Annotated in this window: 44 protein-coding genes (2 of these 44 cut by a window edge); 29 read left to right on the top strand and 15 right to left on the bottom strand. The window is 71.4% G+C overall.

Annotation, left to right across the window (positions count from 1 at the left end):
- From FBY22_RS06835 to FBY22_RS06870, 8 genes are all read left to right on the top strand, one after another.
- Nucleotides 1–378: the final stretch of an ATP-binding protein gene (locus FBY22_RS06835; RefSeq protein ID WP_142143223.1), read on the top strand. 801 nt of this gene lie to the left of the window's left edge; only the last 378 of its 1,179 coding nucleotides appear in the window; its start codon lies beyond the left edge, outside the window; it ends in the stop codon at nucleotides 376–378.
- Nucleotides 375–713: a nucleotide pyrophosphohydrolase gene (locus FBY22_RS06840; protein ID WP_142143225.1), complete on the top strand. Its 339-nt coding sequence runs from the start codon at nucleotides 375–377 to the stop codon at nucleotides 711–713. The genes FBY22_RS06835 and FBY22_RS06840 overlap by 4 nt, the downstream gene beginning before the upstream one ends.
- Before the next feature lie 180 nt (nucleotides 714–893).
- Nucleotides 894–1,364, top strand: a complete 471-nt coding sequence (locus tag FBY22_RS06845) for a DUF6099 family protein (protein WP_142143226.1) — start codon at nucleotides 894–896, stop codon at nucleotides 1,362–1,364.
- Between the two features lie 433 nt (nucleotides 1,365–1,797).
- Nucleotides 1,798–2,721: an LLM class F420-dependent oxidoreductase gene (locus FBY22_RS06850; protein ID WP_142143228.1), complete on the top strand. Its 924-nt coding sequence runs from the start codon at nucleotides 1,798–1,800 to the stop codon at nucleotides 2,719–2,721.
- A 144-nt stretch (nucleotides 2,722–2,865) separates the two neighbouring features.
- Nucleotides 2,866–4,335, top strand: coding sequence for a 3' terminal RNA ribose 2'-O-methyltransferase Hen1 (locus FBY22_RS06855; RefSeq protein ID WP_142143230.1), 1,470 nt, complete (start codon nucleotides 2,866–2,868; stop codon nucleotides 4,333–4,335).
- Complete coding sequence (locus tag FBY22_RS06860; RefSeq protein WP_142143232.1) at nucleotides 4,332–6,878, top strand: polynucleotide kinase-phosphatase; 2,547 nt, start codon at nucleotides 4,332–4,334, stop codon at nucleotides 6,876–6,878. The genes FBY22_RS06855 and FBY22_RS06860 overlap by 4 nt, the downstream gene beginning before the upstream one ends.
- Before the next feature lie 219 nt (nucleotides 6,879–7,097).
- The gene (locus tag FBY22_RS06865) at nucleotides 7,098–9,206 is read left to right on the top strand and encodes a RiPP maturation radical SAM C-methyltransferase (RefSeq protein ID WP_260844727.1); all 2,109 of its coding nucleotides are present in this window, start codon (nucleotides 7,098–7,100) and stop codon (nucleotides 9,204–9,206) included.
- 3 nt (nucleotides 9,207–9,209) lie between these two features.
- Nucleotides 9,210–10,481, top strand: coding sequence for an MFS transporter (locus FBY22_RS06870; RefSeq protein WP_142143236.1), 1,272 nt, complete (start codon nucleotides 9,210–9,212; stop codon nucleotides 10,479–10,481).
- Here the strand turns inward: FBY22_RS06870 and FBY22_RS06875 are convergent.
- Nucleotides 10,461–11,351 carry an NAD(+)/NADH kinase gene (locus tag FBY22_RS06875; protein ID WP_142143238.1) on the bottom strand — a complete coding sequence of 297 codons (891 nt, stop codon included), beginning with the start codon at nucleotides 11,349–11,351 and terminating at the stop codon, nucleotides 10,461–10,463. The two genes, FBY22_RS06870 and FBY22_RS06875, sit on opposite strands and share 21 nt — an antisense overlap.
- Nucleotides 11,348–12,451 (bottom strand): SPFH domain-containing protein, encoded by a 1,104-nt coding sequence (locus FBY22_RS06880; RefSeq protein ID WP_142143240.1) that lies wholly within the window; start codon nucleotides 12,449–12,451, stop codon nucleotides 11,348–11,350. The genes FBY22_RS06875 and FBY22_RS06880 overlap by 4 nt, the downstream gene beginning before the upstream one ends.
- Before the next feature lie 130 nt (nucleotides 12,452–12,581).
- Here FBY22_RS06880 and FBY22_RS06885 point away from each other — a divergent pair, with 130 nt between their 5' ends.
- Both FBY22_RS06885 and argF read left to right on the top strand, forming a co-directional pair.
- Nucleotides 12,582–13,802 carry an arginine deiminase gene (locus FBY22_RS06885; protein ID WP_142143242.1) on the top strand — a complete coding sequence of 407 codons (1,221 nt, stop codon included), beginning with the start codon at nucleotides 12,582–12,584 and terminating at the stop codon, nucleotides 13,800–13,802.
- An 80-nt stretch (nucleotides 13,803–13,882) separates the two neighbouring features.
- Nucleotides 13,883–14,890, top strand: coding sequence for an ornithine carbamoyltransferase (gene argF, locus FBY22_RS06890; RefSeq protein WP_142143244.1), 1,008 nt, complete (start codon nucleotides 13,883–13,885; stop codon nucleotides 14,888–14,890).
- A gap of 48 nt (nucleotides 14,891–14,938) precedes the next feature.
- Here the strand turns inward: argF and FBY22_RS06895 are convergent, their stop codons facing one another.
- Nucleotides 14,939–15,391 (bottom strand): ATP-binding protein, encoded by a 453-nt coding sequence (locus FBY22_RS06895; protein ID WP_142143246.1) that lies wholly within the window; start codon nucleotides 15,389–15,391, stop codon nucleotides 14,939–14,941.
- A gap of 298 nt (nucleotides 15,392–15,689) precedes the next feature.
- Here FBY22_RS06895 and FBY22_RS06900 point away from each other — a divergent pair, with 298 nt between their 5' ends.
- Together FBY22_RS06900 and FBY22_RS06905 are read left to right on the top strand one after the other, a co-directional pair.
- Nucleotides 15,690–16,517, top strand: coding sequence for an enoyl-CoA hydratase family protein (locus FBY22_RS06900; RefSeq protein WP_142143248.1), 828 nt, complete (start codon nucleotides 15,690–15,692; stop codon nucleotides 16,515–16,517).
- Nucleotides 16,518–16,519: 2 nt separating this feature from the next.
- Nucleotides 16,520–18,907 carry a bifunctional salicylyl-CoA 5-hydroxylase/oxidoreductase gene (locus FBY22_RS06905; protein ID WP_142143250.1) on the top strand — a complete coding sequence of 796 codons (2,388 nt, stop codon included), beginning with the start codon at nucleotides 16,520–16,522 and terminating at the stop codon, nucleotides 18,905–18,907.
- Here FBY22_RS06905 and FBY22_RS06910 read toward each other — a convergent pair.
- From FBY22_RS06910 to FBY22_RS06930, 5 genes are all read right to left on the bottom strand, one after another.
- Nucleotides 18,891–20,111: a sulfate adenylyltransferase subunit 1 gene (locus FBY22_RS06910; RefSeq protein ID WP_142143252.1), complete on the bottom strand. Its 1,221-nt coding sequence runs from the start codon at nucleotides 20,109–20,111 to the stop codon at nucleotides 18,891–18,893. The genes FBY22_RS06905 and FBY22_RS06910 overlap by 17 nt on opposite strands.
- A gap of 2 nt (nucleotides 20,112–20,113) precedes the next feature.
- Nucleotides 20,114–21,013 carry a sulfate adenylyltransferase subunit CysD gene (gene cysD, locus FBY22_RS06915; RefSeq protein WP_142143254.1) on the bottom strand — a complete coding sequence of 300 codons (900 nt, stop codon included), beginning with the start codon at nucleotides 21,011–21,013 and terminating at the stop codon, nucleotides 20,114–20,116.
- On the bottom strand, nucleotides 21,010–21,567 hold the full coding sequence (gene cysC, locus FBY22_RS06920) for an adenylyl-sulfate kinase (protein WP_142143255.1): 558 nt from the start codon (nucleotides 21,565–21,567) through the stop codon (nucleotides 21,010–21,012). Before cysC ends, cysD begins: the two co-directional genes overlap by 4 nt.
- A 163-nt stretch (nucleotides 21,568–21,730) precedes the next feature.
- On the bottom strand, nucleotides 21,731–22,543 hold the full coding sequence (locus FBY22_RS06925) for a PaaX family transcriptional regulator C-terminal domain-containing protein (protein ID WP_142143257.1): 813 nt from the start codon (nucleotides 22,541–22,543) through the stop codon (nucleotides 21,731–21,733).
- A 15-nt stretch (nucleotides 22,544–22,558) separates the two neighbouring features.
- On the bottom strand, nucleotides 22,559–24,151 hold the full coding sequence (locus FBY22_RS06930) for an AMP-binding protein (protein WP_142143259.1): 1,593 nt from the start codon (nucleotides 24,149–24,151) through the stop codon (nucleotides 22,559–22,561).
- 127 nt (nucleotides 24,152–24,278) lie between these two features.
- On the opposite strand from FBY22_RS06930, the gene FBY22_RS06935 reads away from it, so the two are divergent.
- Both FBY22_RS06935 and FBY22_RS06940 read left to right on the top strand, forming a co-directional pair.
- Complete coding sequence (locus tag FBY22_RS06935; protein ID WP_142143261.1) at nucleotides 24,279–25,403, top strand: acyl-CoA dehydrogenase family protein; 1,125 nt, start codon at nucleotides 24,279–24,281, stop codon at nucleotides 25,401–25,403.
- Entirely contained in the window at nucleotides 25,400–25,798 is a 399-nt protein-coding gene (locus FBY22_RS06940) for a RidA family protein (RefSeq protein ID WP_142143263.1), read from the top strand. The genes FBY22_RS06935 and FBY22_RS06940 overlap by 4 nt, the downstream gene beginning before the upstream one ends.
- A 13-nt stretch (nucleotides 25,799–25,811) precedes the next feature.
- Here FBY22_RS06940 and FBY22_RS06945 read toward each other — a convergent pair whose 3' ends face one another.
- Complete coding sequence (locus FBY22_RS06945) at nucleotides 25,812–26,006, bottom strand: DUF5999 family protein (RefSeq protein WP_142143265.1); 195 nt, start codon at nucleotides 26,004–26,006, stop codon at nucleotides 25,812–25,814.
- Between the two features lie 227 nt (nucleotides 26,007–26,233).
- On the opposite strand from FBY22_RS06945, the gene FBY22_RS06950 reads away from it, so the two are divergent.
- Both FBY22_RS06950 and FBY22_RS06955 read left to right on the top strand, forming a co-directional pair.
- Complete coding sequence (locus tag FBY22_RS06950; RefSeq protein WP_142143267.1) at nucleotides 26,234–26,659, top strand: DUF6299 family protein; 426 nt, start codon at nucleotides 26,234–26,236, stop codon at nucleotides 26,657–26,659.
- A 109-nt stretch (nucleotides 26,660–26,768) separates the two neighbouring features.
- On the top strand, nucleotides 26,769–28,193 hold the full coding sequence (locus tag FBY22_RS06955; RefSeq protein WP_142143269.1) for a hypothetical protein: 1,425 nt from the start codon (nucleotides 26,769–26,771) through the stop codon (nucleotides 28,191–28,193).
- Between the two features lie 634 nt (nucleotides 28,194–28,827).
- On the opposite strand, the gene FBY22_RS06960 is transcribed toward FBY22_RS06955, so the two are convergent.
- The 3 genes from FBY22_RS06960 to FBY22_RS06970 all read right to left on the bottom strand — a co-directional run bounded on the left by FBY22_RS06960 (nucleotide 28,828) and on the right by FBY22_RS06970 (nucleotide 31,640).
- The gene (locus FBY22_RS06960; protein WP_142143271.1) at nucleotides 28,828–29,598 is read right to left on the bottom strand and encodes a cytochrome P450; all 771 of its coding nucleotides are present in this window, start codon (nucleotides 29,596–29,598) and stop codon (nucleotides 28,828–28,830) included.
- Nucleotides 29,599–29,848: 250 nt separating this feature from the next.
- Entirely contained in the window at nucleotides 29,849–31,378 is a 1,530-nt protein-coding gene (locus FBY22_RS06965) for a UDP-N-acetylglucosamine 1-carboxyvinyltransferase (protein WP_142143273.1), read from the bottom strand.
- 64 nt (nucleotides 31,379–31,442) lie between these two features.
- On the bottom strand, nucleotides 31,443–31,640 hold the full coding sequence (locus tag FBY22_RS06970; RefSeq protein WP_142143275.1) for a DUF4236 domain-containing protein: 198 nt from the start codon (nucleotides 31,638–31,640) through the stop codon (nucleotides 31,443–31,445).
- A 288-nt stretch (nucleotides 31,641–31,928) separates the two neighbouring features.
- Here FBY22_RS06970 and FBY22_RS06975 point away from each other — a divergent pair, with 288 nt between their 5' ends.
- The 7 genes from FBY22_RS06975 (at nucleotide 31,929) to FBY22_RS07005 (ending at nucleotide 43,034) form a co-directional block, all read left to right on the top strand.
- On the top strand, nucleotides 31,929–32,171 hold the full coding sequence (locus FBY22_RS06975; RefSeq protein ID WP_160159860.1) for a transposase: 243 nt from the start codon (nucleotides 31,929–31,931) through the stop codon (nucleotides 32,169–32,171).
- A 304-nt stretch (nucleotides 32,172–32,475) separates the two neighbouring features.
- A complete protein-coding gene (locus FBY22_RS06980) occupies nucleotides 32,476–32,724 on the top strand; it encodes a hypothetical protein (protein ID WP_260844729.1) in 249 nt (82 codons plus the stop codon).
- 426 nt (nucleotides 32,725–33,150) lie between these two features.
- Nucleotides 33,151–35,946 carry an aconitate hydratase gene (locus FBY22_RS06985; protein ID WP_142143279.1) on the top strand — a complete coding sequence of 932 codons (2,796 nt, stop codon included), beginning with the start codon at nucleotides 33,151–33,153 and terminating at the stop codon, nucleotides 35,944–35,946.
- Nucleotides 35,947–36,091: 145 nt separating this feature from the next.
- Nucleotides 36,092–36,568: a hypothetical protein gene (locus tag FBY22_RS06990; protein WP_142143281.1), complete on the top strand. Its 477-nt coding sequence runs from the start codon at nucleotides 36,092–36,094 to the stop codon at nucleotides 36,566–36,568.
- Nucleotides 36,565–38,058: a cell wall metabolism sensor histidine kinase WalK gene (locus tag FBY22_RS06995; RefSeq protein ID WP_142143283.1), complete on the top strand. Its 1,494-nt coding sequence runs from the start codon at nucleotides 36,565–36,567 to the stop codon at nucleotides 38,056–38,058. The genes FBY22_RS06990 and FBY22_RS06995 overlap by 4 nt, the downstream gene beginning before the upstream one ends.
- 283 nt (nucleotides 38,059–38,341) lie before the next feature.
- Nucleotides 38,342–39,424: a lytic polysaccharide monooxygenase gene (locus tag FBY22_RS07000; protein WP_142143284.1), complete on the top strand. Its 1,083-nt coding sequence runs from the start codon at nucleotides 38,342–38,344 to the stop codon at nucleotides 39,422–39,424.
- A 337-nt stretch (nucleotides 39,425–39,761) separates the two neighbouring features.
- Entirely contained in the window at nucleotides 39,762–43,034 is a 3,273-nt protein-coding gene (locus FBY22_RS07005; protein WP_142143286.1) for a GH92 family glycosyl hydrolase, read from the top strand.
- On the opposite strand, the gene FBY22_RS07010 is transcribed toward FBY22_RS07005, so the two are convergent.
- Nucleotides 43,015–44,022 (bottom strand): acetylxylan esterase, encoded by a 1,008-nt coding sequence (locus FBY22_RS07010; protein WP_142143288.1) that lies wholly within the window; start codon nucleotides 44,020–44,022, stop codon nucleotides 43,015–43,017. The genes FBY22_RS07005 and FBY22_RS07010 overlap by 20 nt on opposite strands.
- Before the next feature lie 204 nt (nucleotides 44,023–44,226).
- On the opposite strand from FBY22_RS07010, the gene FBY22_RS07015 reads away from it, so the two are divergent.
- From FBY22_RS07015 to FBY22_RS07035, 5 genes are read left to right on the top strand one after another with little or no spacing between them, the layout of a single operon-like run.
- Nucleotides 44,227–45,207, top strand: a complete 981-nt coding sequence (locus tag FBY22_RS07015; RefSeq protein ID WP_142143290.1) for a sugar ABC transporter permease — start codon at nucleotides 44,227–44,229, stop codon at nucleotides 45,205–45,207.
- On the top strand, nucleotides 45,201–46,073 hold the full coding sequence (locus FBY22_RS07020; protein WP_142143292.1) for a carbohydrate ABC transporter permease: 873 nt from the start codon (nucleotides 45,201–45,203) through the stop codon (nucleotides 46,071–46,073). The genes FBY22_RS07015 and FBY22_RS07020 overlap by 7 nt, the downstream gene beginning before the upstream one ends.
- 36 nt (nucleotides 46,074–46,109) lie before the next feature.
- Nucleotides 46,110–47,765, top strand: a complete 1,656-nt coding sequence (locus FBY22_RS07025) for an extracellular solute-binding protein (protein WP_142143294.1) — start codon at nucleotides 46,110–46,112, stop codon at nucleotides 47,763–47,765.
- A gap of 16 nt (nucleotides 47,766–47,781) precedes the next feature.
- Nucleotides 47,782–48,462 (top strand): hypothetical protein, encoded by a 681-nt coding sequence (locus tag FBY22_RS07030; protein WP_142143297.1) that lies wholly within the window; start codon nucleotides 47,782–47,784, stop codon nucleotides 48,460–48,462.
- Nucleotides 48,459–50,459, top strand: a complete 2,001-nt coding sequence (locus FBY22_RS07035; RefSeq protein ID WP_142143299.1) for a beta-galactosidase — start codon at nucleotides 48,459–48,461, stop codon at nucleotides 50,457–50,459. Before FBY22_RS07030 ends, FBY22_RS07035 begins: the two co-directional genes overlap by 4 nt.
- Here the strand turns inward: FBY22_RS07035 and FBY22_RS07040 are convergent.
- Together FBY22_RS07040 and FBY22_RS07045 are read right to left on the bottom strand one after the other, a co-directional pair.
- Nucleotides 50,453–52,396 carry an alpha-glucuronidase gene (locus FBY22_RS07040; RefSeq protein WP_142143301.1) on the bottom strand — a complete coding sequence of 648 codons (1,944 nt, stop codon included), beginning with the start codon at nucleotides 52,394–52,396 and terminating at the stop codon, nucleotides 50,453–50,455. The two genes, FBY22_RS07035 and FBY22_RS07040, sit on opposite strands and share 7 nt — an antisense overlap.
- 20 nt (nucleotides 52,397–52,416) lie before the next feature.
- Entirely contained in the window at nucleotides 52,417–56,226 is a 3,810-nt protein-coding gene (locus FBY22_RS07045; RefSeq protein ID WP_260844730.1) for a GH92 family glycosyl hydrolase, read from the bottom strand.
- A 371-nt stretch (nucleotides 56,227–56,597) separates the two neighbouring features.
- Between FBY22_RS07045 and ngcE the strand changes: the two genes are divergently transcribed.
- Nucleotides 56,598–57,671 carry the 5' portion of an N-acetylglucosamine/diacetylchitobiose ABC transporter substrate-binding protein gene (gene ngcE / locus FBY22_RS07050; RefSeq protein ID WP_142143302.1) on the top strand. It continues 381 nt past the right edge of the window, so 1,074 of the gene's 1,455 nt are visible here — the first part of the coding sequence; its start codon is at nucleotides 56,598–56,600; the stop codon falls past the right edge of the window.

The raw sequence follows: 57,671 nt of genomic DNA on the forward strand, positions 1-57,671 counted from the left end.
GCGGTGACCGACGTACTCGCCGAACCGCTCGGCGACGGCACGGTCCGCGGCCTGCTCGACCGGGGCGACGGCTTCCGGACGGCCTTCGAGCGGCTGGGCGACGGCGAACTGCGCTACGTCGCCCTCGCCCTGGTCCTGCTGACCGGGCCGGGTGTGCTGGAGGTGGACGCGGCCGGCGAGGTACCCGCCGCCATGCAGACGCTCACCGTCCTCGCCGACGCCTTCGACCGCTCACTTGACCCGTGCCAGCGCCGTGAACTGCTGCGGCTGGCCGCGCGCATGGGACAACGGGGTCACATCCGCGTGGTCGCCGGGATCGGCGACGCGTCGTGGACCGCCGGGGCCGACGGGGTCACGGTGGTACACCTGGAGCCGTGAACGATCCCTCGCGCGAACCCCTCGACGTGGCGAGACTGCAGCGCAGGCTCGCCGACTTCGCGGCCGCCCGCAACTGGCAGCCGTACCACACCCCCAAGAACCTGGTGGCCGCGCTCAGCGTGGAGGCCTCCGAACTCGTCGAGATCTTCCAGTGGCTGACGCCGGAGGAGTCGGCCCGGGTGATGGACGACCCGGGCACCGCACACCGGGTGACCGACGAAGTCGCCGACGTCCTCGCCTACTTGCTCCAGCTCTGCAACGTCCTGGACATCGACCCTCTCGCGGCACTCGACGCCAAGATCGACCGCAACGAGCTGCGGTTCCCGGCGCCGTAAGGAGCCGTTCGATCCGCTTTCACTCTCCGCAGTCAAATCCGGTCTGAAATCGATTTGTTGTCCACAGATTTCCGCCCACCTCTGGCTTTTCGTCTCACAGACCCTCACTCTGGGTAGTGGACAACGGAGTTCGGGCGGACGGACGCGTGGGCAGCGCGTCAAGACGGACGGGGGCAGCGCATGGACGCTGTTCGGCTCATCGTGACCAGCAGGCGCGCCCTGGCGATGGGCGGTGGTGCACCGGAGATCCTGACGGAGGTGTGGCAGGCGCAGGCCCTGGCCCAGGCGGTAGGCAGCCGCCTCGCGGTCGCCGGCCCGCCCGAACTGCGGGGCGAGGCACTGGGGTTGACCGAGCTGGCGGGCCGGGGCTGCGGCGTCCTGGACACCCCGCGGCTCGCCCAGGGCGACCTGCGCGCGGCCCAGCTGACCGAACTGGGCGACACCCGCCAGGCCCTGCTCTGCCTCGGCGGCCTCCTCGGCGAGGTCGGGATCGCCCTGGTGGGCCTCGCCTGCGCCGCGGACGACGAGGCCACCTACTGGCAGTGCATGGAGGCCATCGACGCGGCCGACGAGTCCCGGGACCGGGTGCGGGACATGCTCCGCAAACTGGCGGAGGGGGAGCAGCGGCTGCCCGAGAGGGAGGCGGGCTAGGACCCTTCGACGGATCTCCGGTTCGACGCACATCCGGTTCGACGCATGTCCGGTTTCACGGATCTGTGGCAGAAGGACTTCAGAAGCCTGAGCCCGGCCCCCCGGGACGGACCTGGACCTCGCCGCCTTTGGCGCCACCCTTCGGCCGGCAGGTGCTCCCAGCCTGCGGCGGCACCGTTGACTCTTCGGACATGACGGCCTCCTCGGCCCCGGGCCCCGCGACAACAGAGGCCGACACGGGTGACGCTCCGGCGAGCACCGGCCGGTGCGGGCGCCGGGCGGTCCGGCTCCGCACGAGCAACGATCACCGTCGGGCCCGGTCACTGGCGCGGGCCCCCACGGACCGCGTTGACGCGTTCTCACCCGGCCGGGGACGGGAGTGACGGCGGGTACCGGTGCGGTGGACCGGCACGGAGGTGTGCAGGATGGATGTATGGACCTGCGCATCTTCACCGAGCCCCAGCAAGGGGCCACCTACGACACCCTGCTCACCGTGGCGAAGGCCACCGAGGACCTCGGATTCGACGCGTTCTTCCGCTCCGACCACTACCTGAAGATGGGCGACGTCGACGGCCTGCCCGGCCCCACCGACGCCTGGATCACCCTCGCCGGACTCGCCCGCGAGACCAAGCGCATCCGTCTGGGCACCCTGATGACCGCCGCCACCTTCCGCCTCCCCGGCGTCCTCGCCATCCAGGTCGCGCAGGTCGACCAGATGTCCGGCGGCCGCGTGGAACTCGGCATCGGCGCGGGCTGGTTCGAGCAGGAGCACACGGCGTACGGCATTCCGTTCCCCAAGGAGAAGTTCTCCCGCCTGGAGGAGCAGCTGGCCGTCGTCACCGGCCTGTGGCAGACGAAGCCCGGCGCCACCTTCGACTTCCACGGCGCCCACTACGACCTCACCGACTCGCCCGCCCTGCCCAAGCCCGCCCAGGAGAAGATCCCCGTCCTGATCGGCGGCCACGGCCCCACCCGCACCCCGCGCCTCGCCGCCCGATACGCCGACGAGTTCAACATGCCGTTCGGCTCGATCGAGGACTGCGAGCGCCAGTTCGCCCGCGTCCGCACCGCCGCCGAGGAAGCCGGCCGCAAGGGCGACGACCTCGTCTACTCCAATGCCCTCGTCGTCTGCGTCGGCAAGGACGACCAGGAGGTCGCCCGCCGGGCCGCCGCCATCGGCCGCGAGGTCGACGAGCTCAAGGCCAACGGCCTGGCCGGCACCCCGTCCGAGGTCGTCGAGAAGATCGGCCGCTACGCCGCCGTCGGCGCGAGCCGTCTGTACCTCCAGGTCCTCGACCTGGACGACATGGACCACCTGGAGCTGATCTCCGCCCAGGTCCAGTCGCAGCTGTCGTGACCTGAGGAAATAAACCGGGGCGCCGGCCCGGCGCCGTGTGCGAAGGTGGGAGCGTCGTCCTGCCGAGCCCCCAGGATCACCCTTCCTGGGGGCTTTCGCGCGGACGGCACCCGAACCCGTCGACCGGCCTGAGAGGCCCTGCCCATGTTCCTCACCATCACCACCACCGGCACGCCCGAACGCCCGGCCACCGACCTCGGCTTCCTGCTGCACAAGCACCCCGACAAGGCGCAGGCGTTCTCCACCTCCTACGGGACGGCGCACGTCCTCTACCCGGAGGCGGACGATCAGCGCTGCACCGCGGCGCTGCTGCTGGAGGTCGACGCGGTGGCGCTGGTGCGGCGGGGCAAGGGCAAGGGACGCGGCGGGGCGCCCGACGCGGCGCTCGCGCAGTACGTCAACGACCGCCCGTACGCCGCCTCCTCGCTGCTCGCGGTGGCGCTGAGCGGCGTGTTCTCCAGCGCGATGAAGGGCGTGTGCCGGGCCCGGCCCGAACTGCCCGGCCAGGCACGCCCGTTGCGCGTCGAGGTGCCCGCGGTCCCCGCGCGCGGCGGCCCAGGACTCGTGCAGCGCCTGTTCGAGCCGCTCGGCTGGACGGTCACGGCCGAGGCGGTCGCCCTGGACACCGAGTTCCCCGAGTGGGGTGACTCGCGCTATGTGCGTCTGCTGCTGGAGTCCGAGACGCTGACCCTCGCCGAGGCCCTGCGCCACCTGTACGTACTGCTCCCCGTCCTCGACGACGCCAAGCACTACTGGGTGTCGCCCGACGAGGTCGACAAGCTGCTGCGGGCCGGCGAGGGCTGGCTGCCCGGCCACCCCGAACAGAAGCTGATCACCAGCCGTTACCTCTCGCGCCGCTGGTCGCTGACCCGGGAGGCGATGGAGCGGCTGGAACTGGTGCGGCTGGCGGAGGCCGACGACAGCGAGGTCGAGGACATCGACAACGCCGTCGAGGAGGAGACCGGGGCGGAGGAGAAGCCGACCCCGCTCGCCGTGCAGCGAAGGGACGCGATCATCGAGGCCCTGGGCGCCTCCGGGGCGGCCCGGGTGCTCGACCTCGGCTGCGGCCAGGGGCAGTTGGTGCAGGCCCTGCTCAAGGACGCGCGGTTCACCGAGATCGTCGGCGTCGACGTGTCGATGCGGGCGCTGACCATCGCCTCGCGCAGGCTGAAGCTGGACCGCATGGGCGAGCGGCAGGCCGCGCGGGTCACCCTCCTGCAGGGCTCGCTCGCGTACACCGACAAGCGGCTCAAGGGGTACGACGCCGCCGTGCTCAGCGAGGTGATCGAGCACCTCGACCTGCCCCGGCTCCCGGCGCTGGAGTACGCGGTGTTCGGCGCGGCCCGCCCGCGCACGGTCCTCGTCACCACCCCGAACGTCGAGTACAACGTCCGCTGGGAGTCCCTCCCGGCCGGCCACGTCCGGCACGGCGACCACCGCTTCGAGTGGACGCGGGAGGAGTTCCGGACCTGGGCGCACACGGTGGCCGAGCGGCACGGCTACGACGTGGAGTTCGTCCCCGTGGGGCCGGACGACCCCGAGGTCGGTCCGCCCACCCAGATGGCCGTGTTCCGGATGCTCACCACCCACGAGAAGGAGGCGAAGGCGGCATGACCGAGACGACACAGCACGGGGGACGGGTCCTGCCCGTCACCGACCTCTCCCTCGTCGTCCTCGTCGGCGCCTCCGGGTCCGGCAAGTCGACCTTCGCCCGCCGGCACTTCAAGCCGACCGAGGTGATCTCCTCCGACTTCTGCCGCGGCCTGGTCTCCGACGACGAGAACGACCAGAGCGCGACCAGGGACGCCTTCGACGTCCTGCACTACATCGCCGGCAAGCGCCTGGCCGCCGGCCGCCGCACCGTCGTCGACGCCACCAGCGTGCAGCAGGACTCCCGCCGCCAGCTGATCGACCTGGCGCGGCAGTACGACGTGCTGCCCATCGCCATCGTCCTCGACGTGCCGGAGGAGGTGTGCGCCGAGCGCAACGCCGCCCGCACCGACCGGGCCGACATGCCCCGCCGGGTCATCCAGCGACACATCCGCGAACTGCGCCGCTCCATACGCCACCTGGAGCGCGAGGGCTTCCGCAAGGTGCACGTCCTGCGCGGAACGGAGGACATCGAGAACGCCACCGTCGTCACCGAGAAGCGCTTCAACGACCTGACCCACCTCACCGGCCCCTTCGACATCGTCGGTGACATCCACGGCTGTGCCTCGGAGCTGGAGACCCTGCTGGGCAAGCTGGGCTACACCGACGGAGTCCACCCGGAGGGCCGTACGGCCGTCTTCGTCGGCGACCTCGTCGACCGCGGCCCCGACAGCCCGGGCGTGCTGCGCCGCGTGATGTCGATGGTGAAGTCGGGCAACGCGCTGTGCGTGCCGGGCAACCACGAGAACAAGTACGGCCGTTACCTCAAGGGCCGCAAGGTCCAGCACACCCACGGACTCGCCGAGACCATCGAGCAGATGGAGGGGCAGAGCGAGGAGTTCGCCGCCGAGGTACGGGAGTTTATCGACGGGCTCGTCAGCCACTACGTCCTCGACGGCGGCCGGCTCGTGGTCTGCCACGCCGGTCTGCCCGAGAAGTACCACGGCCGCACCTCCGGCCGGGTACGCTCGCACGCCCTGTACGGCGACACGACCGGCGAGACCGACGAGTTCGGGTTGCCCGTGCGCTACCCGTGGGCCGAGGACTACCGGGGCCGGGCTGCCGTGGTCTACGGCCACACCCCGGTACCGGAGGCCACCTGGCTGAACAACACCATCTGCCTGGACACCGGCGCGGTCTTCGGCGGCAAGCTCACGGCGCTGCGCTGGCCGGAGCGCGAACTGGTCGACGTACCGGCCGAACGGGTCTGGTACGAGCCGGCGCGTCCGCTGCGCACCGAGGCCCCGGGCGGGCACGACGGGCGGCCGCTGGACCTGGGCGACGTGCACGGGCGGCGGGTCGTGGAGACACGGCACTCCGGCCGGGTCGCCGTCCGTGAGGAGAACGCGGCCGCGGCTCTCGAGGTCATGAGCCGCTTCGCCGTGGACTCGCGCCTGCTGCCGTACCTGCCGCCGACCATGGCGCCGACGGCGACCAGTCACGTCGAGGGCTTCCTGGAGCACCCGGCCGAGGCCTTCGCGCAGTACGCGGCGGACGGGGTCGCCCGGGTCGTGTGCGAGGAGAAGCACATGGGCTCGCGGGCGGTGGCACTGGTGTGCCGGGACGCGGAGGCCGCGCGCAAGCGGTTCGGCGTCGACGGTCCGACGGGCTCGCTGTACACCCGCACCGGGCGGCCGTTCTTCGACGACGAGTCGGTCACGGAGGAGGTCCTGGGCCGTGTCCGCGCGGCCGTCACCGAGGCCGGTCTGTGGGCCGGACTCGACACCGACTGGCTGCTGCTGGACGCCGAGCTGATGCCGTGGTCGCTGAAGGCGTCCGGGCTGCTGCGCTCGCAGTACGCGGCCGTCGGCGCGGCGTCCGGGGCGGTGTTCCCGGGTGCGCTCACCGCGCTGGAGGGCGCCGCCGAGCGGGGCGTCGAGGTGGCGGCCCTGCTGGACCGGCAGCGCGAACGGGCCTCGGACGCGGCCGCGTTCACGCAGGCCTACCGCCGCTACTGCTGGACGACGGACGGCCTGGACGGCGTACGCCTGGCACCGTTCCAGATCCTGGCGGTCCAGGGCCGCAGCCTCGCCGCGCTGCCGCACGACGAGCAACTCGCCCTGCTCGACCGGCTGGTGGAACACGACGGCAGCGGTCTGCTGCAGACCACCCGGCGGCTCTACGTCGACACCGGCGACCCGGAGTCGGTGCGGGCGGGTGTCGACTGGTGGCTGGAGATGACCGGCCGCGGCGGCGAAGGCATGGTCGTCAAGCCGGTCGGCGCCCTCGTGCGCGGCCCGGAGGGGCGGCTGGTGCAGCCCGGCGTCAAGTGCCGGGGCCGCGAGTACCTGCGGATCATCTACGGCCCGGAGTACACGCGCCCCGACCACCTGACCCGTCTGCGCACCCGCTTCCTGGGCCACAAGCGGTCGCTGGCGATCCGCGAGTACGCCCTGGGCCTGGAGGCCCTGGACCGGCTCGCGGAAGGGGAGCCGCTGTGGCGGGTGCACGAGGCCGTGTTCGGGGTGCTGGCCCTGGAGTCGGAGCCGGTGGACCCGCGGCTTTGAGCCATTCGTGAGCCCCGCTCACCTCACGGCCCACGCCGCCCTTGTGTCCCACAGGTACCCCGCCTAACGTGAACGGGCTTCCGAATCAGCCGAGTTCAAGGAAGGCGGGGCACCGGTGGAGATCAAGAAGGTGATCGTCCGCGAGGAAGAGAAGACCAACCGGCAGCCGCGCGTCCTGGAGAAACGGCCGACGCGCTGAACGGCCTGCGCGTCCACCTGGTGACGATGCCCTGGCATCCGATCGACCTGCCGTCCCTGCAGGTGGGCCTGTTGCACACGCTGGTCTCGCGCACCCGTCCGGGCGACGAGGTGCGCGAGTTCCACGGCTCGCTGCGCTGGGCGGAGTTCCTGCTGAAGCACTCCGGCGGCCGGATCAGGCCGGGCGACTACGTACGGGTCGGCAGCGACTCGATCTTCCACGGCCTGGGCGACTGGGTCTTCTCCGGCGTGCTGTACGACGACCCCGACTGGGGGTCCGCGACGCTGCGCGACTACGCCGAGCGGCGCGGCGTCGCGATCGACACCGCCCGTGAGATGCGCCGGTACGCGGGCGAGTTCATCGCCGAGTGCGCGGCTGCCGTCCTCGCCGACGAACCGGACGTGGTCGGCTTCACGACCACCTTCATGCAGAACGTGTCCTCACTGGCGCTCGCCCGCGAACTCAAGGCGCACAGGCGGGAGTTGCCGGTCGTGTTCGGCGGCAGCAACTGTGACGGCCCGATGGGCCACGCCTTGCACCGCAACCACCCCTTCGTCGACCACGTGGTACGCGGCGAGGGCGAGCACGCCTTCCCGGCGCTCCTGCGCCACCTCGACGCGGGCACCCCACCCGCCGACGTCCCCGGCCTGTGCTGGTGGGACGGGGAGGTCTCGCGCGCCAACCCGGAGTCGCGGCGCACGGTCGCGCCCGCGGACATCCCCTCGCCCGACTACGACGACTGGCAGCGGGCCCTCGACGCCTCCCCGGTCGCCGAGTACGTGCACCCCAAACTGGTCGTCGAGGGGGCGCGCGGCTGCTGGTGGGGCGAGAAGCACCACTGCACCTTCTGCGGTCTCAACGGCTCGGCGATGGCCTTCCGCGCCAAGCCCGGTGAACGCCTGTGGTCCGAGGTCGACCGGCTGGTGCGCCGGCACCGCATCCTCGACGTCGTCACCGTCGACAACATCATCGACATGGCCTACTTCCGGGACTTCCTGCCCCGCGCGGCGGCCAGCGGCTGGGACCTGCGGATGCACTACGAGGTGAAGTCCAACCTCACGCCCGACCAGCTCGCCCTGCTCGCCGACTCCGGCACCGTCCACATCCAGCCCGGCATCGAGAGCCTGGGCAGCCGTGTCCTGGACCTCATGGACAAGGGCGTCACCGGCGCCCGCAACGTCCGCACGCTGCGCGAGTGCGAGAACCACTCCCTGACCTGCTCCTGGAACCTTCTCTACGGCTTCCCCGGCGAGAGCGGCGACGACTACACCGCGGTCGTCGACCAGCTCCCCGCCCTCGTCCACCTCCAGCCCCCGGGCGGCGCCCACCGCATCCAGCTCGAACGGTTCAGCCCGCACTTCAACGACCCCGCCCTCGGCTTCGGTGAGCGCCGCCCGGCCGAGATGTACCGGCACGTCTACGACCTGCCCGAGGACGAACTGACCGATCTGGTCTACCTCTTCGACACGGCGGACGCCGGAATCACCGGGGACGTCGAGGCGCGGCTGAAGGCAGGCGTGGAGCGCTGGCTGCTCGGGCACCCCACGTCCCGGCTGACCTTCGCGGAGGACGGCGACGACCTCCTCGTACACGACCGCCGGGAGGGCTGGCCGCGGCGCGACCACCGGTTCGGCGGGTGGCGGGCGGACGCGCTGCGGCACCTGGAGGCCGGACGGAACGACAGGGCCCTGCACCGCCTGCTGACCGGAGCCGGGTACGACTGCTCACCTGCGGAACTCGCCAGGTGGCTCCAACGCGCCGTCGAACTGGGCCTGCTGTTCCGTGACGGGCGGACCTTCGTGTCCCTGCCCACCTGGGGCGAGCCGGTACGAGTGGACGAGCCCGGGCATGCATACGGAATGCTCTACCACCGGCGCGGACCCGATTTCGTCACCGTCATGGACCGCAGGGACAAGGAGGCGTCGGCCCGCTACACGCTCGACGACCCCGACCTGCTCGCCACCTTCGACCTGCTGCAAGAACCCGTCTCCGTCGCCGAGTTGAGCGACGTCCAGCGGGAAGCCGTGGCGCTTCTGGCCGGCGAGGGACTGGCCCGGGTGACCGACGGCCAGGCCGTGGCCCTGCCGCCCCGCATCCGGCGCTGGCCCGTCCCCTGCACCGGAATCTGACGGGTGACCCTCCCGCCCGACGACCGCCCACTGCGGCGGCACCGCCCCTTCGTGCTGCTCTGCGCCGAGCAGACGGCCGGCTCCGTCGGCCGCCAGGTCACCGCTCTCGCCCTGACCCTGCTCGCCGTCACGGAGCTGCACGCCGGGCCGTTCGCCGCGTCCGTGATCCTGGCGCTGACGTACCTGCCCGGCGCGGTGCTGAGCCCGTTCGCCGGAGTGCTCGTCGACCGCGTGTGCCTGCGCCGTCTGCTGGTCGCGGCGACCGCCCTGCAGGCCCTGGTCGTCGGCTCGGTCCCGCTGGCCCGCGCCGCCGGGCACGTCACCTGGCCGCACGTGTACGCCGTCGCCGCCGTCTCCGGCACCCTGACCTTCACCCTCTCCGTGGGCCTCCAGGCCGCCCTGCCCCGGGTCGTCGGCCCCCGGCGGCTGCTCGCCGCCAACTCCGTGCTCACCGGTGCCCGCACGGCCGGCCAGATCGGCGGCCCCGCGCTCGGCGGCGTCCTCGTCGGCCTCGCCGGTACCGGTCCCGCGCTGGCCGTGGGCGGCGCCGCGTACGCCGTGGAGGCGGTGCTGCTGTTCGCCCTGCCGCAGGCCCTCGACACGGCGGCCGGGCACCGCGACCCCGCCCGCTCGGCGCCGGCCTCCGCGCTGCGGGCGGGACTCGACGTCGTACGCGCCGACCGGCTGCTGTACCGGATGGTGCTGGCGGGCGCCGGCCTCAACCTCGGCGCCGGTGCGGTCGCCGCGCTGTACGTGCTGTACGCGACCGACGAACTCCGTCTCGCTGCGTGGCAGTTGGGTACGACATACGCCGCGTTCAGCGTGGCCACCGTGCTCGGCGTCCTGGCGGCCGGGCGGTTCGGCGAGAGCCTGGGAGCGTGGCGGGCGACCCGGATCTGCGGGCTGCTGGCCGGCGCCGCGATCTTCCTGGTCCCGGCGGCGGCCCTGGGCGGGGCGTTCCCGCTGCTGCTCGCGTACCAGCTCGGATACGGCCTGGCCGCCACGGTGTGGTCCGTCTCCATGACCACCCTGCAGCAGCTGGCGGCGCCGGCCGGTCTGCAGGGCCGCGTCGCCGGTCTCACCCAGGCGGTGCTCCTGGCGACCGTGCCCGTCGGCGCGCTGGGCGGCGGCACGCTCGCGGCCGCGCTTGGCGACGTGACGGTGCTGGTGGCGTCCGCCGCGGTCGCGCTGGTGTCGGCCGCCGCCCTCTGGGCGCCGGTGCGCGAAGGGCGGGCGGCGGGGGAGGAGGCCCGGCTAGCCGACCAGCCGCAGTGACGTGCCCGCCACGCCGACCCGCACCGACTGTCCCCAGGTCAGCTCCAGCGCGTCCGTCTCCATCCCGTCCCCGAAGGCGACGAGCCGCTCCGACTCGACGGTGACCTGCAGGCGGGCGGTGGCGGCGAGTTCCCCGGCCACCAGAGACGTCCCGGTGGCAGGCGAAGGCCACGCCTCCCGCACGAACCACAGCAGGCGGTGCTCGGTGGGGCGGGGCAGCTCCACCGAGGCGCCCCGCTCCTGCCACACCGACCTGATCCAGCCCGTCGCGCCGGTCCCCGTGCCCACCAGCACCCCGGAGGAGGCCTGGGCCTCGACGACACCCCCGTCGTCCTCGAGGCCCAGGCGGTACCTGGCCGTCTGGTGTCCGGCGGCGCCCAGGTAGATCTCGTTCAGCGCGACCAGCCGCTGCGTGTCGTCGGCGACGGCCTCGACCATCGTCAGCTCGTCCACGCTCGTCCCGGCCACCGCCAGCAGCTTCGCCGCGTCCCGCGGCCGGTGCCGTACCAGCACGCCCGGGTTGCGGCCGGGATCCGCGTCGATGCCCAGCACCGGCTGTCCGGCGAGGTACTTGGCCACGTTCGCCACCAGACCGTCCTGGCCCACGACCACCACGACGTCCTCCGGGCCGAACAGGAAGCGGTCCAGGTCGGCGCGTTCCACCCGTGCCTGCCGCCAGGTCAGCGGGATGGCCGCGGTCACTTCGGCGAGCGCCCGCCGTGCCCGCCGGTGCCGCTCGGCGACCTCCTCGATGTCCCGCCCCCGGGAGGAGAGGAAGAAGGCGGCCTGCCCGTGGGTGCCGTGATGGGCCAGCAACTCCTCGTACTCGGTGATGCGATGGACCAGGACGGCGCGGGGTGCGAGGCTCACGCCGGTTCCCCGCCGCCGAGCCGCGCCAGCAGTCCCGTCAGCACGTCCGGCGAGACGGTCACGCTGTCGATGCGCGGCAGGTTCTCCGCCAGCCGGGTCCCGGTGAGGGCGTGCAGGGTCGCCACGTCGACCTCGCCGTGCACCCGCAGCCACGCGGCCTGCGCCTGGGCCCGTGCCTCGCCGACCTCGCGCTGCGCCTCGGCCTCCGCGCGGGCGAGCCGTACCGTCTTCGTCGCCTCGGCCTCGGCGAGCCGCTCGGTGCGCTGCGCCTCGGCGTCCGCCAGCCGCACCGACCGGGTCGCCTCCGCCTCCGCGAGCCGGACCGTCCGTGCCGCCTCGGCCTCGGCCCGGACCGCGTCGGCCGCCGCGTGCTCCTCCGCCTCGCGCCGCGCGTTCGTGCCCCGCTGCTCCACCAACTGCTCCTCGCGGCGGGCGAGTTCGATCTGGCTGGCCAGTTCGTTCTCGGCGATCGTGCGCTCCCGCTCGACGGCCACGGCCCGGCGCTCGTACGTCGCCCGGTCGGCCTCCTGCTGGATCTGCTCCCGGGCGGGAGTGCGCAGCGCCCGTTCGACCTCCGGCTCCGGGCGCAGCGCGATCACGCGCACCGCGACCACCTCGATACCGGTCGCCGGCAGGCGCGGTTCGGCCGCGAGGCCCGCCGCGACCCGTTCCCGTACCGCCGTCACCCCGTCGACCAGCGCCGACGACAGGGACGTACGGGCGAGGACGTCCAGCGCGTGCTGCTGTGCCGTCTCCGTCAGCAGCGTGCCGAGCTGTTCCAGCGGCGCGCCCCGCCACACCCCGGTGTCCGGGTCGACGGAGAAGTCGAGGCGGGCCGCGGCGAGGGCCGGGTCGCTGATCCGGTACGTCACCGTCGCCTGCACCGCCACGTCCTGGAAGTCGGACGTGCGGGCATGGAAGGTCATCGCCAACTCGCGGTCGTCGACCGGGACTTCGGACAGTGCCGCGGTCAGTGCGCGGAACCAGAAGCTGAGCCCCGGCCCGTCGTGCAGCAGCTTTCCGTCCCGGTGGTGCCGGATGTGCGCCGTCGGCGCGCCCCTGAGGTGGCGCCAGCCCAGGCGCCGGGTGATGTCGGCCATCGGACCCCCTCGTTCTCGTCTCCCCGACGATAACCGGAAGCCCTCGTTATCGTCAAGAGGACGAGAATTGGGGACGGAAGAAACCCACGAGCCACGGGTCAAGTCGCCCCCCGGTGGTCAGGATGGAGGCATGGGATTCCATGTCGACTCCGAGGCCGGGCGGCTGCGCCGCGTCATCCTTCACCGGCCCGATCTCGAGCTCAAAAGGCTCACCCCCAGCAACAAGGACGCACTGCTCTTCGACGACGTTCTGTGGGTGCGCCGGGCGCGCGCCGAGCACGACGGCTTCGCCGACGTCCTGCGCGACCGCCAGGTCGCCGTCCACCTCTTCGGCGACCTGCTCACCGAGGCCCTGGCGATCCCGGCGGCCCGCACCCTCGTCCTGGACCGGGTCTTCGACGAGAAGGAGTACGGCGTCCTGGCCACCGACCACCTCAGAGCCGCCTTCGAGACCATGCCCCCGGCCGAGCTGGCGGAGGCGCTGGTCGGCGGCATGACCAAACGCGAGTTCCTGGACGCGCACCCGGAGCCGACCTCGGTCCGCTTCCACGTCATGGACCTCGACGACTTCCTCCTCGCCCCGCTGCCCAACCACCTCTTCACCCGCGACACCTCCGCCTGGATCTACGACGGGGTCTCCGTCAACGCCATGCGCTGGCCGGCCCGGCAGCGTGAGACGGTCCACTTCGAGGCGATCTACCGGCACCACCCGCTCTTCCGCGACGAGACCTTCCATGTCTGGTCGGAGGGGCAGGTCGACTACCCGTCCACGATCGAGGGCGGGGACGTCCTGGTCATCGGCAACGGCGCCGTCCTGATCGGCATGAGCGAGCGGACCACGCCGCAGGCCGTCGAGATGCTCGCGCACAAGCTCTTCGCGGCCGGCTCGGCCCGGACCATCGTCGCCCTCGACATGCCCAAGCGGCGCGCCTTCATGCACCTCGACACCGTGATGACGATGGTCGACGGCGACACCTTCACCCAGTACGCGGGCCTCGGGATGCTCCGCTCGTACACCATCGAGCCGGGCGTCGGCGAGGAGCTGAAGGTCACCGACCATCCGCCGGAGCACATGCACCGTGCGATCGCCGCCGCCCTCGGGCTGAGCGAGATCCGCGTCCTGACCGCCACGCAGGACGTGCACGCCGCCGAGCGGGAGCAGTGGGACGACGGCTGCAACGTCCTGGCCGTCGAACCGGGCGTCGTCGTCGCCTACGAGCGCAACGCCACCACCAACACCCACCTGCGCAAGCAGGGCATCGAGGTCATCGAGATCCCGGGCAGCGAGCTGGGGCGGGGGAGGGGCGGGCCGCGCTGCATGAGCTGCCCGGTCGAACGCGAGGCCGTATAGGCGCACATTCATGTGCATAGAAATGCTGAAGGTCGTATAGACTTCCACGGTCCGTTGTTCCCGCATCTCTGGAGCGCCCCATGGCGACAGTCCCGACCGCCCTCGCCGGGCGCCACTTCCTCAAGGAGCTCGACTTCACCGCGGAGGAGTTCCTCGGCCTGGTCGGGCTGGCCGCGGAGCTGAAGGCGGCCAAGAAGGCCGGGGCCGAGAAGCGGTACCTCAAGGGCAGGAACATCGCGCTGATCTTCGAGAAGACCTCGACGCGCACGCGCTGCGCGTTCGAGGTCGCCGCCGCGGACCAGGGCGCCTCGACGACCTACCTCGACCCGTCCGGCTCGCAGATCGGGCACAAGGAGTCCGTGAAGGACACCGCGCGCGTGCTCGGCCGGATGTACGACGCGATCGAGTACCGGGGCGACAGCCAGCAGAAGGTCGAGGAGCTGGCCGCCCACGCCGGCGTGCCCGTCTACAACGGCCTCACCGACGACTGGCACCCCACCCAGATGCTCGCCGACGTGCTCACCATGACCGAGCACACCGCCAAGCCGGTCGACCGGATCGCCTTCGCCTACCTCGGCGACGCCCGCTTCAACATGGGCAACTCCTACCTGATCACCGGCGCCCTGCTCGGCATGGACGTCCGCATCGTGGCCCCGAAGCACTACTGGCCGGTCCAGGAGGTCATCGACCGGGCACACGAACTCGCCGGGGCGAGCGGCGCCCGGATCACGCTGACCGAGACCCTGGCCGACGGCGTCCGGGGCGCCGACTTCGTCGCCACCGACGTCTGGGTCTCCATGGGTGAGCCCAAGGAGGTCTGGAGCGAGCGGATCGCCGCGCTCGCCCCGTACGCCGTGACCATGGACGTCCTGCGCGCCACCGGCAACCCCGACGTCAGGTTCCTGCACTGTCTGCCGGCCTTCCACGACCTGGGCACCAAGGTGGGGCAGGAGATCCACGACAGCCACGGCCTCACGTCGCTGGAGGTGACCGACGAGGTCTTCGAGTCGGCCCACTCGGTGGTCTTCGACGAGGCCGAGAACCGGCTGCACACGATCAAGGCGATCCTGGTCGCCACCCTGGCCTGACCTGCCGGGCCGCCCCCGGGCCCGCCACCGACGTGACCGGCCCCGCCGTCACACGGCCCGGCGCTGCGGGGGCACGCAGGGCAGCCGGAACCACACCGCCTTCCCGGAATGCGTCGCCCGGTGCCCGCAGGACGAGCTGAGCGCGCGGATCAGCAGCAGCCCGCGCCCGTGCTCCTGCCAGGGGTCGGGCATCCCCGGGCCCGGTGTCGTCAGATCGCCCGGGGGTGCCGGGTCGGGGTCGTGGACCTCCACCCGGCAGCCGGACGGCAGCAGCTCCACGACCAGCTCTATCGGAGCGTCCCCCGTGGTGTGCTCCACGGCGTTCGCGACCAGCTCCGCCGTCAGCAGCTCCGCGGTGTCGCTGTCCGCCCCGTGCTCCAGCTCGGCCAGCGCCGTGCGCACGAGCGCGCGGGCCACGGGCACGGCCGCGGCGGAGTGCGGCAGCGCGACGCGCCAGGAGGCGGAGGAGGCGGGGCGTTCTTGCAAGATGGGTCCGTTCATCAGCAGGCAATCCTGCTTTCAACCGTATGAATCCTACGGGCCCGCTCACAGAGACGTCGGGCGGGCGCCGTACGGGACCTTCGGCCCCGTTGCCGGGCGGCTTACCCGTAACAACGGCCTGCCTCGCGCGGCAGCTCCCGCCGTTGCCGCTTCGTCGACGAGCCGTGACGGATGTGACGGCGCCGGGTCACAATCAGCCGCCTTATTGCGCGCTCGTGACGACAGTCACGGATGAGTGATAGCTTCGAAGGGCAGAGCTCGGTACGGCAGCGCCCCGTCCCCCAGGAGGCCGCACGTCATGAGTCCCTTCACCGGCTCGGCCGCCCGCACCTCCCGCTGGGAGCACCTGCGCGTCGACCTCGCCGACACCGTCGCCACCGTCACCCTCGCCCGCCCCGACAAACTCAACGCGCTCACCTTCGGCGCCTACGCCGACCTGCGCGACCTGCTCGCCGAGCTGTCCCGCGAGCGGTCCGTACGGGCCCTGGTGCTGGCCGGCGAGGGACGCGGTTTCTGCTCAGGCGGCGACGTCGACGAGATCATCGGCGCGACCCTCGCCATGGACACCGCCCAGCTCCTCGACTTCAACCGCATGACCGGCCAGACCGTCCGGGCGATCCGCGAGTGCCCGTTCCCGGTGATCGCGGCGGTGCACGGGGTGGCGGCGGGCGCCGGAGCCGTCCTGGCCCTGGCCGCCGACTTCCGGATCGCCGACCCCACCGCCCGGTTCGCGTTCCTGTTCACCCGGGTGGGCCTCTCGGGCGGCGACATGGGCGCGGCCTACCTGCTGCCGAGGGTGGTCGGGCTCGGTCACGCGACCCGGCTGCTGATGCTGGGCGAACCGGTGCGGGCACCGGAGGCCGAGCGCATCGGGCTGATCAGCGAGCTGACGGAGGAGGGCCGGGCCGACGAGGCCGCGCAGGCCCTCGCCCGCCGCCTGGCCGACGGGCCGGCCCTGGCGTACGCACAGACGAAGGCGCTGCTCACGGCCGAACTGGACATGCCGCTCGCCGCCGCGGTCGAACTGGACGCCTCCACCCAGGCCCTCCTCATGAACGGCGAGGACTACGCCGAGTTCCACGCGGCCTTCACGGAGAAGCGCCCGCCGAAATGGCGAGGGAGGTAGGGATGCCTTCGTCCAAGGGGAATGTGCCGGCCTCAGGGGCGCGGGGCCCTGCCGAATCCGCGGCTACCGCCGCGCGGGCGCGACAAGCCGCGACGATCCCGCAGCCGCCGACGAAGCCCGACGCCCCCCTACGAGTAGCGGTCATCGGCGGCGGCCCCGGCGGCCTGTACGCCGCAGCCCTCCTCAAGCGGCTCGACCCTCGGCGCGAGGTCACCGTCTGGGAGCGCAACGCCCCCGACGACACCTTCGGCTTCGGCGTGGTCCTCTCCGACGAGACCCTCGGCGGCATCGAACACGCCGACCCGGTCGTCTACGAGGCCCTCCAGCGGGACTTCGTCCGCTGGGACGACATCGACATCGTGCACCGGGGCGTACGGCACACCTCCGGCGGCCACGGCTTCGCCGCGCTCGGCAGGAAACGCCTTCTGGAGATCCTGCACGACCGCTGCCGCGATCTGGGCGTGGATCTCCGCTTCCGTACCGAGGCCCCGGCCGGCCTGGCGGACACCCACGACCTCGTCATCGCGGCCGACGGAGTCAACAGCACCACCCGCGAGGCCCACGCCCCTGTGTTCGGCCCCCATGTGGTTTCGCACCACTGCCGCTACATCTGGCTCGCCGCCGACTTCGCCTTCGACGCCTTCCGCTTCGACATCGCCGAGACCGAACACGGGGTGATGCAGCTGCACGGCTACCCCTACGCGGCCGACGCGTCCACCGTGATCGTCGAGATGCACGAGGACGTCTGGCGGGCGGCCGGCTTCGCCGACCTCGACGCGGCCGAGTCCGTCGAGCGCTGCGCCAAGATCTTCGCCGACACCCTCAAGGGCAGGCCCCTGCGGAGCAACAACTCCGCCTGGACGACCTTCCGTACCGTCACCAACGCGCACTGGTCCCACGGCAACGTCGTCCTCCTCGGCGACGCCGCCCACACCGCCCACTTCTCCATCGGCTCCGGCACCAAACTGGCCGTCGAGGACGCCCTCGCCCTCGCCGCCTGCCTGGAGGAACAGCCCTCGCTGGAGAACGCGTTGACGGCCTACGAGGAAGAGCGCAAGCCGGTCGTCGCCTCCACCCAGCGCGCCGCCCGGGCCAGCCTGGAGTGGTTCGAGAACCTCGGCCTGTACGTCGACCAGCCGTCCCTCCAGTTCGCCTTCAACCTGCTCACCCGCAGCCGCCGCGTCACCCACGACAACCTGCGGCTGCGCGACAGCGGCTTCACCACCTCCGTGGAGGAGGAGTTCGGCTGCCCGCCCGGCACACCCCCGATGTTCACGCCGTTCCGACTGCGCGGTCTGACCCTGCGCAACCGGGTCGTCGTCTCGCCCATGGACATGTACTCGGCGGTCGACGGCGTCCCCGGCGACTTCCACCTCGTCCACCTCGGCGCGCGCGCCCTCGGCGGCGCCGGGCTGGTGATGACCGAGATGGTCTGCGTCAGCGAGGAGGGCCGGATCACCCCCGGCTGCACCGGGCTCTACACCGGCGAACAGGCCGACTCCTGGAAGCGGATCACCGACTTCGTGCACGCCCAGTCGCCCGGCACGGCGATCGGCGTGCAGCTCGGCCACTCCGGCCGCAAGGGCTCGACCAGGCTGATGTGGGAGGGCATGGACGAGCCGCTGCCCGAGGGCAACTGGCCGCTCGTGGCCGCCTCCCCCGTGCCGTACAAGCCCGCCGGTCAGGTCCCGCGCGAGCTGACGCCCGCCCAACTCGCCGACCTGCGCGCGCAGTTCACCTCCGCCGCCCGGCGGGCCGCCCGCGCCGGATTCGACCTGCTCGAACTGCACTGCGCGCACGGCTACCTGCTCTCCGGCTTCCTCTCCCCGCTGACCAACCGCCGCACCGACGCCTACGGCGGCTCCCCGGAGAACCGGCTCCGCTTCCCGCTGGAGGTCTTCGACGCCGTCCGGGACGTGTGGCCGCGGGATCGGCCCATGACGGTCCGCATCTCCGCCACCGACTGGGCCGAGGGCGGCAACACCGCCGAGGACGCCGTGGAGATCGCCCGCGCCTTCGCCGCGCACGGCGCCGACGCGATCGACGTGTCGACCGGGCAGGTCGTGGCCGACGAACGCCCGGAGTTCGGGCGGTCGTACCAGACGCCGTTCGCCGACCGCATCCGGCACCGGGTGGGCGTCCCGGTGATCGCGGTCGGCGCGATCTCCTCCTGGGACGACGTCAACTCCCTGATCCTCGCCGGGCGTACGGATCTGTGCGCCCTCGCCCGGCCGCACCTGTACGACCCGCACTGGACGCTGCACGCTGCCGCCGAGCAGGGGTACGACGGTCCGGGCGTCGTCTGGCCGGCTCCCTACCGGGCGGGCAGCCGCCGTCCGCAGACCGGACGGACGGACGCCCCCAAACCCCGACTCACCCTGCGTCGTTGAGATCCACCATGCCCGCGGTCAGCGTCGCGCCGTCCACCGGATCGATCAGCAGGAACGCGCCGGTGCGCCGGGAGACCGCGTAGTCGTCGAGCGCCAGGGGCTCGGCGGTGCGCAGCCTGATCCGGCCCAGGTCGTTGACCGACAGCTCGGCGGCCCCGGCCAGGCCCTCGACGATCCCCTTGACGGTACGGGTGGTGTGCCGCACCAGCACGCGGTCGCCGACCCGCAGCGGCCGGTCGGCCAGATGGCACACGGCCGCCCGGACGTCCCGCGTGAGTACGGGGGCGTCGGGACCCGTCGTGATCATGTCGCCGCGCGAGACGTCCCGTTGGCCTGCGAGCCGCACGCTCACCGACTGGGGCGCGTACGCCGCCTCGGCCGCCGTGCCCAGCACGTCGATCGCCGCGATCTCGGAGGTCTCGCCGGACGGGTGCACGGTGACCCGGTCACCGACGCGCAGCGACCCCGAGACCAACTGCCCCGCGTAGTGGCGCTGTTCGCCGTGCCGGATCACGTACTGCACCGGGAAGCGGGCCGGCGCGTCGGCCGCCTCGGCGCCCACCGGGACGTTCTCCAGGAACTCCAGCAGGGCCGGCCCGGTGTACCAGTCCATGTGCGCCGAGCGGTCCACGACGTTGTCGCCGACCAGCGCCGAGACCGGGATCGGGGTGAAGCCGGGGAGCCCCGCCTCCGCCGCGTGCCCCGCGAAGTCCTCGACGATCCGCTCGAACTCGTCCTGCTCGTACCCGACGAGGTCCATCTTGTTGACGGCGAGGACCACGTGCGGGACCCGCAGCAGCCCGGCCACGGCGGCATGCCGGCGGGTCTGCTCGACCACCCCGTGGCGCGCGTCGACCAGGATGATCGCCAGCTCGGCGGTGGAGGCGCCGGTGACCATGTTGCGGGTGTACTGCACGTGGCCGGGGGTGTCGGCGAGGATGAACCGGCGGCGGGGGGTGGCGAAGTAGCGGTAGGCGACGTCGATGGTGATGCCCTGCTCGCGCTCGGCCCGCAGCCCGTCGGTGAGCAGCGCGAGGTCGGGACCCTCCTGACCGCGATTGCGGGAGGCGTGCTCGACGGCCTCCAGCTGGTCGGCCAGCACCGACTTGGAGTCGTGCAGCAGCCGCCCGACGAGGGTGGACTTGCCGTCGTCGACGGAGCCCGCCGTCGCGAACCGCAGCGTGTCGATGGTCGTACCGGTCATGGCTAGAAGTACCCCTCGCGCTTGCGGTCTTCCATCGCGGCCTCGGAGAGCTTGTCGTCGGCGCGCGTGGCGCCGCGCTCGGTCAGCCGGGAGGCGGCGATCTCCGTGATCACCTTGGCGATGGTGTCGGCGTCGGAGTCGACCGCGCCGGTGCAGGACATGTCGCCGACCGTGCGGTAGCGCACCCGCCGCTTGACGACGCTCTCGCCGTCCTTGGGCCCGCCCCACTCGCCCGCGGTCAGCCACATGCCGGCCCGCCGGAACACCTCGCGTTCGTGGGCGTAGTAGATCTCCGGCAGGTCGATGCCCTCGCGGGCGATGTACTGCCACACGTCCAGCTCGGTCCAGTTGGACAGGGGGAAGACGCGGACGTGTTCGCCGGGGGAGTGGCGGCCGTTGTAGAGGTTCCACAGCTCGGGCCGCTGGCGGCGCGGGTCCCACTGGGAGAACTCGTCCCGCAGGGAGAACACCCGCTCCTTGGCGCGGGCCTTCTCCTCGTCCCGGCGTCCGCCGCCGAACACGGCGTCGAACTTCTCCGCCTGGATCTTCTCGGTCAGCGGCAGTGTCTGCAGCGGGTTGCGGGTCCCGTCGGGACGTTCGCGCAGTACACCCCGGTCGATGTAGTCCTGCACGGAGGCCACATGGAGCCGCAGCCCGTGCGCGGCGACCGCCCGGTCGCGGTAGTGGAGGACCTCGGGAAAGTTGTGGCCGGTGTCCACGTGCAGCAGCGAGAAGGGCACCGCCGCGGGGGCGAAGGCCTTCAAGGCCAGGTGGAGCATGACGATGGAGTCCTTGCCGCCGGAGAACAGGATCACCGGCCGCTCGAACTCGCCCGCCACCTCACGGAAGATGTGCACCGCCTCCGATTCCAGGGCGTCCAGGTGGGACAGGATGCCGCTCACACCAGCCCCCGCTCCGCCAGCACCGCGTACACCGCGTCCGCCGACTCCCGCGGTGTCTGACTCTCGGTCGCCAGCACCAGGTCCGGGTCGGCCGGCGGCTCGTACGGGTCGTCGACCCCGGTGAGCCCCGTCAGCCGGCCCGCGGCCTGCCGGGCGTACAGCCCCTTCACGTCACGCTCGCTGCACACGTCGACCGGCGTGGCGACATGCACCTCGACATACGGCGTCGCACTGGCCTCGTGCCGCTTGCGGACCGCCTCACGGCTGTCGGCGTACGGGGCGATCACGGGAACCACGGAGAGCACGCCGTTGCGGGCGAGGACCTCGGAGACCAGGCCGATGCGCTGCACGTTCGTGCTGCGGTCCGCTCGGGAGAAGCCGAGGCCCGCCGAGAGGAAGCGGCGTATCTCGTCGCCGTCCAGGATCTCCACGCGATGACCCTCGGCCTGCAGGCGTTCGCCGAGGAGGCGGGCGATGGTCGTCTTGCCCGCGCTCGGCAGTCCGGTGAGCCAGACGGTGGCTCCCTGAGCCCTGGGCCCTGGCTTGGTGGTCATGCGCAACAGTCCTCTTTCTCAGCCCGGCGGTCGGCTCGCCGAACGCTAGGTAAGAAACTTGAGAAGAGGGATAGAAGAAGCTGAGGGTTGCGTGAGTGGCGGAAGTTGTGGCTGAGGTCACACAGGCGTGCTCATACAGGCGTGCTCGATTCCACGGATGGCCTCACACCCCGGCGAAAACCGCCCCCGCGTCCCGCAGCCGCTCGTGCAACTCCCGGAACACCGCCGCCGACCGCGCCCCCGGCCAGTCCTCCGGCAACAGCCGGGCCGGGAGACCGGGGTCGACGTAGGGCAGGTGGCGCCAGGAGTCGAGGACGAGGAGGTAGTCGCGGTAGGCGTCCTCGGGAGGAGTCTCCGCGCGCCGCCGCCACTCGTGCAGCACCGGCTCGTGGCGGTCCAGGAAGGCCTCGTGCTCCTTGGCGATCGCGGCCAGGTCCCACCAGCGGGCGACCGCCTCGACGGTGGCGGCGAAGCCGAGGTGCTCACCGCGGAACAGGTCGACGTACGGGTCGAGATGCAGCCGGCGCAGGGTGTGCCGGGTCTCCTCGTACAGCCGCGCGGGCGCGATCCACACCCCGGGCGCCGCCGTCCCGAAGCCGAGGGCGGCCAGCCGGGAGCGCAGCACGTGCCGCTTCTGCCGCTCCGACTCCGGCACGGAGAACACCGCGAGCACCCAGCCCTCGCCCTCGGGCGCGGCGGTGGCGTACACACGCCGGTCGCCGTCGTCGAGCAACTGGCGGGCGTCCGGCGACAGTTCGTACCCGGCCGCGCCCTGTGCCGTGCGGGCGGGCAGCAGCAGCCCGCGGCGTTTGAGGCGGGACACCGACGAACGCACGGAGGGCGCGTCCACGCCGACCGCGGCCAGCAGCCGGATCAGCTCGGCGACGGGCACGGGGCCCGGCGCGAAGCGGCCGTACGCGCCGTAGAGCGTGACGATGAGAGACCGTGGTGCATGCTGGTCGGACACGTTGATCATCTTAGGTCGTCGGCATCACTGCTGGTCACCTTCGGTGCGGAGTTTGAACCGCTGGAGCTTTCCGGTCGCGGTGCGCGGCAGGGCGTCCGCGAAGTGGATCTCGCGCGGGCATTTGTAGGGCGCCAGTTCGGACTTGACGAAGCCGCGCAGCGCGTCCGCGTCCCGTACGGCGCCCTCCCTGAGGACGACATGGGCGACGGCCACCTGCCCGCGATCCTCGTCGGGGCGCCCGACGACCGCCGCCTCCACCACGTCCGGGTGGCGCAGCAGGGCGTCCTCGACCTCCGGCCCGGCGATGTTGTACCCCGCCGAGATGATCATGTCGTCGGCGCGGGCGACGTAACGGAAGTAGCCGTCGCTGTCGCGGACGTAGGTGTCGCCCGTGATGTTCCAGCCGCCGCGCACGTACGCGCGCTGCCGCGGGTCGGCGAGGTACCGGCAGCCGACAGGCCCGCGCACGGCGAGCAGGCCCGGCTCACCGTCGGGCACGGGATCGCCGTTCGCGTCCTGCACGCGCGCCTGCCATCCGGGAACGGGGACTCCGGTCGTCCCGGGCCGGATGTCCTCGTCGGCCGCGGAGACGAAGATGTGCAACAGCTCGGTCGCGCCTATGCCGTTGATGATGCGCAGCCCGGTCCGTTCCTGCCAGGCCCGCCAGGTGGCCGCGGGCAGGTTCTCGCCGGCGGAGACGCAGCGGCGCAGGGAGGAGACGTCGTGCGCGTCGAGCTCCGCGAGCATCGCCCGGTAGGCGGTCGGCGCGGTGAACAGCACCGAGACGCGGTGCTCGGCGACGGCCTCCAACAGCTGCCGCGGATGGGCCTGTTCGAGCAGCAGGGCGCTGGCGCCGGCCCGCAGCGGGAAGACCACGAGGCCACCGAGTCCGAAGGTGAAGCCGAGGGGCGGACTGCCGGTGAAGACGTCGTCCGCGGTGGGGCGCAGGATGTGCCGGGAGAAGGTGTCCGCGATCGCCAGCACGTCCCGGTGGAAGTGCATGCACCCCTTCGGGCGGCCGGTCGTGCCCGAGGTGAACGCGATCAGCGCCACGTCGTCGGCGGCCGTGGCGACGGCCGGGTACGAGGTGTCGGTCGCGGGGCGGCGCAGCAGGTCTTCGGGGGTGTCGCCGCCGTAGGTGGTGATCCTGAGGCCGGGTATCTCGGCCTTGACGAGGTCGTCGACGGAGCGGATGTCGCACAGGGCGTGCCGGACTTGTGCCATGTCACATATCACCGCCAGCTCGTGCGGCCGCTGCTGTGCCAGCACCGTGACCGCCACCCCGCCCGCCTTCAGTACCGCCAGCCAGCAGGCGGCCAGCCACGGCGTGGTCGGGCCGCGCAGCAGGACGCGGTTGCCGGGGACCAGCCCCAGCTCGTCGGTGAGGATGTGCGCGATCCGGTCGACGCGGGCGCGCAGGTCGCCGTACGTCCAGGACGGGCCGGTGGAGGAGTGGAACGCCGGGCGGGCGGGATCGGGGCCCGTCAGCAGTTCGGCGGCGCAGTTCAGCCGATCGGGGTACTGCAGCTGCGGCAGGTCGAAGCGGAGTTCGGGCCATTCCTCGCGGGGCGGGAGATGGTCGCGCGCGAAGGTGTCGACGTGGGCCGAGTTGGTCATGGCGGTGCGCCCCCTTATGCCGGGTTCGGCGTCCTGGCGGGCTCGTGAATGGAGCGTATCGTGTTGGTGACGACAGTCAATGGAGCGCGATATGGTCGAGGTGGATACGGCAGAGAGGGGACCGGCGATGCCCGCATTCTCGCTCGAACCGGCACAGATCGCCTGGTGCGGTGAGCTGCGCACCGCCGCCGAGCGGCTGCGCCCGCTGGCCGAGAAGGGCGAACCGGGGCACGTCAACCGCCCGCTCGTCGCCGAACTCGGCAGGCTCGGGCTCCTGGACCGGCTGTTCACCTCGGGCGCGCTCGACCTGTGCCTGATGCGCGAGTCCCTCGCCCACGCCTGCACGGAGGCCGAGACGGCGCTCGCCCTGCAGGGCCTGGGCGCCCACCCGGTGCACGCCTACGGCACCCCGGCCCAGCGTGAGCGCTGGCTGCCCCGGGTGGGCGACGGCACGGCGGTGGCGGCCTTCGCGCTGAGCGAGCCGGGGGCCGGCTCGGACGCGGCGGCCCTGGCACTGACCGCACAGCCCGACGGTGCGGGCGGCTGGCGTCTCGTCGGCGAGAAGTGCTGGATCTCCAACGCCCCCGAGGCCGACTTCTACACCGTCTTCGCCCGCACCACCCCCGGCGCGGGCTCAGGTGGCGTGACCGCCTTCCTCGTGCCCGCCGACCGCCCCGGCCTCACCGGCACCGCCCTCGACATGCTCTCCCCGCACCCCATCGGCGCCCTCGACTTCGACGCGGTCCCGGTCACCACCGAGGACGTGCTCGGCGAGGTGGACCAGGGCTTCCGGGTCGCCATGGGCACCCTCAACCTCTTCAGGCCCAGCGTCGGCGCCTTCGCCGTCGGCATGGCGCAGGCGGCCCTGGACGCGACCCTCGCCCACACCTCCCGCCGCGACGCCTTCGGCGGGAAGCTGCGGGACCTGCAGACGGTCGCCCACCAGGTCGCCGAGATGGCCCTGCGCACCGACGCGGCCCGCCTCATGGTGTACGCGGCGGCGTCGGCGTACGACGAAGGGGCCGCGGGCGTCCCGGCGCGCGCGGCGATGGCGAAGCTGCTCGCCACCGAGACCGCGCAGTACGTCGTCGACACGGCGGTCCAGCTGCACGGCGCCCGCGCCCTGCGCCGCGGCCACCTGCTGGAACACCTCTACCGCGAGGTCCGCGCCCCCCGCATCTACGAGGGCGCCAGCGAGGTCCAACGGGGCATCATCGCCAAGGAGTTGTACCGGAACCGGGAGGCGCGGTGACCGCGGAGCGCATCAACCCCAGTGAGCTGTCCCCACCGGCCGGCTTCTCCCACGCGGTCGTCGCCACCGGCACCCGGGTCGTCTTCCTGGCCGGCCAGACCGCCCTGGACACCGACGGCAAGGTGGTCGGCGACACCCTCCCCGAACAGTTCGAGAAGGCACTCCGCAATCTGCTCACCGCCCTCGCGGCCGCCGGCGGAACCCCGGCCGACCTGGCCCGCGTCACCGTCTACGCCACCGACGTCGCCGCCTACCGCGAGCACGCCGGCCGGCTCGGCCGCGTGTGGCGAGAGCTGGCGGGGCGGGACTACCCGGCGATGGCGGTCGTCGAGGTCGTACGGCTGTGGGACGAGAAGGCGCTGGTGGAGCTCGACGGCTTCGCCGTACTCCCGTAGCGCACGGCGGCGTTCAGGCGGCGACGGCCAGGCGCTCGGCCGGCACGCGATGCGGGGCGACGACACGGCCGTCGGCCGTCAGCTCGCCCGAGTCGTCGAAGACGATCGCGCCGTCGCACCGCAGGCTCCAGCCCTGCTCGGGATGGGCCGCCACGATGTGCGGGACGCGGCTGTCGGAGGAAGGGCACGAAGGCTGGTGGGAACACATGGCGCACCTCCACGTCGGCCGGGACCGCTGCGTACGGTCCCGTTGCACCGACCATGCTCCGGAAGCGAACCCACCGGAACGCCCCGGCGGGAAGCGTGACAACACCCGGACAACTCCCGGACGGTTCCACGACCGTCGATGCGAACTCGCCGCCGAAGGGGTGACGGTCACCGCCCGGGGCGGGTCCGGCCGGTACCAAGTGGAAGCCCCGCCTTCAGGAGGTTTCCATGTTCGTCCGCCCCGCCCTGGGCCTCGCGGCCGGTGCCGCGCTGCTCCTGCTCACCGCCCCCACCGCGCCGGCCGCCGCGGAACCGTACGAGACGGTGACCGTCGACCCCACCGGCACCGTCGCCGCGGACGGCACCGTGACACTCTCCGGCACCTACCGCTGCCTCGGCAACACCGGCCCGGCCTTCGTCAGCTCCTCCGTCAGCCAGGCCAAGCCGGACGTCCGCCAGGGCATCGGCGGCACCGGCGCCGTCTGCGACGGCCAGGAACACCGCTGGCAGAACTCGGGCAAGCCCTCCGACGCCCTCGACGTCGGCACCGCGAGCGTCGAGGCCGGGGTCATGGAGCTGCGACCCGTGGGCGGACTGCCCCTGCCCCGCTTCCACGCGGTCCAGCGGCAGGACGTCACCCTGACCCGCGACTGACAGTGGCCGGCCGGCACCTCGCGGCCACCGGGCGGACCGGCCACGCTTACCATTGCGCTGTACACGCAGCAGCCCGGACGGTTACCTGGTCGGACCCGTGGAGATGCCCGTGGCCTCGCACCGTCGCTCTCCGAACCACCGTTTACGACTGCTCGTCGCCGAGGCCCGGCTGACGCACGAGGCGCTCGCCCGGCACGTCAACCGGCTGGCCGCCCTGCGCGGGCAGGCCACCCGCTACGACCGGACCTCGGTCTCGCACTGGCTGGCCGGCACCCGGCCCCGCTCGTTCACCGTGGAGTTGCTCTGCCACGCGCTGAGCGAGCGGCTGGGCCGGCCCGTCACCGCCTTCGACGCCGGCTTCCGGACGGCCGAGGCGCACAGCGGGGACGCCGACGCCCTCGACGCCGTCGCCCGCCTCGGCGACCTGGCCGGCGCCGAGGCGGACCCGCGCCACCGGGCGGCGGCCCGCGCGGTCCCCTTCCGGCCCGGCGCGCCCCTGCCCTGCGGGCCCGCCGAGCGCGCCGTCGGCGACGACCCGCGCGAGCCGGCGGACCTCGCCCTGGAGATCAGGTCCATGCGGGACACCGCCGCCTTCTGTGCCTTCCACCTCGACGCCTTCGGCGGCGGCTACACGCGTACGGTGCTGGCCGGCTACCTCGCCGACGTCGTCACGCCCTGGCTGCGCCGGCGGGGAGAGGAACCGGGCCACCGGGCGCTGTTCGCGGGCGCGGCCCAACTCGCCCATCTGCTGGCCCAGTCCGCCGCCGACATGGGTGCCGAGGGTCAGGCCCAGCAGGCCCACGAGGTCTCCTTGGCACTGGCCGACCACGCGGGCGACCGCCGGCTGTACGCCATCGGGCTGCGGGCGCTGAGCGGCCAGGCGCTGCGCCTGGGCGCCCCGGGCTCCGCCCTGCGGCTGGCGGAGACCGCAGCCGAGACCGTGCCGAGTACGGCCTCTCCCGGCACCCACGCCTATGTGCTGACCCAGTGCGCGCTCGGCCAGGCGATGACCGGGCTGCCGCGCACGGCGGTGCGGACCCTGCTGCGCGCCGAGCGGTGGCTGGAGCGGGCCGACAGCGTCGCGGGCCCGTTCACGCACTACGCCCACGCCGACTTCGCCTACCAGCAGGCCCAGGTGCTGCGCGCGCTCGGCGAGTCCGTCCCGGCCCTGCACGCCTACGAGCTCTCCCTGCGCGAACGCGAGGCGCACCGCAACCGGGCGCGGGTGCTCACCCTGGCGAGCACGGCCGAACTGCACCTCGCGCAGGGCCGCCTCGACGAGGCCTGCGCGCTGTGGCACCGCTGCCTCGACGAGGCCCCCCGGGTCCACTCCCAGCAGGTCACCCAGCGCGTGGCAGGGATCCGGCACGAGCTCGCACCCTATCGGCGCAGTCCCGTTGTCGCGGAACTGTGGGCACGGGTGATATCCGGGGCCGAACGGAGTAGCGGTGCGGACGGCGGCCGGTCCGGGCGGCCACAGTGGGCGCATGACCGACCCTCTGACGACGGCCGACGTACTGGCAGCCCTGCGTGAGCACGAAGGCGCCGGCGCGACCGGCGCCCCCGCCGGCCCTCACCCGCCGCCGCCGGCCGACCCCCCGTCGGCCTTCACGCACAGCCCGCGGTCGGCGTGACCGCCGGCCTTGGTATGTCGCCTGCGGCCGGTGCCCCGCGGTCTTTCGCGTGCGGCCCGCGGTCGACGTGACCGTCGGCCTTCGTTTGTCGCCTGCGGCTGGCGTCGCCGGGGTTCTTCGCGTGCGGCCTGCGGTGGGCGTGACGGCTGGCCTTCGTTTGTCGCCTGCGGCCGGTGTCCCCGGGGTTCTTCGCGTGCGGCCTGCGGTCGACGTGACCGTCGGCCTTCGTTTGTCGCCTGCGGCCGGTGTCCCCGGCGGTCTTTCGCGTGCGGCCCGCAGCGGGCGTGACCGTCGGTCCTCGTTTGTCGCCTGCGGCCGGTGCCCCGCGGTCTTTCGCGAGCGGCCCGCGGTCGACGTGACCGTCGGCCTTCGTTTGTCGCCTGCGGCCGGCGTCCCCGGCGGTCTTTCGCGTGCCGCCCACAGCGGGCGTGACCGTCGGTCCTCGTATGTCGCCTGCGGCTGGCGCCCCCGCGGTTCTTCGCGTGCGGCGCGCGGTCGGGGTGACCGTTCCTCACGTGCCGCCCGCGGCCGGCCTCATGCGCGTACGTCCAGCAGCACCCGTACGGCCACCGGCCGCCGGTCCCCGATCGCGCCCCGCCACACGATGTCGGTGAGCTCGCCGACCAGCCGCATGCCGGGGAACCGGGCGAACAGCGCGGGCAGCGCGGCTGCGGCGACCCGGCGGGCGAGCGGGGCGCCGACGGCCGACGGAGCCGTCAGCCGCGGCCCGAGCAGCTCCTCCAGGACCGGCACCAGGTCCCCGGCCGGCACGCGCCCGAGGGTCTGCGGGTGGCGCAGCAGCAGGGCGGCGCCGTAGGCGAGACGGATGGCGGTGGTGCCCGACGCCCCGATCAGCAGCCCGGCCGCCTGCTCCCGCAGCTCACGGCCGGAGATCGCGCCGCCGTGCCGTGCGCGGACGAGGGCGCCGATCACGTCGGCGGCGGGAAGCTCCGCCTTCTCCCGCAGCGCCTCCTCGATCAGCAGACCGAACTCCCGTCGGGCGGCCCGGATGCCGGGGGTCTGCGCGTCCTCATGGCCGAACAATCGCCCGGCGAGCTCCATCATGTGGGGCGCGTGGGCGGGCGGCAGACCGAAGACGTGCGCGCCGACGGTCGCGGTGAGCGGCAGCGCGAAGTCGCCCATCAGATCGGCGCGTTCGCGCCCGCCCAAGACCTCCAGCCCCTCCCGCACGCACCGGTCGATCGCCTCCGTCCAGACGTCCAGTCCGGCCGGTGCGAAGAACGGTGCCGTCAAATGCCTGAGGAGCGCCTGTCGTTGACCATCCCGGTCGAGCACCTGCGTCATGCAGGCAATGGTCGGTGCTGCCGGACGCTCCGGCGCACGCCCCGGCCGGGCGAGTGTGTTGCACGTGTTGAACGCACCCCACCGACACTTCACTGATGGTTGTCGTTCCGCCAAGAGGCTGACCCGAGCTGGACGGCCGCCGGCTCTCCATCGGGTGCGCCGAGACGCGCCGTCACTTCGACGAGTACCTGGACGCGCTCCCGGACGACACGCTGGTCGTCCGGGTCGCGTACCACGGGGTGAGGCCGGGTCAGATGTCCCGGAAGATCTCGATCTGCGCCCCGATGGAGTTCAGGCGCTCGGCGAGGTCCTCGTAGCCGCGGTTGATGACGTAGACGTTCCGCAGGACGGACGTGCCGTCGGCCGCCATCATCGCCAGCAGGACGACAACGGCGGGCCGCAGGGCCGGCGGGCACATCATCTCGGCGGCCCGCCAGCGCGTCGGGCCCTCGACCAGCACCCGGTGCGGGTCGAGGAGTTGGAGGCGGCCGCCGAGACGGTTGAGGTCCGTCAGGTAGATCGCGCGGTTGTCGTAGACCCAGTCGTGGATCAGGGTCTTGCCCTGGGCGACGGCCGCGATCGCCGCGAAGAACGGGACGTTGTCGATGTTCAGGCCCGGGAAGGGCATGGGGTGGATCTTGTCGATCGGGGCTTCGAGCTTGGAGGGCCGGACGGTCAGGTCCACCAGCCGGGTGCGGCCGTTGTCGGCGAAGTACTCGGGCGTGCGGTCGTGGTCGAGGCCCATCTCCTCCAGGACCGCGAGCTCGATCTCCAGGAACTCGATGGGCACCCGGCGTACCGTCAGCTCCGACTCGGTGACGACGGCCGCCGCCAGCAGGCTCATCGCCTCGACCGGGTCCTCGGAGGGCGAGTAGTCGACGTCCACGTCGATGTCGGGCACGCCGTGCACGGTGAGGGTCGTGGTGCCGATGCCCTCGACCCGGACGCCGAGCGTCTCCAGGAAGAAGCACAGGTCCTGGACCATGTAGTTGGAGGAGGCGTTGCGGATGACGGTCACGCCGTCGTGCCGGGCGGCGGCCAGCAGCGCGTTCTCGGTGACCGTGTCCCCGCGCTCGGTCAGCACGATGGGGCGGTCGGGCCGGACGCCCCGGTCCACCTGGGCGTGGTACTGGCCCTCGGTGGCGGCGACGTCCAGTCCGAACCGCCGCAGCGCGATCATGTGCGGCTCGATGGTCCGGGTGCCGAGGTCGCAGCCGCCGGCGTACGGCAGCTTGAAGTGGTTCATCCGGTGCAGCAGCGGACCGAGGAACATGATGATGGACCGCGTCCGCACGGCCGCGTCGGCGTCGATCGCCGCCATGTCCAGTTCGGCCGGCGGCACGATCTCCAGGTCGACGCCGCCGTTGACCCAGCGGGTCTTCACGCCGATGGAGTTGAGGACCTCGAGGAGCCGGTAGACCTCCTCGATCCGCGCCACGCGGCGCAGCACTGTGCGTCCCTTGTTGAGCAGGGACGCACAGAGCAGCGCCACGCACGCGTTCTTGCTCGTCTTCACGTCGATGGCCCCGGACAGCCGGCGGCCGCCGACCACCCGCAGATGCATCGGACCCGCGTAGCCCAGAGAGACGATCTCGCTCTCCAGGGCTTCACCGATTCGGGCGATCATCTCAAGGCTGATGTTCTGGTTCCCGCGCTCGATGCGGTTGACCGCGCTCTGGCTGGTGCCCAGCGCCTCCGCGAGTTGCGCCTGTGTCCAGCCTCGGTGTTGCCGGGCGTCACGGATGAGCTTGCCGATGCGTACGAGGTAGTCGTCTGACATGAGGTTGAGGCTATCTCAGATATGAGATGGGGCATCCCGGGGGGGCCATTCGGGTGATGACCCGTCAACCCCGCCTCTCCGTACGGGTGCGCCGCCACCCGAAAGGTCCGGGCAAATCCATCGATGTCGTACGACGTCCGCTGCTGCTGTGGGTGTGCCGCGGCCCGTTCTTGCCGCCGGTGGTGATGGACCACGAGTGCCGGTTGATGTTCAGCCGCACTCCGGGAAGGATCCGGAAACTCTTGCGGAACGTGAGGGGCATCGCGCCTCCTTTCACTGGGTGCATGACATCTCCCGGCTACCCCGTGACGGCGCGCTGATGGCTCGCGTCGCCGGATCGGGGTGCGATCGTGCGGTGGCCGCGGCCCTGGCGTGGACCCTGCCCGCTGGCGGGCGAAGTTCGACCAGGTGATGGCCCACCTCGCGGGCCGGTTCGGGCGGGCCGACCCCTGGGCGACCGCCCGCGCCCATGTGCTGGGACTGCTGTCCGGCGTCGAGCGGAGAACTGTCGGCGGCCGGCCGAACAGGCCGGTCTGTCCGACCGGGGCCGATGCGGTGCCTGCTGCGCTCCGCCCGCCGGGACGCCGACGCCGTGCGGGACGATGTCCGCGCCTACGCCGTCGATCACTTCGGTACCGACGCCGGTGTCCTGATCGTGGACGAGACGGGCTTTGTGAAGAAGGGTCGCGCCTCGGCGGGGGTGCAGCGCCTGTACGCCGGCACCGCCGGACGCATGGAGAACAGCCAGGCGGCGTCTTCCCTTCCTGCGCCACCCTGCGCGGACGCGCCCTGACAGACCGTCGCCTCTGTCTCCCGAGCATTCCTGGTGCTCCGATCCCGAACACCGGCAGGCGGCCCGAGCGCCCGCGGAGGTGCAGTTCGTGGCCAGGCCCCCCTGGCCACAGAGGTGATCGCCGCCGCCCTGGACGCACAGACAGCTCATGAGACCGCACCGGAGTGCTGGGCAGGAGCATCGACAGGGCCGGAGTCGCTGATTCCGTCCGTCGCCTGTATGACGGCCAGGAATTGCCGGGCCGCCGGCCCATCGCGCGGGGAGTGCGGGGCCGGGCGGCACCGGTCGGCGGTCAGGCGCCCGGATGCAGTCCGAGCGAGCCCGGCGTCGGGTCTCCCTCGACCTCTCCGAAGGACTCATCCGCCGCGACCCCGATCCCGCCGACAGACGAGCCGCACTCGCCGTACTGACCGACAAGGGCGGTCAGGCGCTCGACCATGCACTGACCGCCCACGTCTCCCACCTGCGCAACCACCTCGCCGGACTACTCTCGGCCGAGGACCGCCGCCACCTCGAGCGCATCCTGCGCACGCTCCGCGACGCGAACGCGTAAGTTCCTGTCCTTGATCCGGATGACCGCCGCGGGGCGGAGGCTTCAGCAGACCCCTGAGCGAGTCATCGCGATGGTGCGTGGCGAGCGAGCGGAGTGCCAGGTACGTGGCAGGTCGCGGACGGTGGGGGTGGAGCGGTCGAGGGCGGCGGCGCGTCCCCTCGTGCGACCGGGTGCGCCGGCAAGGAAGACGAAACGACTGGGTTCGCTGTCAAACGCCTCGATTGGATGACAGCGGACGCCGGGCCCGGGCATGACCATCCCGCCCCCATGTACTAGAGTTATCTCGACATCGAGATATCTGCCGAGGAGCACCGCAGCCGCCAGCCCGCTAAGGGTTACCTAACTTAGCCTTACCTTAGCGGATCGGCCGAGATGCCGTGGCGGCAGGATCGTGGTGGTACGCGCACATCAATGAAGGAGACTGTCGTGTCGGCGAACAGCTTCGACGCCCGCAGCACGCTGCAGGTGGGCGACGAGTCGTACGAGATCTTCCGGCTGGACAAGGTGGAGGGCTCCGCTCGCCTGCCGTACAGCCTCAAGGTCCTGCTGGAGAACCTGCTCCGCACGGAGGACGGCGCGAACATCACCGCCGACCACATCCGCGCCCTCGGCAGCTGGGACTCGCAGGCCCAGCCCAGCCAGGAGATCCAGTTCACGCCGGCCCGCGTGATCATGCAGGACTTCACCGGCGTTCCCTGTGTCGTGGACCTCGCGACCATGCGTGAGGCCGTGAAGGAGCTGGGCGGCGACCCCGCGAAGGTCAACCCGCTCTCCCCGGCCGAGCTGGTCATCGACCACTCCGTCATCGCCGACAAGTTCGGCACGAACGAGGCGTTCGCGCAGAACGTCGAGCTGGAGTACGGCCGCAACCGCGAGCGCTACCAGTTCCTGCGCTGGGGCCAGACCGCGTTCGACGACTTCAAGGTCGTCCCGCCGGGCACCGGCATCGTCCACCAGGTGAACATCGAGCACCTGGCGCGCACGGTCATGGTCCGAGGCGGCCAGGCCTACCCCGACACCCTGGTCGGCACCGACTCCCACACCACCATGGTCAACGGCCTCGGTGTGCTGGGCTGGGGCGTCGGCGGCATCGAGGCCGAGGCAGCGATGCTCGGCCAGCCGGTCTCCATGCTCATCCCGCGCGTGGTCGGCTTCAAGCTGACCGGGGAGCTCCCCGCCGGCACCACCGCCACCGACCTGGTGCTCACCATCACGGAGATGCTCCGCAAGCACGGTGTGGTCGGCAAGTTCGTCGAGTTCTACGGCGAGGGCGTCGCCGCCACCTCGCTGGCCAACCGCGCCACCATCGGCAACATGTCGCCGGAGTTCGGCTCCACCGCCGCGATCTTCCCGATCGACGACGAGACCATCAAGTACCTCAAGCTCACCGGCCGCTCCGAGCAGCAGCTCGCGCTCGTCGAGGCGTACGCCAAGCAGCAGGGCCTGTGGCTGGACCCGAAGGCCGAGCCGGACTTCTCCGAGAAGCTGGAGCTCGACCTGTCCACGGTCGTCCCGTCCATCGCCGGCCCGAAGCGCCCGCAGGACCGTATCGTCCTCGCCGAGGCCGCCCAGCAGTTCGCCAAGGACGTCCTCAACTACGTCGAGGCCCCCGTCGCCCAGACGGCGGCCGCCGCCTCCTCCGTGGTCGACGAGGCGAGCGCCGAGTCCTTCCCGGCCTCCGACGCCCCGGCCTACGGCCACGAGGAGAACGGCGCCGGCGCCCCGCAGCACGGCCAGGGCACCGGCGCCGTACCGTCCAACCCGGTCCAGGTGACCGCCCCCGACGGTTCGACGTACGAGATCGACCACGGCGCGGTGACGGTCGCGGCCATCACCTCCTGCACCAACACCTCGAACCCGTACGTCATGGTCGCCGCCGCGCTGGTGGCCAAGAAGGCGGTCGAGAAGGGCCTGACCCGCAAGCCGTGGGTCAAGACCACCCTCGCCCCGGGCTCGAAGGTCGTCACCGACTACTTCGACAAGGCGGGCCTGACCCCGTACCTCGACAAGGTCGGCTTCAACCTGGTCGGTTACGGCTGCACCACCTGCATCGGCAACTCCGGCCCGCTGCCGGAGGAGGTCTCCAAGGCCGTCAATGACCACGACCTCGCCGTGACGTCGGTCCTCTCCGGCAACCGCAACTTCGAGGGCCGGATCAACCCCGACGTCAAGATGAACTACCTGGCCTCCCCGCCGCTGGTCGTCGCGTACGCCATCGCGGGCTCCATGAAGGTGGACATCACCAAGGACGCGCTCGGTGTCGACCAGGACGGCAACCCGGTCTTCCTGAAGGACATCTGGCCCTCCGAGGCCGAGGTCAACGACGTCGTGGCGAACGCCATCGGCGAGGACATGTTCAACAAGTCCTACTCCGACGTCTTCGCCGGCGACGCCCAGTGGCAGGCGCTGCCGATCCCGACCGGCAACACCTTCGAGTGGGACGCCGAGTCGACCTACGTGCGCAAGCCCCCGTACTTCGAGGGCATGACGATGGAGACCACTCCGGTCTCCGACATCACCGGCGCGCGGGTCCTGGCCAAGCTGGGCGACTCGGTGACCACCGACCACATCTCCCCGGCCGGCGCCATCAAGGCCGACACCCCGGCCGGCAAGTACCTCACCGAGCACGGTGTGGAGCGTCGTGACTTCAACTCCTACGGCTCCCGCCGAGGCAACCACGAGGTCATGATCCGCGGCACGTTCGCCAACATCCGCCTGCGCAACCAGATCGCGCCGGGCACCGAGGGCGGCTACACCCGCGACTTCACCCAGGACGGCGGTCCGGTGTCGTTCATCTACGACGCCTCCCGCAACTACATCGAGCAGGGCATCCCGCTCGTCGTCCTGGCCGGCAAGGAGTACGGCTCCGGCTCGTCCCGCGACTGGGCCGCCAAGGGCACCGCGCTCCTCGGCGTCAAGGCCGTCATCGCCGAGTCGTACGAGCGCATCCACCGCTCGAACCTCATCGGCATGGGCGTCCTGCCGCTGCAGTTCCCGGAGGGCGCCACCGCCGAGTCCCTCGGTCTGACCGGCGAGGAGACCTTCTCCTTCACCGGTGTCGAGGAGCTCAACAACGGCACCACCCCGCGCACGGTGAAGGTCACCACCGACACGGGCAAGGAGTTCGACGCGGTCGTCCGCATCGACACCCCCGGTGAGGCCGACTACTACCGCAACGGCGGCATCATGCAGTACGTGCTGCGCTCGCTGATCCGCAAGTAAGCGGCGGCGCACGGCAGTCGAGCACCGGAAGGGCCGTATCCCCGTATGTCGGGGGTGCGGTCCTTCCGCCGTATCCGCCCGATGTCATCACCCACCCTCAGGGTGAACACAGGGTTCCGACAGCGGACCGGGACAGTATCGGGACATGTCAGGCACCCTGGGGACCCGCACCGGCCACCGCGTCCACGCGCCCGTCGTCACCGCCGAGCCCGCCCACACCGACGCGCTGCCCGCCCTCGCCCCCGCCCCCGATTCCGGGGAGAGGCGGCGGCCCCGCCCTGCCAAGGGCGTGCTGGACGGCCCGCACGGCAGGTGGGCACCAGGCAGCTCGCGGTACGCCGACTCGGGGCGCCCGACAAGGCTCGGTCACGGCGGCGACCGAGGGGACGGTCGCGGGGGTGACGAGTTCTTCGCCGTCGGCCGACGGGACGGTCGCGGGGGTGACGAGTTCTTCGCCGTCGACCGGGCTGATGGTGGCTGCGGCGAGCCCATCACCGGAGGCCGGGACCTCGTCGCGGGAACGGCCCGCAGTACAGGTGGGCGAGGGAGGGGCCGGACGCCGGTCCTGCGCGTCGGGCGCGGCGAGGGCCACGCCATCAGGCCGGTGGAGGGCGGCAGATGACCGCCCGCCCGCGCGGCCGCTCCCTGCGCACCCGCCTGCTGCTCTTCGTCACCGCCACTCTGGTCGCCGTGTGCGCCGCGATGGCGGGTACCACGGCGCTCTTCCAACGCTCCTATCTGATGGGCGAGTTGGACGACCGGGTCGGCGACGAGGTCACCCTTGGCCTGGGCGGGGCCGAGCTGTCTGCGAACGACCGGGCGAGCCTGTCCTTCCTCAACGAGAACGGCCATCCCGCCGGGACGCTCGCCGCCCGGCTTGACGCGCACGGCGAAGTCGTGTCGGCGGCCGTCGTCCGCCAGGAGGCCCCGCCGCGGAACCTGACCGCGGACCAGCGCGCCGCCCTGCGCGGCATCGCGCCCGACGGGTCCGAGCACACCCGTACCGTGCCCGGACTCGGCGTCTACCGGATCGCCGCCGCGCGGTCGGGCGACGTACGAGTCCTGGCCGGACTGCCGATGGCCGACGTCCGGGACACGATCGGAGCACTCGTGGCGGCCGAGGCCGCGGTGGCGGCGGCCGGTCTGGCGGTCGCGGGCGTCGTCTGCGCGGTGGTCATACGACGGCAACTGCGCCCTCTGGGCCGGGTCGCCGCCACCGCCGCGGCTGTCACCCGGGTCCCGCTGGACCAGGGCGAGGTCACAGGCCTGACCCGGGTCCCCGTCCGGGACACGGACTGCGACAGCGAGGCCGGCCAGGTCGCGGCCGCCCTCAACCGGATGATCGACCACGTGGAGACCTCCCTCGCAGAGAGGCAGCGCAGCGAGGAACGCATGCGGCGCTTCCTGGCCGACGCCGGCCACGAACTGCGCACCCCGCTCGCCTCCATCGCCGGCTACGCGGAGCTGATGAACCGCGGCACGGACCGGGTCGAGCCGGTGCTGGCCTGGCGGACGGTGTCGGCGGAGTCGGCGCGGATGACGGGACTGGTGGAGGACCTGCTGTTGCTGGCCCGGCTGGATGGGGGACGCCCCCTGGAGCAGGCCGAGGTCGATCTCGCGGCCGTCGCCGCCGAGGCGGTGTGGCAGGCCCGGGCGTCGGACGACGGCCACCACTGGCAGCTCGCGCTGCACCTCGACGACGCGCCCGCCCTCGTCACCGGGGACCGGGCCAGGCTCCACCAGGCGCTGGCCAACCTGCTGGCCAACGCGCGCATGCACACGCCCGACGGCACGACGGTCCTGGTCGAGGTGGAGGCGACAGGGCAGCGGTGCGTGGTGCGGGTGCGGGACGACGGGCCGGGGATCGCGCCCGAACTGCTGCCGACGGTCTTCGAACCCTTCACCCGCGCCGGCTCCTCCCGGACCCGGCCCCCGGGAACGAAGGGCGGATCGGGGCTGGGGCTGGCGGTCGTCAGGGCCGTCGTCTCGGCGCACGGGGGGCGGATCGACGCGGAAAGCACCCCGGGCCGCACGGAGTTCACCGCCCAACTCCCGCTGCTCGCGAACCCGTTCACGGTGGAGTCGTCCAGCGGCACCCATGCCGTGCACTGAGCGCGTCCGTACGGTCGGCGCCCGAAGCCGACGCACGGCTCGCGGCGGCGGGCAGCCGGGTGGTGCGTCGGCTGGGGCGGCGTCGTATTCGAGTGGCCGGCGGCGCCGGGCGTTTACAAGCGGGCCCGACAGCGCTAACTTCCCCCACAGGCAGGGTGGGAGCGCTCCCATAAGGTGACGGACCGGAACCCGCCGCCCTCGGGTCCGCTCCCACCCCGCTCGACAGCTCACGCGCACCCCGCACCCGCATCCGTACGGCCGTACGCGAAGGATGACATCTGTCATGATCCTGTCAATACTGGGAACGGGCCGCCGATCAGCGTCCTCGGCGCGCACCCGGGCCCTCTTCCTCGTCCTGGTCTCCCTCCTCGCCACGCTCCCGGCCCTCGCCCTCGTCGTCACGGCGGGCGGCAGGGCGGAGGCCCACGGCACCCCCATGAAACCCGGCAGCCGCACCTTCCTGTGCTGGCAGGACGCCCTCACCGACACCGGCGAGATCAAGCCGGTCAACCCGGCGTGCAAGGCCGCCCAACAGGTCAGCGGCACCACGCCGTTCTACAACTGGTTCTCCGTGCTGCGCTCCGACGGCGCCGGCCGCACCCGCGGCTTCGTCCCGGACGGGGAGTTGTGCAGCGGAGGCAACCCCAACTTCACCGGCTTCAACCTCCCGCGGAGCGACTGGCCGGTCACCCACCTCACGTCGGGCGCGACCGTCGACTTCTCCTACAACGCCTGGGCGGCGCACCCGGGTTGGTTCTACGTCTACATCACCAAGGACGGCTTCGACCCGACCAAGCCGCTCACCTGGAACGACCTCGAGGACAAGCCCTTCCTCACGATCGACCACCCGCCCCTGAACGGCACCCCGGGCACGGTCGAGGCCAACTACTCCTGGTCCGGCAAGCTCCCCGACAACAAGTCCGGGCGCCACATCGTCTACATGGTCTGGCAGCGCTCGGACAGCGCGGAGACCTTCTACTCCTGCTCCGACGTCGTCTTCGACGGCGGCCACGGCGAGGTGACCGGCATCCACGAGCCGGGCAACCCCACCGACCCCGTCCCGGGCACCTGCTCCGCCACCCGCAGGACCACGGGCAACTGGAGCGGCGGCTACCAGTCCGAGGTCACCGTCACCAACACCGGTGACGTCCCCATGCTGGGCTGGATGGTCGACTTCACGCTGCCGGGCGGCCAGTCGGTGGCGAGCCTGTGGAACGGCAACGCGACCTACACGGGCCAGGACGTGATGGTCCACAACGCCGACTGGAACGGATCACTGAGCCCAGGACAGAGCACGGCCTTCGGGTACGTCGTCCAGGGCGACGGAGGTGATACGGCGACCACCCTTCCCTGCCAGGTCGGTTGACCCGGCGGACGCTCGGGCTCGGGGCGGACCCGGTGGCGGCGTGGCGCTCCACCGGGTCCGCGAGCCGGGCAGGCCGGGGGAGTACCTGTCCGGATGGTGCTGGCTTGTGGCGACGCCGCGATGCGACGACAACGTTGTCTATGGGTCTGCACATGACTTTACCGCGTCAACCGACAACGCTGTCAATCGAGTTGGCCTGCCTGATTGGGCCCGTACGGATGTCCTTGCGGTGCGCCCGCGCCCGCCCTCTTCCGTGATACGCGTGACGCACGCTACTGTCCCTGCGGCTTGTGCGACCCGTGGTGCGCGACCCGTCCGAAGGAGGAGGGGCCGCCTCATGCGCCTGCGCCCTGCGTCCCTGCTGCTGGCCGCCGTTCTGGCGGTCACCGGTGCCACGCCCGCCCTGGCGGCCACCGCGGCACCCCCCGAACTGCTCAAGGACCCCACCCCGTACGTCGATCCGCTGATCGGCACGAAGAACGGCGGGGACGTCTTCCCGGGCGCCGTCACCCCGTTCGGCATGTTCTCCTTCAGTCCGGAGAACACCAGAGGCGACGCCACCCGCACCGCCGCGCCGGGCGGCTACCAGTACGACGCCACCCGTATCAGAGGCTTCAGCCTCACCCACATGTCCGGCACGGGCTGCGCGGGCGGCAGCGGCGACATCCCGTTCTTCCCCTACGCCGGTGAGGTCACCTCCTCGCCGGCCGCCGACACCAAGGACGCCGTCTACGCCTCCGACTTCCGCCACACCGACGAGACGGCCGAGCCCGGCCACTACAAGGTCGGCCTGGCGTCGGGCGTCACCGCCGACCTGGCGGCCACGGCCCGCACCGGCTCGGCCCGTTTCACCTACCCCGCGGACAAACCGGCCTCCCTGCTCATCCGCACCGCCAACTCCGAGGTGGGATCGACCGATTCCTCGGTCACCATCGACCCGAAGACCCGTACCGTCTCCGGTTCGGTGACCTCCGGGAACTTCTGCGGCTACCTCGACCCCGAAGGCCAACGCGCCTACTACACGCTCTACTTCACCGCCCGCTTCGACCGCGCCTTCAAGGCGACCGGAACCTGGCAGGACGACACGCTGAACCCCGGCTCGACCTCGGCCTCCGGAGGCACCGGAGGCTTTTCCCACGGTGGCCGGCCGGTCGCCGGCAAGGGGGCGGGCGGCTACGTCGAGTTCGCGCCCGGCGAGGGCCCCGTCGGCGTCAAGGTCGGCATCTCCTACGTCAGCCGGGCGGGCGCCGAGGCGAACCTCGCCGCCGAGAACCCGCCGCACCGCTCCTTCGGCGCGGTGCGGGACGCGGCCCGCCGGGCCTGGCGCGACCGGCTGGACGCCATCCGCGTGGGCGGCGGCACCGACGACGAGCGCACCACCTTCTACACCGCGCTGTACCACTCCCTCCTGCACCCGAACGTCATCAGCGACGCCGACCGCCGCTACCGAGGCAGCGACGGCAAGGTGCACACCGTCGGCGGCGGTCACCGGGCGCAGTACGGCACCTTCTCCGGCTGGGACGTCTACCGCGACCAGGTGCAGCTGCTCACCCTCCTCGACCCGAGGACCGGGTCCGACATCGCCCAGTCGCTGTACGAGCTCGCCCGGCAGAACGGCGGCGTCTGGGACCGCTGGCTGCACGGCGCGAGCGGCACCCACGTCATGAACGGCGACCCGTCCCCGACCGCCCTCGCCGGCATCCGCGCCTTCGGCGGCACGGACTTCGACCTGCGCGGTGCGCTGAAGTCCCTGGTCCGGGCGGCCACCGTGCCGACCGAGCAGGACCTGTCCGCGGCCGGCAAGCCCGTCCTGTCGGTCGGCCAGCGGCCTTCGCTCGACAAGTACCTGAAGCTGCACTACATGCCGTCCGTCTCCAACGCCTGGGGCGGCGCCGCGGAGACCCTGGAGATGTCCGGTGCGGACTTCTCGCTCTCCCAACTCGCGGCCGCGGCAGGGGAGAAGGCCACCTCGAAGGCCTTCGCCGAGCGCGCGCAGTGGTGGCAGAACAACTTCAACATCGCCGCGGACCCCACCGGCGGCTACATCGCCAACCGCAAGGCGGACGGCAGCTGGGTCACCGGCTTCACCCCGGCCACCGGCAACGGCTTCGTCGAGGGCACGGCCGCCCAGTACACCTGGATGGTCCAGCACGACCCGGCCGGACTCTTCGCGGCGATGGGCGGCAGGGACAAGGCGCTGGCCCGGCTCGACGCCTTCTTCCACGACGGCGACGGCGGCTGGTCCTTCACCGGCGGGGGCGGCGACAAGTCCGAGCTGGACAACGAACCCTCGATCAACGTGCCCTACCTGTACGACTACGCGGGCGCCCCGTACAAGACGCAGGAGACCGTCCGCGCGGCGATGAGACAGCTGTGGTCCACCCAGCCCGGTGGCATCCCCGGCAACGACGACCTCGGCGCGATGTCCGCCTGGTATGTCTTCTCCGCCCTCGGCATGTACCCACAGGTCCCTTCCCGCGCCGAACTCGCCCTGGCCTCACCGCTGTTCGCGCGCATCGAGATCGACCGCCCGCACGGCAACGACATCTCCGTGCGGGCGGCGGGTGCCGCCGCCGACACCCCGTACATCACCTCGCTGAAGGTCGACGGCCGTACCAGCGGGCGTCCCTGGCTCCCGGCGTCCTTCGTGCGGGACGGCGGACGGCTGGACTACACGCTCTCCGGTACGCCGGACAAGACCTGGGGCGGCGACCCGTCCGACGCGCCGCCCTCCTTCCGCGCGGGCGAACAGCCGTACCAGATCGGCGTCGGTCCCACCACGGCGACCGTCGCGCCCGGCGGAAGCGCGAAGGTCGGCATCCGGGCGCTGTCGATGAGCGGGGGCGCGGGCCCCGAGGTGCGGTTCAAGGTCGAGACGCCGGACGGGATCGCCGCGACACCCGCCGAGGGAACGGTCGCCGACGGGAAGCAGGAGATCACCCTCACGTCGGCGGCGGACACCGCACAGGGCTTCTACGACGTCGAGGTCACCGTCACCTCGCAGGGCACCTCCTACGAGCAGCCCGTCGCCCTGACCGTCGCGGCCCCCGGCACTCTGCTCGCCGCCTACGACAACACCGGTGTCTCCGACGACGAGGGCGACCACGACGAGGCCGACTACGACGGCGGCGGCTGGAGCTACTCCCGCCAGGCCCTCGCCGCGGCCGGGCTCACCGCGGGCGGGCGGGGCACGGTGCAGGGTCTCGCCTTCACCTGGCCCGCCTCCCCGAGCGGCCGCCCCGACAACGTCTCCGCCGCCGGGCAGACCATTGAACTCGGCGATCCCGTGCGCACGTTGTCGTTCGTCGGCAGCGCCGTCAACGGCAACCAGCAGACCCAGGCCACCGTCACCTACTCCGACGGCGGCACCGACACTGTCGACCTGTCCTTCACCGACTGGACCGTCGGCGGAGGCGGCGGCACCGTCCAGTACGGCAACGAGGTCGTCGCCAGGACCGCGTACCGCAATGTCGCCGGCGCCGACAAGGACCCGGTGGCGACGTACGTCTTCGCCACCAAGCCCTTCACGGCACCGGAGGGGAAGACCATCGCGAGCGTGAAGCTGCCGCGGAACGCGGACCTGCACGTGTTCACCCTCGCGACCGGCTGACCTCCAACAGAGCAGCCAACCAGTCGAGTTGGCGGCGCACATGCACCGCGTCGCCGCCCTCGTGGCCGTTGTAGGGATAGGCGCGGATCTCCTTGCGGGGGTCCGCGCCGCTCAGTTCCGCATACCGGTTGAAGGCCGCGTACGCCCCGCTCGGCGGGCACACCGTGTCGCGCAGGCCGACCCCGAAGTGGGCCGGGGCGTGGGCCCGCCGCGCGAAGGAGATCCCCTCCACGTAGGAGAGGGTGCGGTACGCGGCCGCCTCCGCGCCGCGATGCACGGCGAGGTAGGCCGCGATCTCGCCGTACGGACCGGCGTCGGTGAGGTCGAGGGCGCGCCGGACACCGCACAGGAAGGGGGCGCTGACCAGGACCGCCGCCAGGTCAGGCACCAGCCCCGCGACGGCCAGGGCGAGTCCGCCGCCCTGGCTGTTCCCGACGGCCGTGACACGGCGGCCGTCCACGCCCGGCAGCGCGCGCACGGCCGCGACCGCACGCACCGCGTCCGTGATCAGCCGACGGTAGTGGTAGTCGCGCGGGGCGAGCAGGCCGCGCACCGCCGCGCCCGGGCCGCCCGCTGCGGAGCCCGCCCACGGGTCCGGGGTGTCGCCGCCGCAGCCGTACTGGTCGCCCTGGCCGCGGTTGTCCATGAGCAGATGCGCGTATCCGGCGGACACCCAGGTCAGCCGCTCGTGGGGGAGGCCGCGCCCGCGCCCGTACCCGGCGTACTCCACGACCGCGGGAAGGTCGTCGCGGGTCCCGGCGGGCCGGCTGAACCAGGCGCGCACCGGATCGCCCTCGAAGCCCCTGAAGGTCACGTCCCAGGTCTCCGTCAGCCGCAGGCCGCTCCGCACCGGGGTCACGGTCGCCAACGGCTCCGCCCGGTCGGCCTCTTGGAGCGTGCCGAGCCAGAACTCGTCGAAGTCGGGGGGCTCCTCGACGTCCGGACGGTGGCGCTCCAGCTCGGTCAGCGGCAGGTCGAACGCGGGCACGGCCACCTCGCAGGAGTCGGGCGGAGCATGGAAACTTGCGGAGTCCTACCCAGCCGTCCGTGCGTTGCAACTCCCTTCATCCGTCTCAGAAGACTGCCGCAGCACCCATTGACAGCGCTTTCTAACAGCCTCTAAGTTGCGCCAAGTTACCGGTAAGAGCTCGAAAGTTTCGGCCACTTCTCCGCCCCCACGGGAGGACCGAGCATGAGCACCACCACCAAGACGGCCCCTCCGCCGGGCGCCCGGAACACCCCGCGATCGACGCCCCGGCCCGCCGGGCGCGGCGGCGGCCGGCGCCGGGCACTGCGCCGCGACTGGCAGCTGTACTCGCTCGCCGTCCTGCCGCTGCTGTTCTTCCTGGTCTTCCGCTATCTGCCGATGATCGGCAACGTCATCGCCTTCCGGCGCTTCGAGCCGGGCGGCTCGATGTTCGGCGAGGAGTGGGTGGGCCTGCGCTACGTGCGCATGTTCCTCAGCGACCCGACCTTCTGGCAGGTGTTCCGCAACACGCTGTGGCTCGGCGGTCTCACGCTGGTCTTCTGCTTCCCGGTCCCGATCGTCCTCGCGCTGCTGCTGAACGAGGTGCGGCGACGCTCGCTGAAACGGTTCGTGCAGTCGGTGTCGTACCTTCCGCACTTCCTGTCGATCGTGATCGTCGCGGGCGTCACGATGCAGATGCTCGCCACCGACGGCCCGGTCAACCACGTCCTGGGCCGGCTCGGTCACGACCCGATCCGCTTCATCCAGGAACCCGACTGGTTCCGCACCATCTACGTCGGCTCCGAGATCTGGCAGACCGCCGGCTGGGGCACGATCCTCTACCTCGCCGCGCTCACCACGATCGACGAGGACCTGTACGAGGCCGCGCGCATCGACGGCGCCAACCGCTGGCAGCAGATCTGGCACGTCACCCTGCCCGGCATCCGCCCGACGATGATCACGCTGCTGATCCTCAACATCGGCACCTTCATGGCGGTCGGCTTCGAGAAGGTCCTGCTGCTCTACAACCCGCTGACCTACCCGAGCGCCGACGTGATCTCGACGTACGTCTACCGGGCCGGCGTCGAGTCCAACAGCTTCAGCTACGCCGCCGCGATCGGCCTGTTCGAGGCGGTCATCGGCCTGGTTCTGATCACCTCCGCCAACCAGCTCTCGCGCCGCACAGTGGGGACCAGCCTGTGGTGAAGCCGACCCGCTCCTACCGGGTCTTCCAGGGCGTCAACGGGGTGCTCCTGACCCTCGTCGTGGTGGTGACCCTGTATCCCTTCGTCAACATCCTCGCCCGCTCCTTCAGCGGCGAGCGGCAGATCCGGGCCGGCGAAGTGACCCTGTGGCCCAAGGGGTTCAACCTCACCACGTACCGGATCGTCTTCCACGACTCGATGTTCTGGCGGAACTACGGCAACACCGTCCTCTACACGGTCGTCTCGACCGTCGTCGCCATGGTCCTGACGACCTGTTACGCCTACGTCCTGTCCAAGAGGCACCTGCGCGGACGCACCGTACTCGTCGGCGTCGCCGTGTTCACCATGTTCTTCACCGGCGGCCTGATCCCCAACTACATCCTGGTCACCTCCCTAGGTCTGAAGAACACCGTGTGGGCGATCGCGCTGCCGAACGCGATCAGCGTGTTCAACCTCCTGGTGATGAAGGCCTTCTTCGAGAGCCTGCCGACCGAACTGGAGGAGGCCGCGCAGATCGACGGCCTGAGCACCTACGGCATCCTGCTCAGGATCGTGCTGCCGCTGTCCAAGGCGGTCGTGGCGACGATGGTGCTCTTCTACTCGGTGTCCTTCTGGAACTCCTGGTTCAGCGCCTTCCTCTACATGGACAGCACGGACCTGATGCCGGTCACCGTCTACCTGCGCAACCTCATCGCGGGCGCCACCTCGGGCGGCAACGCCGGCGCCACCACCGAGCAGCTCAGCCAGGTCGGCGCCAGCATCCAGGCGGTCGCCATCGTGCTCACCGCGCTGCCGATCATCTGCGTGTACCCCTTCGTCCAGCGCTACTTCGTCTCGGGCGTGATGCTCGGCGCGGTCAAGGGCTGATCCCAGCAACTCACCGACGGAACAAGGGAGTTCCACGTGAAGAACGCAGGAGAGCTGTCGCGCCGGCAGATCCTGGCCGCGGCCGGGTTCGCCGGTCTCACCACCCTCACCGGCTGCGGCGGCGGGGACGGCGCAGCGGACTCCAAGGACCTGTCGAAGAAGCAGAACGGCGCGATGAAGGAGTACCGCGCGGGACAGCGTTTCAAGGCCGCGAGGCCGCTGTCGTTCTCGATGCTGCACAACGACAACCCGGTCTACCCGCTCAAGAAGGGCTGGCTGTTCTGGAAGGAGGTCACCCAGCGCACCGGGATCACCCTCCAGCCCCTCGACGTGCCGCTGGCCGACTACGAGAAGAAGCGCAGCGTCCTCATCGGCGCGGGCGACGCCCCCTTCCTCATCCCGAAGACCTACCACCCCTCCGAGGTCGCCTTCGTCTCCTCCGGGGCGATCCTCCCGGTCAGCGACTACACGCACCTGATGCCCAACTACCGGGCCAAGGTGCGCAAGTGGAGGCTCGAGCCCGAACTCGACTCCATCCGCCAGTCCGACGGCAAGTACTACCTGCTGCCCGGCCTGCACGAGAAGCCCAAGGCCGGCTACTCGCTGTCCTTCCGCACGGACGTCCTCGACCGGCACGGCCTGAGCCTGCCGACGACCTGGGACGAGGTGTACGACGTCCTGACGGCACTCAGACAGGAGTACCCCGGCAAGTACCCGTGGACCGACCGCTGGAGCACCAACACCCCCTTCCCGTGCGGGGCGCTGTTCAGCTACCTCGGCCAGGCGTACGGGGTCAAGGCCGGCTGGACGTACGACAACATCAGCTTCGACACCAAGGCGCACCGGTTCGTCTTCACCGCGGCCCAGGACGAGTACCGCGCGATGGTCGAGTTCCTGAGGAAGATCGTCGCCGAGAAGCTGCTGGACCCGGAGAGCTTCACCCAGCAGGACGACCAGGCCGTGCAGAAGCTGCTCGCCGAGAAGTCCTATGTCATCAGCGCCAATCCGCAGGAGCTGGTGCAGAACTACCGCTACAACCTGAACAAGCAGGTCAAGGGCGTGAAGATCGAGATGGTGCCGGTCCCCCTCGGACCGGCCGGCCCGATCGTGCTGAGCGGCGTCCGGCTGGAGAACGGCGTCATGATCTCCAGCAGGGCGCTCAAGAGCGACAGTTTCGTGGCGATGATGCAGTTCGTGGACTGGCTCTGGTACTCGGACGAGGGCCAGGAGTTCTGCAAGTGGGGCGTCGAGGGCGTCACCTACACCAAGTCCGGTGACACCTACCGTCTCAAGCCCGGCATCTCCCTCATGGGCTCCGCCCCGGACGCGCCCAAGGACCTGCAGAAGGACTACGGCTTCTTCAACGGCGTCTTCACCTACGGCGGCAGCTGGAAGCTGGTCTCCTCCTCCTTCGGACCCGACGAGAAGAAGTTCCAGGACGCCATGTCGCAGCGCCGGCAGCTGCCCGTCGACCCGGCCCACCCGCTGCAGTCCGCGGAGCAGGAGCAGGCGACGCTGTGGGACACCCCCCTGAAGGACCACGCCATCCAGAACACGCTCAAGTTCGTCCTCGGCAAGCGTCCGATGTCCGAGTGGAACGCCTACCTGGGCGAGCTGAAGGCGAAGAACATGCAGCAACTCGTCGACCTGCACAACAAGGCCTACGAACGGTTCAAGAAGGAGAACGGGTGACCCCCGGGGAGCCCCGATGAGCGCACCGGCGACGGCCTTCGGCGACGGCCCCCTCTCTCGTGCCGTCGCCTTGGTGCACACCCTCGTCACCGTCGAGGCCCTGCTGCTCACGGCCGCCTCACCGGGCCTGGCCGGCCTGTTCCTGCTGGGCCCCGACCCGTCCAACCTCCCCCTCGCCGCCGTGGCGGCCCTCCCGCTGGGCCCCGCCCTGTCGGCCGCCGTCTACGCCCTCCACCACCGTGACCGGGACCTCACCGACCTCCATCCGGCCCGCGCCTACGCGCGCGGCTGGCGCCTGAACGCCCTGCCGGCGCTGAGACTGTGGACGCCCCTGCTCGCCTGGCTGGCCGTGATCGCCTTCACGCTCACCCACTTCTCCGCCAGCGGCCTGCCCGGCTGGTGGGCCGTGCTGCTGGCCGCCATCGGCGCCGGCTCCCTCCTCTGGGGTGCCCACGCGCTTGTCCTGACCTCGCTGTTCACCTTCCGCGCCCGTGACACCGCCCGCCTCGCCGCGTACTTCCTCCTGCGGCACGGCAGGGCCACCCTCGCCGCGGCCTCCCTGCTCGTGCTCACCGCCGCACTGACCGCCCTGCTCACCGAGGCCCTGCCCGCCCTGCTGGCCGCCCCGCTACTGCTGTCCCTGCTGTACGGCAGCCGCCGGGTGATCGGCGAGACCCAAAAGGACTTCACCGCATGACCGGCAAGATCCGGTACGGCGGCGACTACAACCCCGAGCAGTGGCCCAAGGAGGTCTGGGACGAGGACCACCGCCTGTTCGCGCGGGCCGGGATCGACACCCTCACCGTCGGCGTCTTCTCCTGGTCCCTCACCCAACCGGCCGAGGACTGCTACGACTTCACCGTCCTCGACGACATTCTCGACCGGGCCGCGGCCGATGACAGGAGTGTCTGCCTGGCCACCGGAACCGCCGCCCTCCCGCCCTGGCTCGCCAAGAAGTACCCGGAGGTCAACCGCACCGACTTCGAGGGCCGCCGCCACCGATACGGCCAACGGCACAACTTCTGCCCCAGCTCACCCGCCTACCGCCGCCTCGCCACCGCCCTGGCGGCCCGGCTCGCCGAACGCTATCGCGCACACCCCGCGTTGGTCGCCTGGCACATCAACAACGAGTACGGCGGCTCCTGTTACTGCGACCTGTGCGCCGAGGCGTTCCGCGACTGGCTGCACGGCACGTACGGCACCCTCGACGCCCTCAACGACGCCTGGTGCACCACCTTCTGGTCCCACCGCTACACCGACTGGGCCGAGATCGAGCCCCCCAGCGCCCTCACCGAGCACTGGCGCGGCCCCGACCACACCGCCTTCCAGGGCACCACCCTCGACTGGTTCCGCTTCACCACCGACGCCCTGCTCGGCTGCTTCCTCGCCGAGAAGGAGGCGATCCGCCGGCACGACCAGGACACCCCCGTCACCACCAACCTCATGGGCATGTTCCGCCCCCTCGACTACCACCGCTGGGCGCCCCACCTCGACTTCGCCTCCTGGGACAGCTATCCGCCCCTCGACGCCCCGCCGACCTGGCCCGCGCTCGCCCACGACCTGATGAGGGGGCTCAAGGGCGGCGCCCCTTTCTGGCTGATGGAACAGACGCCGTCGACGACGGCCTGCCGTGACGTCAACCCGCTGCGCAGGCCGGGGGAACTGCGCCTGGCCACCTTCCAGGCGATCGCCCACGGAGCCGACGCGACCCTCTACTTCCAGATGCGCGCCTCACGCGGCGCCTGCGAGAAGTACCACGGCGCGGTCATCGGCCACGCGGGCCGCGACGACACACGGGTCTTCACCGAAGTAGCGGCGCTGGGAGGAGAGTTGGCGGATCTCGGCCCCGTGACGCTGGGCGCCCGTACCCCTGCCCGCACCGCCCTGCTCTTCGACTGGGACAGCTGGTGGGCCCTGGAGATCTCCGACGGCCCGTCCCGGCCGGTGAAGTACCAGGAGGCCGTCCACACCTACTACCGGGCCGCCCGCGAGGCCGGCGCCGACGTGGACGTCGTACCGCAGAGCGCGGACCTCACGCCGTACGACGTCGTCCTCGCCCCCGTCCTGCACATGGTCAAGGGCGACCTCGCCCCGCGTCTCGAAGCGGTGGCGCGGCGCGGCGGAACGGTCCTGACCACCTTCCTCTCCGGCAGGGTCGACGAACACGACCGGGCGTTCCTCGCCGACGTGCCCGGACCGCTCGCCGCCCTCATGGGCGTCCGCGTCGACGAATGGGACGCCCGGCCACCGGAGTTCGTCCAGCCGATCCCCGAACTGTCCGCCGAGGCACGGCTCGTCTTCGAACTCGTTCTGCCGCGCGGCGCCGAGACCGTCGCCACGTACGGCACCGACTTCTACGCCGGCACCCCGGCCGTGACCCGGCACGAGTACGGCGCGGGCGAGGCCTGGTACGTGGCCACCGCCCTCGACCGGCAGGGCGTGGACCGGGTCGTGCGCCGGGTCCTCGACCGGCACGGACTGCTCGGCCCGTACGCCGGGCACCCGGCCGTGGAAACCGCACACCGCGTCGCCCCGGACGGCACCCGCCTGCTCTTCCTCCTCAACCACGCCCAGGAAGCGGTTCACCTGACCGCACACGCCACGGCGACCGACCTGCTGACCGGCAGGCGGACCGAGGAGGGCGCCGCCCTCACCCTCGACCCGCTCGGCACGGCCGCCCTGCGCCTTCAGTAGATCGTCCGCCCCCGCTCGTCCGGCACCCCGGACTTGCGGAAGAAGTAACTGTTGATCTGGTCCCGCCACTCGCGGGCGCTGCGCAGCTGCTCCTCGTACCGCTCCGCCACCCGCGCGTGGCGCGCCGGCTCCACGCGGCCCTTCAGTGAGGCCCACACGGCCATCGCGCCCTCCACCTCCGCCACACCCTCGAAGTGCGTGTCGTAGATGTGCTGGATCACGGTCCTGCCGCTCTTCAGGACGTGCCCGTACGGCATGTGGTGGAAGAACAGCAGCAGCTCGTCCGGGCAGGTCTCCGGCGACTCGTACGCCTCGGCCCACGGCGCCCGGTACTGCCCCGCGTACCCCGTCCCGGTGGCGCTGCTGCGGTCCACCCCGACCCCGTCCCGGTCGGCGAAGTGGTAGGTGCCCCACGGGCTGTACTCGTACCCGTCGACACTCGGCCCGTAGTGGTGCCCCGGCTGCACCATGAACCCCACGCCGAGGGGCGCGGTGTACTTCTCGTACGTGCGCCACGAACCGTCCAGCACGGCGTGCAGCTCCTTCGCCGGGCCCTCCGCACCGAACGTGAGCCCGATCCACTCGTCCAGGATCGCGCCCGGGTCCGCGTCGGGCCGCCAGGCCAGCCGCCCGAACGTGTAGAGGTTGGCCTGGGCGAGGGGATGCCCGGTCCAGAAAGGGTCGTCGCCGACGTTGGAGACGGCCACCAGCTCCTCGTACCCGCGCCCCGCCGCCGAACCGAACCGCAGCACCTCGCTCCACATCGGGCCCAGCCAGCACACATGGCGCTGCTGGCCGGTGTACTCCTGCGTGGCCTGCAGCTCCACCGCGAGAGCGGTGCGCCGCATCGCGCCGATCAGGGGTGACACCGGCTCCCGCACCTGGAAGTCCATCGGCCCGTGCTTCACCTGGAGCACCGCGTTCGGCGCGAACAGCCCGTCCAGCGGCAGGAAGTGGTCGTACGCGGCCCGCGCCCGGTCCGTCGTCCGGTCCCGCCAGTCCTGGCGGTGGTCGTAGACGAAGGCCCGCCAGTGGACCGTGCCGCCGTGCGGCGCGAGCGCCCCGGCCAGCATGTTCGCGCCGTCCGCGTGCGTGCGGCCGTAGGCGAACGGCCCGGGCTGCCCCTCCGAGTCGGCCTTCACGACGTATCCGCCGAAGTCGGGGATCGCCTCGTACACCCGGGCCGTCGCCCCGGCCCACCACCGCCGCACGCTCTCGTCGAGGGGATCGGCCGTCTCCAGGCCGCCGAGCACGATTGGCGCGGCGAAGGTCACCGACAGGTGCGTCCGGATGCCGTACGGCCTCAATGCGGCCGCGATGTCGGCGACTTCACCGATCCGGTCGGTCAGCAGCCGTGCCTCGGTCGCGTGCACGTTGACGTTGTTCACGGCCACGGCGTTGATCCCGCAGGCCGCCAGCAGCCTGCCGTACGCCCGTACCCGCTCGAACTCCCCGCGCGCCCGGCCGTCCGCCCAGAACAACGACCCGCCCGCGTACCCCCGCTCCACCTGGCCCATGACCGGGTGCACGGCCACGTTGTCCCAGTGGTCCAGCATCCGCAGCGCCGACGCCGGCCGGTGCTCCTCCACCCGCCGGTCGCCCCGGAACGCCGCCTCCCCGAGCCGTACGACATGGAAGAAGCCGTACAGCAGCCCGCATCCGCCGGACGCCGTGACGGTCGTGCGTCCGTCACGGCGTTCCAGGGTGAACGCCTCGCTCCCGTCGTCGCCCGTGACGTGAAGGACGAGTTCGGGGTCGTCCTCCACGAGAGCGCCGCCGAACCGGGCGCAGGCCTCCGCCACCTCCCCGTGCACCGTCTCCACCAGCGGGCCCGATCCTCGGATCAGGACCCGCCGGCCGCCGATCGGCCGGAACGCCTCCTCAGGCAGCCAGGCCGGATCGACACCCTCGGGCAGGACGGGAACGGGAAGCGGCATCAGACCCCCAACGCGACTGCTCAGGCGAGCAGTTCGACCTCCGACACGGTCGCCTGGCCGTCGAACACCAGACGGTACTTCCCGTACGTACCCGGGGACCCCACGGTGAACGCGCGGGTCTGCCGGTCCCATCGGAAGGATTCCCCCGACCGCTTGTCGACCGTCTTCCACGTGGTCCCGTCGTCGTCCGAGGCCTGGAGCGTCCAGCCCGTCGGCGCCTTGGAGTGGTCGGCGGAGGAGGTCACCGTGTACTGGACGCCCTTGACCGGTCCGGAGACCGGCAGGTCCACGCTCGTCACGGTGGCGTCGGTGCCCGACGTGTTGTCGAACAGCGCCCCGTCACCCTTCAGTACGTCCGTACGCGGCGTCGGAACCTTGTCGTCCTGGGTGATCGACACGGGCGCGGCATTCCGGCCCGTGCCCCACGACGACGGCTTCGATCCCATGTCGAACTCCAGCACCCCGCCCTTGGCCAGCAGCGAGTGGGGGAGCGAAGTCGACGTCCAGGCACGCCCGTTGACCCTCAGGCCCTGTACGTAGACGTTGGCCGCGCTGTTCCTGGGCGCCTTCACGACCAGGTCCCGGCCGTTCTCCAGATGGACGGTCGCCTTCTTGAACAGCGGGGAGCCGACGGCGTACTCGCCGCCGCCCATCACCAGCGGGTAGAAGCCGAGCGCGGAGAAGAGGTACCAGGCCGACTGCTCGCCGTTGTCCTCGTCACCGTGGTAGCCCTGCCCGATCTCGCTGCCGACGTACAGCCGCGACAGGGCCTCGCGGACGTTCTTCTGCGCCTTCCAGGGCTGCCCGGCCGCGTCGTACATGTAGATGACGTGGTGGGCGACCTGGTTGGAGTGCCCGTACATGCCCATCCGGACGTCCCGCGCCTCGGTCATCTCGTGGATGACCCCGCCGTAGGAGCCGACGTACTCGGGGGCGGCCGTCTCCGGGGTGGAGAAGTACTCGTCGAGCTTGTCCGCGAGCTTGGCGCGGCCGCCGTAGAGGTTGGCCAGGCCCCGGCTGTCCTGCGGGGCGGTGAAGGCGTAGCCCCAGCCGTTGGTCTCCGTGTAGTCGTAACCCCACACCCGCGGGTCGTACTTGGCGGAGTCCACCCGCCAGTCGCCCTTGGCGTCCCTGCCCTGGAAGAAGCCGGCCTTGGAGTCGAAGAGGTTCACGTAGTCCTGGGCGCGGTTGAGGAAGTACTGCGACTCCTCCTGGTAGCGCTTGTCGCCGGTCTTCTCGTACAGGGCCCGGCCCATCCGCGCGATGCCGTAGTCGTTGACGTAGCCCTCCATCGCCCACGACAGGCCCTCGTGCGTGTCGGTGCCCGTGTAGCCGAGGAACGGCGAGGTCGCCATGCCCTTGCGGCCCACGCCCGAGGCCGGGGGCACCACGGTGGCGTTCTTCACGGCCGCGTCGTACGCCGCCTTCGCGTCGAACTTCACGCCCTTGACGTACGCGTCCGCGAAGGCCACGTCCGAGGAGGTGCCGGTCATCAGGTCCGCGTAACCGGGCGAGGACCAGCGCGAGGTCCAGCCGCCGTCCTTGTACTGCTGCACGAAGCCGTCGACCATCTCACCCGCCTGGGATGGGGTGAGGAAGGAGTACGCCGGCCAGGTGGTCCGGTAGGTGTCCCAGAAGCCGTTGTTGACGTACACCTTGCCGTCCACGATCTTCGCGCCGGTGTGGGTCGGGGTGTCCGGCCCGGGCATCGGCGAGAAGGGCGAGGCGTACCGGTAGGTCGAACCCACCTTCTCGAAACCGGAGTTGGGGTACAGGTACAGCCGGTACATGCTGGAGTACAGCGTGGTCAGCTGGTCCGGTGTCGCGCCCTCGACCTCCACCTTGCCCAGCAGCCGGTCCCAGACCTGCCGGGCGCGGTTCTTCACGGTGTCGAAGGAGGTGCCGTCCGGGATCTCCTGGCGGAGGTTGTCCTTGGCCTGGTCGACGCTGATGAGTGAGGTGGCAAGGCGCAGGTTGACGGTGTGGTCGTCCCCGGCGTCGAAGCGCAGGTAGCCCTTGACGCCGCTGGACGCGCCGTCGGTCGCCTTCTTGTCGAACACGCCGTAGACGAACAGCCGGGTGGCGCCCGTCGACAGCCCGGACTTCACGTCCGAGTAGCCGGTGACGATCCCGTTGTCCTTGTCGAGCGACAGCCCCGCCTGCTCGGTGACGTTGTCGAAGACCACGCTCGCGTCGTCGCCGGGGTAGGTGAAGCGGAGCGCGGCCGCGTGGTCGGTCGGGGCCATCTCGGCCTTCAGCCCGTTCTCGAACCGCACCCCGTAGTAGTACGGCCGCGCGGTCTCGTTCTCGTGCCGGAAGGCCAGCTCACGCGCCTCCCGCCCGGTGTCCGGCGTGCCCGACTGCGCGGACGGCATCAGCTGGAAGGTCTGCCGGTCGCCCATCCACGGGCTTGGCTCGTGGCTCGCGCTGAACGCCTGGATCGTCGGCAGGTTGTCGTCGTTGTTCGCCCGCGCGTAGTCGTACAGCCAGCTCAGCGAGGAGGCGTTGGTGACGGGCGTCCAGAAGTTGAAGCCGTGCGGCACGGCCGTCGCGGGGAAGTTGTTGCCGCGCGAGAAACTGCCGCTGGAGTTGGTGCCGCGCGTGGTGAGGGCGTAGTCGGCGAGGTGCGCCTTCGGCTTCCCGGGCGCCACCCGCCGCAGCGCGATGTCGTCCAGCCAGCCGCGGAACTTCGCCGGCCCCTTCGCGGAGTCGTACGCCACCAGTATCCGGTCGACGGTCTTGCCGGCCGCGACGGACCCGATCCTGGAGGCGACGTCGTTCCACTGGTTGACGTAGAGCACCTTGGCGGCGCCCTGCCCCTGCGGCGAGAGCGAGAACCCGTGCCGGTCCGTCGCGCCGAGGCCGCTGAGGTAGGTGCCGTCGGTGAACGCCAGGTCCACCGAGACGTTCGTGGCGTCGTAGTCCCGGTCGCCGTCCGCCATCGACGGGTAGATGCGGTACGACAGTTCGGTGTCGCGGCCGACCGCCACGTTCACGTCGAAGACCTTGTTGTACGAGTACGCCCGGCCGTCGGCCGTGTGCCGACCGGCGTAACGCAGGGCCCTCTTTCCGGTGAACCCGGCCGCCGCCTTGGCGGTGGGCGAACCGCTGGGCCCGTGGTCGACCAGCGACAGCATGTCCTGCGGCACCGGGCCGCCGCCCCCGCCCGTGGACAGCTGCAGGTCGGCGAGCTGCAGGATGTCCGCCCCGTTGTTCTTGGTGATGTCCAGCCGGTAGTGCTGGTACTCGGCCGGCTCGGCGAGCTCGTAGGACTTGGTCTGGAACCGCTCGGAGAAGGTCTCGCCGGCGCGCGAGTCGAGGGTCTTCCAGTCCTTGCCGTCGGTGGAGCCCTGCAGGGTCCAGTCCCGCGGGTCGCGCTCGTCGTAGTCGTTGGCCGAGGTGAGGGCGTAGGTCACGATCTTCATGGGCTTGTCGAGGTCGAACTCGGCCCAGCCGGTCGGCTCGAAGGTCAGCCACTTGGTGACCGCCTCGCCGTCGGCGAGGTTCTCCCTCACCTCGCCGCCGCCGGTGTTCTCGGCGCTCGCGCGGACGTCCGTGACATGGTCGTTGACGTTGCCCGGAATGCCGCTGCTGTAGCCGCCGTCGACGCCCGAGGCCCGCTTGGCGCCGTCGGCACCGGTGTCGACCGTGTTCAGCCAGTCCGGTGCCGGATCACCCGTCTCGAACGACGACGCGAAACCCCGGTCGGCCTTGGCGGGGGCGGGAGCGCCGGGCAGCGCGACCGCCGCCCCCTGCGAGCCCACCGCCATGACAAAGGCGGCCGTGATCACGACCGCCGGTCCAAATCTGTGCCGAGCTCTGTGCCGCATACGCCAGCACCCTCCCTGTCTCCTGCACTGGACAACGTTGTCAAGTTCGACGCGCAAGGACCAGTAGTGGGTCAAGTGGGCAGTGATGTCAAGGGTGTTGCCTGTGGCATTCGGGGCTTATGTCGCGGACTTTTCCGGCAAGGGGCGCACAGGGCGCTCATATTTCCGCGAGGTCTCAACTCGGAAAAGACCCATGGCCAACCTTGCATTCGATCTTGCTCCGTTGGCGGGAAGTGGACTATACCTGTCGGCGATTCACACGATCCGTACTTTGCTGTCCGCACTTCCTGCACGACCCTGCTTGACCTGACCGCGGTGCCGGGGAGGATCCGGTTCACCGCCTGAGTCCTGGAGAAGGCGAGGACTTGAGCATGGGATCCACTTCCGGCGAGAACGAGAACAACGGCACCGCGGGCGTCGGCCGCCGCGATCTGATCAGGCGTTCGGCGGCGCTCGGACTGATCTCCGTACCGACCATGAGCTTTCTGTCCGCGTGTGCGAGCGGTGGCGGGAGCGACGACAACTCGAGCGGCAACGATCAGGGCAAGACGTCCAAGTCCAATCCCTTCGGCGCGAAGAAGGGAACCAAGCTCGACGTCGTCATCTTCAAGGGCGGTTACGGCGACGACTACGCGAAGGCCTGGGAGGCGGACTTCGCCAAGAACCCCGGCATCACCTCCACCCACACCGGCACCCAGGAGATCACCGGCAAGCTCCAGCCCCGCTTCAACGCCGGAAACCCGCCGGACATCGTCGACGACTCGGGCGCCCAGCAGATCAAGGTCGACGTCCTGTACAAGAACGGGCAGCTCCTCGACCTCGCCCCGGTCCTCGACGCCCCGTCCGTGGACGACCCGAGCAAGAAGGTCCGGGACATGCTCATCCCCGGCACCCTCGACCCGGGCATCCAGGAGGGCAAGGTCGTCGCCCTCAACTACATCTACACGGTCTGGGGCCTGTGGTACTCCGGCAAGCTTTTCAAGGACAAGGGCTGGGAGCCGCCGAAGACCTGGGACGACTTCATCAAGGTCTGCCAGGCCGCGAAGAAGGACGGCATCGGCGGCCTCGCCCACCAGGGCAAGTACCCGTACTACATCAATGTCGCCATCATGGACATGATCGCCAAGAAGGGCGGCCTCGACGCCGTCAAGGCGATCGACAACCTCGACCCGAAGGCGTTCGTCGGCTCCGCCGCGGCGCAGGCGGGCGTCGAGGCGATCTACGAGGTCGTGGAGAAGGGCCTGCTGATGCCGGGCACCAACGGCCTGACCCACACCGAGTCGCAGACCCGCTGGAACCAGTACAAGGCCGCCTTCATCACCTGCGGCTCCTGGCTGGAGAACGAGCAGCTGAAGCAGACGCCCGCGGACTTCGACATGAAGTTCCTGCCGATGCCCCTGCTGCCCGGCAGCAAGATGCCCTTCGAGGCGATCCGGGCCGGCTCC

Origin of the sequence: Streptomyces sp. SLBN-31, assembly GCF_006715395.1 — a bacterium.
Taxonomy (GTDB): domain Bacteria; phylum Actinomycetota; class Actinomycetes; order Streptomycetales; family Streptomycetaceae; genus Streptomyces.

What these genes read in the sequence shown, in the direction of transcription:
- FBY22_RS07000 (WP_142143284.1), top strand. Translation starts at nt 38,342, where the DNA reads ATGATCCTGTCAATACTGGGAACGGGCCGCCGATCAGCGTCCTCGGCG.
- FBY22_RS07005 (WP_142143286.1), top strand. Translation starts at nt 39,762, where the DNA reads ATGCGCCTGCGCCCTGCGTCCCTGCTGCTGGCCGCCGTTCTGGCGGTC.
- FBY22_RS07035 (WP_142143299.1), top strand. Translation starts at nt 48,459, where the DNA reads ATGACCGGCAAGATCCGGTACGGCGGCGACTACAACCCCGAGCAGTGG.
- FBY22_RS06860 (WP_142143232.1), top strand. Translation starts at nt 4,332, where the DNA reads ATGACCGAGACGACACAGCACGGGGGACGGGTCCTGCCCGTCACCGAC.
- FBY22_RS06925 (WP_142143257.1), bottom strand. Translation starts at nt 22,543, where the DNA reads ATGATCAACGTGTCCGACCAGCATGCACCACGGTCTCTCATCGTCACG.
- FBY22_RS07045 (WP_260844730.1), bottom strand. Translation starts at nt 56,226, where the DNA reads ATGCGGCACAGAGCTCGGCACAGATTTGGACCGGCGGTCGTGATCACG.
- FBY22_RS07015 (WP_142143290.1), top strand. Translation starts at nt 44,227, where the DNA reads ATGAGCACCACCACCAAGACGGCCCCTCCGCCGGGCGCCCGGAACACC.
- FBY22_RS06855 (WP_142143230.1), top strand. Translation starts at nt 2,866, where the DNA reads ATGTTCCTCACCATCACCACCACCGGCACGCCCGAACGCCCGGCCACC.
- FBY22_RS06995 (WP_142143283.1), top strand. Translation starts at nt 36,565, where the DNA reads ATGACCGCCCGCCCGCGCGGCCGCTCCCTGCGCACCCGCCTGCTGCTC.
- FBY22_RS06975 (WP_160159860.1), top strand. Translation starts at nt 31,929, where the DNA reads ATGCGGTGCCTGCTGCGCTCCGCCCGCCGGGACGCCGACGCCGTGCGG.
- FBY22_RS06960 (WP_142143271.1), bottom strand. Translation starts at nt 29,598, where the DNA reads ATGACGCAGGTGCTCGACCGGGATGGTCAACGACAGGCGCTCCTCAGG.
- FBY22_RS06850 (WP_142143228.1), top strand. Translation starts at nt 1,798, where the DNA reads ATGGACCTGCGCATCTTCACCGAGCCCCAGCAAGGGGCCACCTACGAC.
- FBY22_RS06945 (WP_142143265.1), bottom strand. Translation starts at nt 26,006, where the DNA reads ATGTGTTCCCACCAGCCTTCGTGCCCTTCCTCCGACAGCCGCGTCCCG.
- FBY22_RS06990 (WP_142143281.1), top strand. Translation starts at nt 36,092, where the DNA reads ATGTCAGGCACCCTGGGGACCCGCACCGGCCACCGCGTCCACGCGCCC.
- FBY22_RS07040 (WP_142143301.1), bottom strand. Translation starts at nt 52,396, where the DNA reads ATGCCGCTTCCCGTTCCCGTCCTGCCCGAGGGTGTCGATCCGGCCTGG.
- FBY22_RS07030 (WP_142143297.1), top strand. Translation starts at nt 47,782, where the DNA reads ATGAGCGCACCGGCGACGGCCTTCGGCGACGGCCCCCTCTCTCGTGCC.
- argF (WP_142143244.1), top strand. Translation starts at nt 13,883, where the DNA reads ATGGCGACAGTCCCGACCGCCCTCGCCGGGCGCCACTTCCTCAAGGAG.
- FBY22_RS06900 (WP_142143248.1), top strand. Translation starts at nt 15,690, where the DNA reads ATGAGTCCCTTCACCGGCTCGGCCGCCCGCACCTCCCGCTGGGAGCAC.
- FBY22_RS06880 (WP_142143240.1), bottom strand. Translation starts at nt 12,451, where the DNA reads ATGGCCGACATCACCCGGCGCCTGGGCTGGCGCCACCTCAGGGGCGCG.
- FBY22_RS06965 (WP_142143273.1), bottom strand. Translation starts at nt 31,378, where the DNA reads ATGTCAGACGACTACCTCGTACGCATCGGCAAGCTCATCCGTGACGCC.
- FBY22_RS06930 (WP_142143259.1), bottom strand. Translation starts at nt 24,151, where the DNA reads ATGACCAACTCGGCCCACGTCGACACCTTCGCGCGCGACCATCTCCCG.
- FBY22_RS06905 (WP_142143250.1), top strand. Translation starts at nt 16,520, where the DNA reads ATGCCTTCGTCCAAGGGGAATGTGCCGGCCTCAGGGGCGCGGGGCCCT.
- FBY22_RS06845 (WP_142143226.1), top strand. Translation starts at nt 894, where the DNA reads ATGGACGCTGTTCGGCTCATCGTGACCAGCAGGCGCGCCCTGGCGATG.
- FBY22_RS06980 (WP_260844729.1), top strand. Translation starts at nt 32,476, where the DNA reads ATGCAGTCCGAGCGAGCCCGGCGTCGGGTCTCCCTCGACCTCTCCGAA.
- FBY22_RS06885 (WP_142143242.1), top strand. Translation starts at nt 12,582, where the DNA reads ATGGGATTCCATGTCGACTCCGAGGCCGGGCGGCTGCGCCGCGTCATC.
- FBY22_RS06895 (WP_142143246.1), bottom strand. Translation starts at nt 15,391, where the DNA reads ATGAACGGACCCATCTTGCAAGAACGCCCCGCCTCCTCCGCCTCCTGG.
- FBY22_RS06910 (WP_142143252.1), bottom strand. Translation starts at nt 20,111, where the DNA reads ATGACCGGTACGACCATCGACACGCTGCGGTTCGCGACGGCGGGCTCC.
- cysC (WP_142143255.1), bottom strand. Translation starts at nt 21,567, where the DNA reads ATGACCACCAAGCCAGGGCCCAGGGCTCAGGGAGCCACCGTCTGGCTC.
- FBY22_RS06970 (WP_142143275.1), bottom strand. Translation starts at nt 31,640, where the DNA reads ATGCCCCTCACGTTCCGCAAGAGTTTCCGGATCCTTCCCGGAGTGCGG.
- FBY22_RS06935 (WP_142143261.1), top strand. Translation starts at nt 24,279, where the DNA reads ATGCCCGCATTCTCGCTCGAACCGGCACAGATCGCCTGGTGCGGTGAG.
- FBY22_RS06950 (WP_142143267.1), top strand. Translation starts at nt 26,234, where the DNA reads ATGTTCGTCCGCCCCGCCCTGGGCCTCGCGGCCGGTGCCGCGCTGCTC.